At 45.3% G+C, this 57,671-nt stretch carries 52 protein-coding genes (1 of these 52 only partly in view); 48 read left to right on the plus strand and 4 right to left on the minus strand.

Features of this window, described 5'->3' with window-relative positions; all coding sequences use genetic code 11:
• Positions 1-20 precede the first annotated feature (20 nt).
• The 9 genes from FHS45_RS04585 to FHS45_RS04625 all read left to right on the plus strand — a co-directional run bounded on the left by FHS45_RS04585 (position 21) and on the right by FHS45_RS04625 (position 10,419).
• Positions 21-899 (plus strand): aspartate carbamoyltransferase catalytic subunit, encoded by an 879-nt coding sequence (locus tag FHS45_RS04585; protein WP_062445765.1) that lies wholly within the window; start codon positions 21-23, stop codon positions 897-899.
• Positions 899-2,170, plus strand: coding sequence for a dihydroorotase (locus tag FHS45_RS04590; RefSeq protein WP_062445766.1), 1,272 nt, complete (start codon positions 899-901; stop codon positions 2,168-2,170). The genes FHS45_RS04585 and FHS45_RS04590 overlap by 1 nt, the downstream gene beginning before the upstream one ends.
• A 3-nt stretch (positions 2,171-2,173) precedes the next feature.
• Positions 2,174-3,289, plus strand: coding sequence for a carbamoyl phosphate synthase small subunit (locus tag FHS45_RS04595; RefSeq protein WP_062445767.1), 1,116 nt, complete (start codon positions 2,174-2,176; stop codon positions 3,287-3,289).
• Positions 3,268-6,468, plus strand: coding sequence for a carbamoyl-phosphate synthase large subunit (gene carB / locus FHS45_RS04600; protein ID WP_062445768.1), 3,201 nt, complete (start codon positions 3,268-3,270; stop codon positions 6,466-6,468). The genes FHS45_RS04595 and carB overlap by 22 nt, the downstream gene beginning before the upstream one ends.
• On the plus strand, positions 6,465-7,232 hold the full coding sequence (locus FHS45_RS04605; protein WP_062445769.1) for a dihydroorotate dehydrogenase electron transfer subunit: 768 nt from the start codon (positions 6,465-6,467) through the stop codon (positions 7,230-7,232). Before carB ends, FHS45_RS04605 begins: the two co-directional genes overlap by 4 nt.
• Positions 7,229-8,140 (plus strand): dihydroorotate dehydrogenase, encoded by a 912-nt coding sequence (locus tag FHS45_RS04610; RefSeq protein ID WP_062445770.1) that lies wholly within the window; start codon positions 7,229-7,231, stop codon positions 8,138-8,140. The genes FHS45_RS04605 and FHS45_RS04610 overlap by 4 nt, the downstream gene beginning before the upstream one ends.
• Positions 8,137-8,850 (plus strand): orotidine-5'-phosphate decarboxylase, encoded by a 714-nt coding sequence (pyrF, locus tag FHS45_RS04615; RefSeq protein ID WP_082412047.1) that lies wholly within the window; start codon positions 8,137-8,139, stop codon positions 8,848-8,850. Before FHS45_RS04610 ends, pyrF begins: the two co-directional genes overlap by 4 nt.
• A complete protein-coding gene (gene pyrE, locus FHS45_RS04620; protein ID WP_062445771.1) occupies positions 8,843-9,466 on the plus strand; it encodes an orotate phosphoribosyltransferase in 624 nt (207 codons plus the stop codon). Before pyrF ends, pyrE begins: the two co-directional genes overlap by 8 nt.
• Positions 9,467-10,149: 683 nt before the next feature.
• Positions 10,150-10,419, plus strand: coding sequence for a hypothetical protein (locus FHS45_RS04625; protein ID WP_062445772.1), 270 nt, complete (start codon positions 10,150-10,152; stop codon positions 10,417-10,419).
• Positions 10,420-10,461: 42 nt separating this feature from the next.
• Here FHS45_RS04625 and FHS45_RS04630 read toward each other — a convergent pair whose 3' ends face one another.
• Positions 10,462-12,183: an Rqc2 family fibronectin-binding protein gene (locus tag FHS45_RS04630; protein WP_062445773.1), complete on the minus strand. Its 1,722-nt coding sequence runs from the start codon at positions 12,181-12,183 to the stop codon at positions 10,462-10,464.
• Positions 12,184-12,330: 147 nt separating this feature from the next.
• On the opposite strand from FHS45_RS04630, the gene FHS45_RS04635 reads away from it, so the two are divergent.
• The 14 genes from FHS45_RS04635 (at position 12,331) to spoVM (ending at position 25,827) form a co-directional block, all read left to right on the plus strand.
• Complete coding sequence (locus FHS45_RS04635; protein ID WP_062445774.1) at positions 12,331-13,212, plus strand: YicC/YloC family endoribonuclease; 882 nt, start codon at positions 12,331-12,333, stop codon at positions 13,210-13,212.
• 175 nt (positions 13,213-13,387) lie between these two features.
• Positions 13,388-13,651 carry an extracellular matrix/biofilm regulator RemA gene (gene remA, locus FHS45_RS04640; RefSeq protein WP_028782721.1) on the plus strand — a complete coding sequence of 88 codons (264 nt, stop codon included), beginning with the start codon at positions 13,388-13,390 and terminating at the stop codon, positions 13,649-13,651.
• Between the two features lie 11 nt (positions 13,652-13,662).
• A complete protein-coding gene (gmk, locus tag FHS45_RS04645) occupies positions 13,663-14,283 on the plus strand; it encodes a guanylate kinase (RefSeq protein ID WP_062445775.1) in 621 nt (206 codons plus the stop codon).
• Complete coding sequence (gene rpoZ / locus FHS45_RS04650) at positions 14,280-14,501, plus strand: DNA-directed RNA polymerase subunit omega (RefSeq protein ID WP_082412048.1); 222 nt, start codon at positions 14,280-14,282, stop codon at positions 14,499-14,501. Before gmk ends, rpoZ begins: the two co-directional genes overlap by 4 nt.
• 147 nt (positions 14,502-14,648) lie before the next feature.
• On the plus strand, positions 14,649-15,845 hold the full coding sequence (gene coaBC / locus FHS45_RS04655; RefSeq protein WP_062445776.1) for a bifunctional phosphopantothenoylcysteine decarboxylase/phosphopantothenate--cysteine ligase CoaBC: 1,197 nt from the start codon (positions 14,649-14,651) through the stop codon (positions 15,843-15,845).
• A complete protein-coding gene (priA, locus tag FHS45_RS04660; RefSeq protein WP_062445777.1) occupies positions 15,838-18,255 on the plus strand; it encodes a primosomal protein N' in 2,418 nt (805 codons plus the stop codon). The genes coaBC and priA overlap by 8 nt, the downstream gene beginning before the upstream one ends.
• 18 nt (positions 18,256-18,273) lie before the next feature.
• On the plus strand, positions 18,274-19,221 hold the full coding sequence (gene fmt, locus FHS45_RS04665; protein WP_062445778.1) for a methionyl-tRNA formyltransferase: 948 nt from the start codon (positions 18,274-18,276) through the stop codon (positions 19,219-19,221).
• Positions 19,214-20,563 (plus strand): 16S rRNA (cytosine(967)-C(5))-methyltransferase RsmB, encoded by a 1,350-nt coding sequence (gene rsmB, locus FHS45_RS04670; protein WP_062445779.1) that lies wholly within the window; start codon positions 19,214-19,216, stop codon positions 20,561-20,563. Before fmt ends, rsmB begins: the two co-directional genes overlap by 8 nt.
• Positions 20,564-20,607: 44 nt before the next feature.
• Complete coding sequence (locus tag FHS45_RS04675) at positions 20,608-21,366, plus strand: Stp1/IreP family PP2C-type Ser/Thr phosphatase (protein WP_062445780.1); 759 nt, start codon at positions 20,608-20,610, stop codon at positions 21,364-21,366.
• Positions 21,366-23,447, plus strand: coding sequence for a Stk1 family PASTA domain-containing Ser/Thr kinase (gene pknB, locus FHS45_RS04680; RefSeq protein ID WP_062445781.1), 2,082 nt, complete (start codon positions 21,366-21,368; stop codon positions 23,445-23,447). Before FHS45_RS04675 ends, pknB begins: the two co-directional genes overlap by 1 nt.
• A 12-nt stretch (positions 23,448-23,459) precedes the next feature.
• The gene (gene rsgA, locus FHS45_RS04685) at positions 23,460-24,335 is read left to right on the plus strand and encodes a ribosome small subunit-dependent GTPase A (protein ID WP_062445782.1); all 876 of its coding nucleotides are present in this window, start codon (positions 23,460-23,462) and stop codon (positions 24,333-24,335) included.
• Between the two features lie 2 nt (positions 24,336-24,337).
• Positions 24,338-24,988, plus strand: coding sequence for a ribulose-phosphate 3-epimerase (rpe, locus tag FHS45_RS04690; RefSeq protein WP_062445783.1), 651 nt, complete (start codon positions 24,338-24,340; stop codon positions 24,986-24,988).
• Positions 24,989-25,042: 54 nt separating this feature from the next.
• The gene (locus FHS45_RS04695; RefSeq protein ID WP_062445784.1) at positions 25,043-25,690 is read left to right on the plus strand and encodes a thiamine diphosphokinase; all 648 of its coding nucleotides are present in this window, start codon (positions 25,043-25,045) and stop codon (positions 25,688-25,690) included.
• A 56-nt stretch (positions 25,691-25,746) separates the two neighbouring features.
• Positions 25,747-25,827 carry a stage V sporulation protein SpoVM gene (spoVM, locus tag FHS45_RS04700; protein ID WP_037985670.1) on the plus strand — a complete coding sequence of 27 codons (81 nt, stop codon included), beginning with the start codon at positions 25,747-25,749 and terminating at the stop codon, positions 25,825-25,827.
• Positions 25,828-25,952: 125 nt separating this feature from the next.
• Here spoVM and rpmB read toward each other — a convergent pair whose 3' ends face one another.
• Entirely contained in the window at positions 25,953-26,141 is a 189-nt protein-coding gene (gene rpmB / locus FHS45_RS04705; protein WP_028782733.1) for a 50S ribosomal protein L28, read from the minus strand.
• A gap of 267 nt (positions 26,142-26,408) precedes the next feature.
• On the opposite strand from rpmB, the gene FHS45_RS04710 reads away from it, so the two are divergent.
• The 3 genes from FHS45_RS04710 to FHS45_RS04720 all read left to right on the plus strand — a co-directional run bounded on the left by FHS45_RS04710 (position 26,409) and on the right by FHS45_RS04720 (position 30,069).
• Positions 26,409-26,771 (plus strand): Asp23/Gls24 family envelope stress response protein, encoded by a 363-nt coding sequence (locus FHS45_RS04710; RefSeq protein ID WP_062445785.1) that lies wholly within the window; start codon positions 26,409-26,411, stop codon positions 26,769-26,771.
• Positions 26,772-26,816: 45 nt separating this feature from the next.
• A complete protein-coding gene (locus tag FHS45_RS04715) occupies positions 26,817-28,478 on the plus strand; it encodes a DAK2 domain-containing protein (protein WP_062445786.1) in 1,662 nt (553 codons plus the stop codon).
• A gap of 124 nt (positions 28,479-28,602) precedes the next feature.
• On the plus strand, positions 28,603-30,069 hold the full coding sequence (locus FHS45_RS04720; protein ID WP_062445787.1) for a protein adenylyltransferase SelO: 1,467 nt from the start codon (positions 28,603-28,605) through the stop codon (positions 30,067-30,069).
• A 349-nt stretch (positions 30,070-30,418) separates the two neighbouring features.
• Here FHS45_RS04720 and FHS45_RS04725 read toward each other — a convergent pair whose 3' ends face one another.
• Positions 30,419-31,696, minus strand: coding sequence for an NCS2 family permease (locus FHS45_RS04725; protein ID WP_062445788.1), 1,278 nt, complete (start codon positions 31,694-31,696; stop codon positions 30,419-30,421).
• Positions 31,697-31,927: 231 nt separating this feature from the next.
• On the opposite strand from FHS45_RS04725, the gene sdaAB reads away from it, so the two are divergent.
• From sdaAB to rnc, 18 genes are all read left to right on the plus strand, one after another.
• Positions 31,928-32,590 carry an L-serine ammonia-lyase, iron-sulfur-dependent subunit beta gene (gene sdaAB, locus FHS45_RS04730; RefSeq protein WP_062445789.1) on the plus strand — a complete coding sequence of 221 codons (663 nt, stop codon included), beginning with the start codon at positions 31,928-31,930 and terminating at the stop codon, positions 32,588-32,590.
• Positions 32,591-32,608: 18 nt separating this feature from the next.
• Entirely contained in the window at positions 32,609-33,493 is an 885-nt protein-coding gene (gene sdaAA, locus FHS45_RS04735) for an L-serine ammonia-lyase, iron-sulfur-dependent, subunit alpha (RefSeq protein ID WP_062445790.1), read from the plus strand.
• A 4-nt stretch (positions 33,494-33,497) separates the two neighbouring features.
• On the plus strand, positions 33,498-35,534 hold the full coding sequence (gene recG / locus FHS45_RS04740; protein ID WP_062445791.1) for an ATP-dependent DNA helicase RecG: 2,037 nt from the start codon (positions 33,498-33,500) through the stop codon (positions 35,532-35,534).
• Between the two features lie 211 nt (positions 35,535-35,745).
• Positions 35,746-36,570: a M55 family metallopeptidase gene (locus FHS45_RS04745; protein ID WP_062445792.1), complete on the plus strand. Its 825-nt coding sequence runs from the start codon at positions 35,746-35,748 to the stop codon at positions 36,568-36,570.
• A gap of 13 nt (positions 36,571-36,583) precedes the next feature.
• Entirely contained in the window at positions 36,584-37,516 is a 933-nt protein-coding gene (locus FHS45_RS04750; protein ID WP_062445793.1) for an ABC transporter permease, read from the plus strand.
• A 2-nt stretch (positions 37,517-37,518) separates the two neighbouring features.
• Entirely contained in the window at positions 37,519-38,481 is a 963-nt protein-coding gene (locus FHS45_RS04755; protein WP_082412139.1) for an ABC transporter permease, read from the plus strand.
• Between the two features lie 5 nt (positions 38,482-38,486).
• On the plus strand, positions 38,487-39,482 hold the full coding sequence (locus FHS45_RS04760; RefSeq protein WP_062445795.1) for an ABC transporter ATP-binding protein: 996 nt from the start codon (positions 38,487-38,489) through the stop codon (positions 39,480-39,482).
• Positions 39,483-39,522: 40 nt separating this feature from the next.
• On the plus strand, positions 39,523-41,151 hold the full coding sequence (locus FHS45_RS04765; protein WP_062445796.1) for a peptide ABC transporter substrate-binding protein: 1,629 nt from the start codon (positions 39,523-39,525) through the stop codon (positions 41,149-41,151).
• 704 nt (positions 41,152-41,855) lie between these two features.
• The gene (locus FHS45_RS04770) at positions 41,856-42,773 is read left to right on the plus strand and encodes a S66 peptidase family protein (RefSeq protein WP_148350228.1); all 918 of its coding nucleotides are present in this window, start codon (positions 41,856-41,858) and stop codon (positions 42,771-42,773) included.
• Positions 42,774-42,793: 20 nt separating this feature from the next.
• Positions 42,794-43,912, plus strand: a complete 1,119-nt coding sequence (locus FHS45_RS04775) for a mandelate racemase/muconate lactonizing enzyme family protein (RefSeq protein ID WP_062445799.1) — start codon at positions 42,794-42,796, stop codon at positions 43,910-43,912.
• Positions 43,905-44,846, plus strand: coding sequence for a C40 family peptidase (locus tag FHS45_RS04780; protein ID WP_062445800.1), 942 nt, complete (start codon positions 43,905-43,907; stop codon positions 44,844-44,846). The genes FHS45_RS04775 and FHS45_RS04780 overlap by 8 nt, the downstream gene beginning before the upstream one ends.
• Complete coding sequence (locus tag FHS45_RS04785; protein WP_062445801.1) at positions 44,843-45,856, plus strand: ABC transporter ATP-binding protein; 1,014 nt, start codon at positions 44,843-44,845, stop codon at positions 45,854-45,856. Before FHS45_RS04780 ends, FHS45_RS04785 begins: the two co-directional genes overlap by 4 nt.
• 254 nt (positions 45,857-46,110) lie before the next feature.
• On the plus strand, positions 46,111-46,686 hold the full coding sequence (gene fapR, locus FHS45_RS04790; protein ID WP_062445802.1) for a transcription factor FapR: 576 nt from the start codon (positions 46,111-46,113) through the stop codon (positions 46,684-46,686).
• Complete coding sequence (gene plsX, locus FHS45_RS04795; RefSeq protein ID WP_062445803.1) at positions 46,686-47,693, plus strand: phosphate acyltransferase PlsX; 1,008 nt, start codon at positions 46,686-46,688, stop codon at positions 47,691-47,693. Before fapR ends, plsX begins: the two co-directional genes overlap by 1 nt.
• On the plus strand, positions 47,690-48,631 hold the full coding sequence (fabD, locus tag FHS45_RS04800; RefSeq protein ID WP_062445804.1) for an ACP S-malonyltransferase: 942 nt from the start codon (positions 47,690-47,692) through the stop codon (positions 48,629-48,631). The genes plsX and fabD overlap by 4 nt, the downstream gene beginning before the upstream one ends.
• Positions 48,631-49,371 (plus strand): 3-oxoacyl-[acyl-carrier-protein] reductase, encoded by a 741-nt coding sequence (gene fabG, locus FHS45_RS04805; RefSeq protein ID WP_062445805.1) that lies wholly within the window; start codon positions 48,631-48,633, stop codon positions 49,369-49,371. The genes fabD and fabG overlap by 1 nt, the downstream gene beginning before the upstream one ends.
• Positions 49,372-49,473: 102 nt before the next feature.
• Positions 49,474-49,707 carry an acyl carrier protein gene (gene acpP / locus FHS45_RS04810; protein ID WP_062445806.1) on the plus strand — a complete coding sequence of 78 codons (234 nt, stop codon included), beginning with the start codon at positions 49,474-49,476 and terminating at the stop codon, positions 49,705-49,707.
• A gap of 81 nt (positions 49,708-49,788) precedes the next feature.
• Positions 49,789-50,481: a ribonuclease III gene (rnc, locus tag FHS45_RS04815; protein ID WP_062445807.1), complete on the plus strand. Its 693-nt coding sequence runs from the start codon at positions 49,789-49,791 to the stop codon at positions 50,479-50,481.
• A gap of 536 nt (positions 50,482-51,017) precedes the next feature.
• On the opposite strand, the gene FHS45_RS04820 is transcribed toward rnc, so the two are convergent.
• Positions 51,018-51,239, minus strand: a complete 222-nt coding sequence (locus tag FHS45_RS04820) for a DUF1128 domain-containing protein (protein ID WP_062445808.1) — start codon at positions 51,237-51,239, stop codon at positions 51,018-51,020.
• A gap of 123 nt (positions 51,240-51,362) precedes the next feature.
• Here FHS45_RS04820 and smc point away from each other — a divergent pair, with 123 nt between their 5' ends.
• From smc to ffh, 4 genes are all read left to right on the plus strand, one after another.
• Complete coding sequence (gene smc, locus FHS45_RS04825; protein ID WP_062445809.1) at positions 51,363-54,929, plus strand: chromosome segregation protein SMC; 3,567 nt, start codon at positions 51,363-51,365, stop codon at positions 54,927-54,929.
• Positions 54,930-55,308: 379 nt separating this feature from the next.
• The gene (ftsY, locus tag FHS45_RS04830) at positions 55,309-56,265 is read left to right on the plus strand and encodes a signal recognition particle-docking protein FtsY (RefSeq protein WP_371872039.1); all 957 of its coding nucleotides are present in this window, start codon (positions 55,309-55,311) and stop codon (positions 56,263-56,265) included.
• 75 nt (positions 56,266-56,340) lie between these two features.
• Positions 56,341-56,661 (plus strand): putative DNA-binding protein, encoded by a 321-nt coding sequence (locus FHS45_RS04835; protein WP_062445810.1) that lies wholly within the window; start codon positions 56,341-56,343, stop codon positions 56,659-56,661.
• Positions 56,662-56,674: 13 nt separating this feature from the next.
• Positions 56,675-57,671, plus strand: the 5' portion of a protein-coding gene (ffh, locus tag FHS45_RS04840; protein ID WP_062445811.1) for a signal recognition particle protein. Its footprint extends 347 nt past the window's final position; the window shows 997 of its 1,344 coding nt (coding positions 1-997); it begins with the start codon at positions 56,675-56,677; its stop codon lies off the right edge, out of view.

Here is a 57,671-nt window from a genome sequence, read left to right on the forward strand (position 1 = left end):
GGCAGAGGAGGTCGACCGAAGTGAAACATTTATTATCTATCGAAGACTTATCATCTGAAGACATCCACCACTTAATCTGGAAGGCGGAAGCTATCGAGCGGGGGGATGCTCCGGAATTTACGAAAAAAATATTTGCTGCAAATATTTTTTTAGAACCCAGTACAAGAACGAAAAACAGCTTTGTAGTCGCGGAACGGCGGCTTGGGCTGGATGTGCTGGATATATCTTCAGAAGATTCCAGTTTGACAAAAGGGGAGTCTTTATATGATACTGTTAAAACATTATACACTATTTCTGCAAGTTTATGCATTGTCCGCCACTCTCAAAATGGTATATTAAGAGAGATAGCAAATAAGGTAGAGGTACCGATTATCAATGCGGGTGACGGAACGGGCCAGCACCCGACGCAATGTCTGCTTGATTTATATACGATTCATCAGGAGTTCGGAACTTTCGAAGGGTTGAAAGTAGCGATAATCGGGGACATTAAGCACAGCCGTGTCGCCCGATCAAACAGCGAAGCCCTAAGAAAGTTAGGAGCGGAAGTTTACTTCGTTTCTAAACCGGAATGGCAGGATGAAGGAATAGCTGAAAACTATGTATCTATCGATGAAGCGGTTGAACTTGCAGATGTCGTCATGCTGCTCAGGATTCAGCATGAAAGGCATGACCACTCCTCGGAGGACCAGAACTACCTGCAAAGCTATGGACTTACTAAAGAGCGAGAGAGTAGAATGAATAAAAATTCAATCATTATGCATCCTGGGCCGTTTAACCGCGGTGTGGAAATAGACAGTGATGTCGTAGATTCCCCCAAATCACGGATCTTCAAACAGGTGGCTAACGGGGTAACCATGCGAATGGCGATTATATCAGAACTACTGAAGGAGGAACTGTAATGAATCTATCAATCAAAAATGTAAAAGTAAGAAGAGATGGGGCATGGGTAACAGAAGATATTTTTGTTGAAGGAAATATCGTTAAGAAAATCGGTGCTCATCCAGATGTAGAAGCTGATCGTACGATTGATGGACAGGGAAAAATTGCAGTTCCAGGTCTTGTTGATGTACATATACATCTCCGGGAGCCAGGAGGAGAAGCGAAAGAAACGATTGCAACAGGAACAAAGGCAGCAGCCAGAGGAGGGTACACTACCGTCTGTGCTATGCCGAATACAAGGCCGGTCCCGGACTCACTGGATACGATGGAAGCATTGAGGCATAGGATTGAGCAGGACGCCCTGGTACGTGTGCTTCCTTATGCGGCGATCACTACCAGACAGCTGGGAAAAGAAATTGTTGATATGGCTGCACTAAGAGATGCCGGCGCTTTTGCGTTCACCGATGATGGCGTCGGTGTTCAGGAAGCAGGCAAAATGCTGGAAGCGATGAAATCAGCCGCTGACAATGATGTAAGTATTGTCGCCCACTGTGAAGACAACAGTTTATTAGAAGGGGGAGTCATTCACAAAGGGAAAACAAGTAAGAAGCTTGATGTGCCGGGCATAGCGTCTGTATCTGAATCGGTCCATATAGCAAGGGACGTTCTTTTGGCAGAAGCTGCCGGGTGTCATTACCATGTCTGCCATGTCAGTACAAAGGAGTCCGTTCGGGTTATTCGTGACGCCAAGCGCGCCGGCATCCATGTAACCGCGGAAGTCACTCCGCATCATCTGCTGCTGAACGAAGAGGACATTACCCAGGATGATGCCATGTTCAAAATGAATCCACCATTACGCAGTAAAGAAGATCAGGAAGCTTTGTTGGAAGGACTGCTGGATGGAACCATTGACTGCATAGCGACCGATCATGCACCTCATACGGAGGAAGAAAAGGGAGAGGGGCTTATTCAGGCGCCGTTCGGTATTGTCGGGCTGGAAACTGCTTTTCCATTGCTGTACACCAACCTGGTGCAGACGGGAAAAATCAGCCTTGAAGCTTTACTTGACAGGATGACAGAAATTCCAGCTGATATTTTTGGACTTCCCTATGGGAAGCTGGAAGAGGGAAGTATCGCAGATATAACATTGATAGATTTGGAGAAGCGAAAAACAATTGACCGGCACAGCTTCTTCTCAAAAGGTAAGAACACACCGTTCCATAATTGGGAAGCAAAAGGCTGGCCGGCAGTTACCATATCACAAGGTGAAATCGTTTGGGAGGATGAGTGACCTATGACAATCAAACAATTGGTATTGGAAGATGGCAGTTATTTTGTTGGAGAAGGGTTTGGAAGTGAAGAGGATTCTATCGGAGAGATAGTGTTTAATACAGGGATGACCGGTTATCAGGAAATCATTTCTGACCCCTCTTACTGCGGACAAATCGTCACCTTCACCTACCCGTTGATCGGCAATTATGGGATCAACAGGGATGATTTTGAATCAGTCGACCCGGCCGTTTTAGGAGTAGTAGTCAAGGAGCATTGCGACACACCATCCAATTTCAGAAGTGAAGAGACACTGGATGAATTTTTAAAAGCAAAGCAAATTCCGGGGATTTCGGGCATTGATACCCGCAAGCTTACGAAAATCATTCGTAAGCATGGAACCATGAAAGCGATGATCACCTCCATGGATCGGTCAGTTTCGGAGGTATTGGAATTGCTTGATCATACATCCTTGCCAACAGACCAGGTAAGCCAGGTGTCAACGATCAAACCATACGTCGTCCCAGGAAGGGGATGCCGGATCGTGCTGATGGATTTCGGAATGAAACACGGGATATTGAGGGAGTTGACGAAACGTGAGTGCCACGTAACCGTTGTTCCTTATGATACGACTGCCGAGGAAATCAACCGCTTAAAACCTGATGGTATCATGTTGACCAATGGCCCGGGAGATCCGAAAAATGTGCCGGAAGCAATTGAAACCATCAAACAGCTCATCGGTCACGTGCCGATATTCGGGATTTGCCTCGGGCATCAGTTGATCGCTTTAGCAAGCGGGGCGGACACGTCGAAGATGAAGTTTGGTCACCGTGGCTCGAATCAGCCTGTCAAAGATTTGAGAAACGGTAAAACGTACATCACTTCACAGAACCATGGCTATGCAGTAAACCAGACTTCTTTAGAAGCTACTGAATTGGAACTGACACAACTATCCTTGAATGACGACTCGGTGGAAGGACTGGCCCACCGCGTTCATCCGGTATTTTCCGTTCAATACCATCCGGAAAGTTCTCCAGGCCCGGAAGACACCGCGAGCCTTTTCGATGAATTTCTAACAAATATCCGCACCAGTAAGAAGCAGCAGAAGGAGGAAGCCGTATGCCTAAACGTACAGATTTGAAAAAAATTCTAGTTATTGGTTCAGGACCGATTATCATTGGCCAGGCAGCCGAATTCGACTACTCAGGAACCCAGGCCTGCCAGGCGCTGAAAGAAGAAGGCTACGAAGTCATTCTTGCTAACTCGAATCCAGCAACGATCATGACCGACTATACGTTCGCGGATGAAGTCTATATGGAGCCGCTAACCGTGGAATTCATGACCAAAATCATCCGGAAAGAGCAGCCGGACGCCATTCTTCCTACCCTGGGCGGACAAACCGGGCTGAATCTGGCAATGGAACTGAGCAAGACGACGATTCTGAAAGATTATGGTGTCGAGCTGCTCGGTACGAAAATGGAGGCCATTGAACAGGCAGAGGACCGTGAGCTGTTCCGTAATCTAATGCATGAACTGAACGAGCCAGTGCCGGATAGTACGATTGTCAGCAGTGTCGAGACTGCAACAGACTTTGCTGCAGAAATCGGTTACCCTGTTATCGTTCGTCCTGCTTATACGATGGGCGGAACCGGAGGCGGCATGTGCGACAATGAAAAAGAGCTGCGGGAAATTACCCGCAATGGTCTGTCTCTTTCCCCGGTGAATCAATGCCTGATTGAAAAGAATATCGCCGGTTTCAAAGAAGTGGAGTACGAAGTCATGCGTGATAAAAGCGACCATGCCATCGTAGTTTGTAACATGGAGAACTTCGATCCTGTAGGTATTCATACAGGGGATTCCATTGTTGTGGCGCCATCTCAGACGTTAAGTGACCGGGAATACCAGCTCTTAAGGAACGCTTCCTTGAAAATCATTCGTGCGCTTGGGATAGAGGGAGGATGTAACGTTCAGTTAGCTCTCGATCCGGATAGCTTCCAATATTATGTGATTGAAGTGAATCCGCGTGTCAGCCGTTCATCGGCACTAGCTTCCAAGGCGACTGGTTACCCGATCGCGAAACTGGCTGCTAAAATTGCTGTCGGACTTACCCTTGATGAAATCAAGAACCCGGTTACCGGTACCACATATGCTTGTTTCGAGCCGGCACTAGACTACGTCGTGACCAAAATTCCACGCTGGCCTTTCGATAAATTTGCAAAAGGTAACCGGATACTTGGTACGCAGATGAAAGCAACTGGTGAAATCATGTCCATCGGCCGGAATTTTGAAGAATCACTGATGAAGGGTGTCCGCTCGCTGGAAGGGAAAACCGAAGAGCTGTATCTCGGTTACCTGACTGGTCTGCCTGATGAAGTACTAAATCAACGGCTCATCAAAGCGGATGATGAACGGATATTCGTACTGGCGGAAGCATTGCGCCGCAATCAGACCCTGCAAGAACTGCATGACCTGACCGGCATTGATTTCTTTTTCCTTCATAAGCTGAAAAAACTGATTGATTTGGAAAAGGTAATCGCGACAGAAAAGCTTTCCTACGAACCGCTCAGGAAAGCAAAGCAGTTAGGGTTTTCTGATCAGCAAATAGCCCGGCTGACAGGGAATGATGTTGATGACGTCTATCATTACCGACTTACAAATCAGATTACTCCTGTCTATAAAATGGTTGATACGTGCGCTGGAGAGTTTGCTTCCGAGACACCATATTATTACAGCAGCTATGAAGAAGAAAACGAGTCTGTTGTTACCAGCCGCAAGAAAGTGCTTGTCATCGGTTCCGGACCGATCCGAATTGGCCAGGGTGTGGAGTTTGACTATGCAACCGTACACTCGGTACTCGCCTTGAAGGAAATGGGCTTTGAAGCCATCATTATGAATAATAACCCGGAAACGGTGTCAACGGATTTCAGTGTTTCCGATAAATTGTACTTTGAGCCTTTATCATTAGAAGATGTGATGCATGTCATCGAACTGGAAAAACCGGAAGGGGTCATTGTACAGTTCGGTGGACAGACAGCAATCAACCTGGTCGACGGGCTCAGCCGGAGAGGAGTTAAAATCCTCGGTACTACCATGGAAGCCATCAATGAAACAGAAGACAGGGATCTTTTCGAACAGCTGCTCAATCGACTCGAAATAGCAAAGCCTGGCGGAGAAAGTGTCACCAGTGTCGATGAAGCGATCGTTACAGCGCGTCAAATCGGTTATCCTGTTGTGGTCCGTCCTTCTTATGTGCTCGGAGGGCGTGCGATGGAAATTGTCTATGGAGAAACAGAACTGCTTTCCTATATGGAGGAAACCGTAAGAGATTACAGTGATCACCCAATATTGATCGATAAATATTTAACCGGAATGGAGATCGAAGTGGACGCGATCAGCGATGGAGATACAGTCGTCATTCCTGGCATCATGGAACACATCGAGCGTGCGGGCGTCCATTCTGGGGATTCGATGGCAGTTTATCCATCCCAGCGACTCAGCGAGGAATTAAAGCAGCAATGTGTCGATGCTACGATCAAAATTGCCAGGGAGTTGAATATGCAAGGGTTGATTAATATTCAATTCGTCGTCCATGGCGGTACCGCTTATGTACTCGAAGTGAATCCAAGGGCGAGCAGGACTGTTCCATTTTTAAGTAAGATTACCGGTATTACTATGGCCAATCTGGCAACAAAAGCTATCCTTGGACAAAACTTGACAGACCTGGGGTATAAAACCGGAGTAGCAGGCTGCCCGGATGGTGTCTACGTGAAAGTTCCTGTCTTCTCATTCGAAAAGCTCCGCAGTGTCGATACAACCCTCGGGCCGGAGATGAAATCGACTGGGGAAGTCATCGGATATGACAGCACGCTTGAAAAAGCTTTATACAAAGGAATGACAGCGGCCGGCCTTAAAATTCCTATCGAAGGTTCTGTTCTGCTGACCGTTGCTGATAAGGATAAAAAAGAAGCACTTGAGATCGCCCGTACTTTCCATGAACTCGGCTTCAGACTTTATGCAACCATCGGTACAGCTGATGCTATTCAATCTGCTGGTATACCGGTACAGACAGTCAGTAAGGTAGGGGCGACGGATATGAATATCATCGATATCATCCAGTCCGGTAAAGTGCAGTTTGTCGTCAATACGTTCACTAAAGGGCAGCAATCACGGAGCGATGGATTCCGTATCAGGCGCACAGCAGTAGAACATGGAATTGCCTGCCTGACCAGCCTGGACACTGCAAAAGCAATTGTCGCTGTCATCGATTCCATGTCCTTTACAGCAAGATCGATAGGTAATCGTGAGGTGACGTTATCATGATGATCCGGGAAGAGATGGAAATTATCTTCCATGAACGAATTGCAGAAGATACCTATCGAATGACATTACAAGGGGACCTGCCAGCTGAAATTAGGCAGCCCGGGCAGTTTGTCCACATACTGATCGATCAAAGCGACTCACTAAGACGTCCGATATCAATTGCTGATGCCGATACAGCAAAGCAAACGTTGACGATTCTTTATAAGATTCTTGGAAGGGGGACCGCTGCTCTGTCGAAAAAGCAGAGCGGCGATCACCTCGATGTGCTTGGCCCTGGTGGTAATGGTTTTCCAATTGACAGTATCACTGCGGAACGGGCTCTGCTTGTCGGTGGAGGAATTGGGGTTCCTCCCTTGTACTATCTGGCGAAACAGTTAAAAGAAAAAGGGATCGAGGTTACGACCGTGCTAGGTTTTCAGCACGAAGCCTCGGTCTTTTTTGAGGAAGAATTCCGTGAATTGGGAGAAGTTTTCGTGACCACTAATGACGGTTCCTACGGAAATAAAGGCTTTGTAACAGAGATACTGCCTGCCTTGGAAGGACGCTTCGATACTTATTTTTCTTGCGGACCGGCAGTTATGTTAAAGGCTGTATCTGAAAAACTGGACGGCTATGAAGGTTATCTTTCGATTGAAGAACGATTGGGCTGCGGTGTAGGAGCATGCTTTGCCTGCGTCGTGCAAGCCCCGGAAGGTGATTCCAAAGGTTACCGGAAAATCTGTCATGATGGCCCTGTCTTCCGTACTGGTGAGGTGATTCTATGACGAGGCTAAGATTATCAATGCCAGGACTAGATTTGAAAAATCCAATCATGCCGGCCTCCGGATGCTTTGGTTTCGGAAAGGAGTTCAGTGAGTTTTATGACTTATCTGAGCTTGGGGCTGTCATCATTAAAGCGGCAACCGGCGAGACACGATACGGTAATCCTACTCCTCGGGTGGCGGAGACATCTGCCGGTATGCTGAACGCCATCGGCCTCCAGAATCCAGGCGTCGACCGTATCATTTCGGAGGAACTACCGTATTTAAGTGAATATAATGCCCCTGTGATTGCAAACGTAGCTGGCAGTACGGTGGAAGAGTATGTTGAAGTAGCAGAAAAAATATCTCGTGACCATACCATCAACGCGCTTGAACTGAACATTTCCTGTCCCAATGTCAAAGAAGGCGGGGTGCAGTTCGGTACCGATGCAGCGCTTGCTGCTGAAGTTACAAGACAGGTGAAACAAGCAAGCGAAGTGCCTGTGTATGTCAAGCTGTCACCGAATGTCACAGACATCGTAGGGATGGCAAAAGCAGTGGAAAAGGCTGGGGCAGACGGATTATCCATGATCAATACGCTTGCGGGTATGCGATTGGACCTGCATCGCAGGAAGCCGATTATTGCCAATCAGACAGGCGGGTTATCCGGCCCAGCCATCAAGCCGATAGCCATCCGGATGATTTATCAGGTATACCAGGAGGTTGATATCCCCATTATTGGCATGGGTGGAATTGAGACCGTGGAGGATATCATCGAATTTCTCTTAGCTGGCGCAAGTGCGGTCGCTGTTGGCAGCGCCAATTTCAAAAATCCATTCATCTGTAAAGAACTGATTGACCAGCTCCCAGAAGCGATGGAACGTTATGGCTTTGATCAGGTGGAAGAAATGATAGGAGGAGCTCACCGTTGAAAACCGTTGACCCATTATATATAGCACTGGACATGGAAACAGACAGAGAGGCCATTGATTTCCTTGATTACCACCACCTGGCTTCGCTTCCTGTCAAAGTAGGAATGGAACTTTTTTATCAATCTGGACCGGCTATTATATCCAGCTTGAAAGAACGCCAGCATCCTATTTTTCTGGATTTGAAACTGCATGATATTCCTACCACCGTAAAAAAGGCGATGCGCAACCTTGCCCGTCTCGACGTGGAAGTCGTCAATGTCCATGCCCAGGGAGGAATAGAAATGATCGCCGCTGCAAGAGAAGGGCTGGAAGCAGGGTGCCAGGGCAAGGAGCGACCGGTATTATTGGCGGTGACACAGCTTACTTCTACCGACCAAACGATGTTTACAGAAGAACTGCGACAGCAGGGCACCGTTAAAGAATCCGTCATTCACCTTGCACAGCTGGCAAAAGAAGGAGGAGCAGATGGTGTTGTGTGTTCTGTCCATGAAGTAAAAGCAATAAAAGAAGCCTGTGGTGACAACTTTTTAACGGTAACGCCAGGCATCCGGCCCGAGGGAAGTGATCGCAACGATCAGAAACGGGCTGCCACGCCAAAAGAAGCAAAGCAGGAAGGTACAGACTCTATCGTTGTCGGAAGGGCGATCACAGCCGCTGAACACCCCGGAAAAAACTATCAACAAATAGTCGAGGAGTGGAACCATGACTGATAACCAAAGTATTAGTAAAAGTCTCTTGGAAATAGGAGCGGTTCAGATTCGTCCAGATCAGCCATTTACGTGGACCTCCGGATTGAAGTCGCCAATCTATTGTGATAACCGCCTGACGATGTCCTACCCTGAAATCAGGCGTGAAATCAGGGATAAGTTTGTCGCTCGCATTAAAGAATTGGACTCTACGGTAGATGTCATTGCCGGCTGTGCGACAGCTGGCATCCCACATGCAGCTTTTATCTCAGAAGCGATGAATTTGCCTATGGTATATGTCCGATCATCTGCAAAAAAGCATGGAAAAGGAAATCAGATAGAAGGTAAGATTAAACCGGGAGATCGGATTGTGGTCATTGAAGATTTGATTTCCACGGGAAAGTCATCCATTGAGGCTGCTAAAGCATTGCAGGAAGCGGGAGCAGAAGTTGTTACAGTGCTGGCGATTTTCAGCTACGGCCTTCCGGAAGCAGCTGAGGCTTTTGAACAAGCGGGTTTTGCTTACCAGACCCTCACTGATTTTCAGGAACTGATTGCATATATGAGGGAAGACGGTCAGCTGGATGAAGAAGCCGAAGCAAAATTAGAACAATGGCAGCGCGAACCATCCGCCTTTTAATATCAAGCCCTGTTACAGTAAAGCTCCCTTTACTTGAAGACTCAGTTTCGAGATAAGTTGTTTCCGTTACGTTAGTAACGGTGTGGAGGTCCGGGAAATCACTCGCTTTCCATGGGCGTACGGTGAGACATATTCTTAATGGAAAAGGAGGGAATGATTAAATCATCATCAAAAATGTAAGCACCAGGACCTTCTCTCATCGCGAGGGGAGGGTCTTTCAGTCGATAAAGACTGTTAGAAGAGTGGAAATGTATCGGAGCGGTCTTTAGAACATGAATAGAGACCACTAAACAGTATGGAGAAGTGGCTAACGGTCATTAGAAAGGGTATAAAGACCGCTGCGCAGTGGATGTGCAGCCGGGACGGTCTTTATCAGGCAGCTTAAGACCATGGGACAACGAATGAACTAAGCGGACGGTCTTAATAAAGCGGAGTTGAAAGTCCTCAACGAACTCCCGTGGAAAGCTACTCGTTCCCCCACGCCCCGTTATTCCAACTAATATCTCGAAACTGAGTCTTCCACAATTCGGCCCTTTAATTGAATAATTTCTCTTAAGGAGAACCATTAACATTTAACAGAAACCAAAAGTTTTTCAGGAATAGGAATCGTTGAGTTGTGCTGAGGGCTTGAGTTATGTACCATATAATGTATATAGACATCAGAGCGACAATGGTGGTGCATAATGAAATCACGTAAACATTCCATGTTCATACTTACGAATGCCATCCTTGGATTGATTACATGTTTTGGCTATCTTTATGTATGGTTTACTTATTCTTTTATGGAAAGCATGTTGTCCTGGCCGCCGGTTTTGATGCTGGTGGCAGGGATAGGAGCATTTTTTCTCTGGAACAAATGGCTGCTTCGCAAAGAAAAAAAACGATACTGGCTCCAGGCAATCTTTTCCTACGGAGCAACCATCATCGTATTCATCTATTTTTTAACAAAATAATGACTATCGCTTTTTTATGCAAAATTAAAAGGATGGATCTCCCTATTGGGAGGAGCCATCCTTTTTTAGTTTCTTGATATAAGCTGGATCTGGAGTGACAAACAGTGTTTGCTGGTTATCGTATATGACATAACCCGGTTTAGCGCCTGAAGGTTTTTTGACATGCTTGATAAGCGTATAGTCCACCGGTACGGAAGATGATTGGGAAGACTTACTGAAATTAGCGGCAAGCTGTGCTGCCTCTAACAATGTATCTTCCGATGGATCATTCGACCGTATGACAACATGTGAGCCCGGGATGTCTTTCGTATGAAGCCAGACATCATTTTTGTTCGCCAGCCGGTTGGTCAAATATTCATTTTGCTTATTGTTACGTCCCACGTAAATCGTGGTTCCGTCACTGGAGTAGAATGTTTCCGGTTCCGGTGTCTTAGGCTTATTTTTACGCTTTTGAGTCTGAGGTTTCTTTTTCAGATAACCTTCCTCGCGCAGTTCTTCTCTGATTTCATCGATATCCTGTTCCCTGGCTTTCTCTATCTGTTCAATCAACTGATCCAAATAACTGATTTCTTTTTCCGCTTTTTTAAGCTCTTCCTGGACCACCTGTTTTGATTTTTTCATCTTTTGGTAGGTTTGGAATAAGCTTTGGGCATTTTCACTCGGTGTTTTATTCGGGTTCAGCTTTATTTCGAGCGTGGGTTGTTCAGGGTCATAGTAGTCGACGACGTCTACTTTTTTATCACCCTGTTTTACAAGGTGTAAGTGGGCTGTCAACAGTTCCCCTTCTTTCTGATAATCATCCGCTTTCTCTGCTTTTTTCAATGTCTGCTCGTGCTTTTTGATTTTGCGGATATTTTTATCCCGTTCATTTTTCAGGAATCGGTACAAGTCTCCAGCCTGCTGTTTGACACGGTCCCGTTCCGCTTTACCTGAATAGAAGGTATCCAGCATATCACTTACCCGGTCGAAAGTTTCGCGTTCTCCTTCCAGCGTTGAGAGAGGGAGCACATAGAATTGCTCCTTATTTCCATAGAAAATGCTTGGTGTATAATCATGGTTTTCCAATTGCTGTTGAAAGGAAAGGAAAGCTTCCTTGTAGGTATTCACTGCTCCCAGTCTTGCCTGGTGGGCGAGTTCCCTGGTAATCAATGGGGAGCAGCCCATCAATATATTCAATATCTGCCGGTCCATTTTTCCGGCATTGAAATCAAGTTTCCGCACAAATGAATCACCGTCAATTTCCAGCGGGTTGATTTTCCCTTGTTCTGGCGGGAATTTATAGGGCTGGCCGGGCATTACTGTCCGGTGGCGGTTCTGGGATGGCGGAAGATGTTTGATACTGTCCAGAATATGACCTTTTTCTTCATCAACGACGATGATGTTGCTGTGTTTTCCCATAACTTCGATGATCAGGACTTTGGTCGTTTCATCGCCCAGCTCGTTCCGACTTCTGATACGGAAACGGACGATACGTTCCATCTCGACTTGTTCGATTGCTTCAATAAAACCACCGACCAGATGCTTGCGTAACAACATGCAGAACATCGGTGGCTCTTTCGGGTTGTAATAATTATCATCGGTCAGATGAAACCTGGCATAGCTTGGATGGACAGATAATAGTAACGAATGGTTTTTTCGGTGGGATCTCACCGTAAATACCAACTCTGTTTCTGTTGGTTGATAGATTTTCATGATTCTTCCTGTTGCTAAAGTTTCATTCAATTCATTGGTTGCGGCTCGAGTTACAACTCCATCAAATGACATGTACGTTCACCTCTCAATGTTGCAAGTATAGCATGTTTAAGTGAGTTTTCTCTATTATCCTACGTGTTTTTCGTAGCCATGGAGGAAGTCTTTTTGATAAAATGAAGAACAGCATGGAAAGATAATGAGTTGACGGGTGTGATGGTAATGGTAACAAGTATGACAGGATATGGCAGAGAAACGGTCGATCTGGAAGAAACCCGGATCAGTCTGGAAGTCCGGGCAGTGAACCACCGATTTCTGGACATATCGACGAAAATGCCGCGTTCATTTTTATTTTTGGAAGATAAAATGAAAAAAGTGATACAACAGTCGATCCGACGTGGGAAAATAGATATTTTTGTTACAGTTGACGGTGAAGGACTGGTCAGCCAAAAACTGAAAGTGGATTGGAACCTGGTGGATCAATATATGGAACGTCTGGAGGAAATGCAGGCGCGGTACGGGTTGTCTGGCGAATTAACAGTCGATCTTGTAACAAAGCTGGAAGAAGTCTTTACGGTGCAGGAAGAAGAGCAGGATGAAAGCCGGCTGGAAAGTACCCTGTTGACTACACTCGGGGCTGCAGTCGAAAAAGTAGTGCAAATGAGGGCACAGGAAGGCGCTGCTTTAAAACAGGATATGCTTGATCGTTTATCCCGGATTCACCAGGTCATTGACAAATTGTCAGGTAGACGTGAAATAGTCATCGAATCCTACCGGGAAAGGATTAAGGCACGGATTGAACAATATGTCGAGGAAGAACTGAAGGCAGAGGAATCCCGTATTTTGCAGGATGTCGCTCTGCTCGCTGAAAAAGGAGATATTACAGAAGAAATAACCCGGCTGCGTTCCCATATCGAACAATTTAACGATACAATGGAAAATAAGGATGCCATTGGCCGTCGTCTGGACTTCATCGTGCAGGAAATGCATCGGGAAGTAAATACCATCGGTTCTAAATCAAATGATGCCAAAATCAGTGAATGGGTGGTATTATTAAAGAGTGAAATTGAAAAAATCAAAGAACAAGTCCAAAATGTAGAATAAGGATGTAGTATTTTCCCCTCTACTGGCAAAGCGGTTTTTTCACAAGCGGAAAGGGAGCCACCTCCTTCACCAGCTTGAAAAACAGCCACAGGAATCATACAATTTACACTGCTTGCATTTTTTCATTATAATATAAGTAATGCAAAGAGAACGTGTCATGAAGGAGGAACTTGTTTTGAGTCTGAAATTGATCAACATAGGATTCGGTAATGTCGTCTCTGCAAATCGGGTGATTTCAATTGTATCACCGGAGTCTGCTCCGATTAAACGTATTATAACCGTTGCAAGAGACAATAATAAATTAGTAGATGCTACATATGGCCGCCGTACACGAGCGGTCATCATTACGGATAGTGATCACGTCGTCCTCTCCGCTGTTCAACCAGAAACAGTAGGGCAACGGGTGATCAGCCATGACGACATATCTGATGAAAACTAGGAGGACACAAAGTGATTGAAGAGAAAGGCATTTTATTCATACTCTCAGGTCCATCCGGTGTTGGAAAGGGAACCGTCAGGAAATCTCTTTTCGAACATTCGACAGATTTGAGGTATTCGATTTCTATGACCACTCGGGGTGCCCGGGAAGGGGAAACCGACGGTGTCGATTATTTTTTCAAAAGCCGTGAAGAATTTGAAAGATTGATAGCAGAGGGTAAGTTGCTTGAGCACGCCGAATATGTCGGGAATTATTATGGGACACCAAGGGATTATGTGGAAGAGACACTGGAGCAAGGGAAAGACGTATTTCTGGAAATTGAAGTCCAGGGAGCTTTGCAGGTGAAAGAGAACTTTCCGCAAGGCGTATTCATTTTCCTGATTCCTCCGAGCCTGGAAGATTTAAAAGACAGAATTGTAAGCCGTGGTACGGAAACGGAAGAGAAGGTCAAAAACCGTCTGCATCAGGCGAGAACAGAAATTGAAATGATGGATGCATATGATTATGTCGTCGTTAACGATGAGGTTGATCATGCGGTCAAAAAAGTACAATCCATCGTCATGAGTGAACATTGCAAACGGGAACGTGTGGCCAAACAATACAAAAAAGCACTGGAGGCTGGTAAATCATGATGCTCGAACCATCTATTGATTCATTGCAAAAGCAAATCAAGTCCAAGTATACGTTAGTGACATTATCCGCTCGCAGAGCACGTGAACTTCAACAGGAGGGCGAACCGATGATTCAAAAACCTCAGTCTGATAAGTTCGTTGGAGTGGCCCTGGAAGAAATCCGTGAAGGGAAACTTACCTATTCATTTGCCGATGAAATCCAGGAACGTCTATTCTAATCTCAAAAACTGAAACGTTCATGAAAAAATTCAGTGGGAAGCTGAAAACTTTTAGTATGAAAGAAAGCCGCGCTCAATGCTGTACTTAGCGCGGCTTTCCCTATAGATAAGGACTAATCGATAATGAGCTAAAGGGAGAAGATGGTTATGCTGAAGGGAAAGCGGATTGTGCTCGGTGTTTCCGGGGGTATTGCCGTTTATAAAGCAAGTGCATTGACAAGTAAACTCGTACAGGCGGGGGCCGAAGTAAAAGTAATCATGACGGAGAGCGCGATGGAATTTGTTACCCCCCTAACCTTCCAGGCGTTATCACGAAATCCGGTCTATACCGATACGTTTGATGAAAAAGATCCTCGGTATATTGCACACATTGATTTAGCGGACTGGGCGGATTTGTTTTTAATTGCACCTGCGACCGCTAATATCATTGGGAAGCTGGCCAATGGTATTGCTGATGATATGCTCTCCACAACCCTGCTGGCTACAGAAGCTCCGGTTTATGTAGCTCCGGCAATGAATGTACATATGTATGCACATCCCGCTGTCATCAAAAACATGACGACATTGGAACAGTGGGGTTATAAATTCATTGAGCCAGGTGAAGGCTATCTTGCCTGTGGCTATGTTGGCAAGGGGCGGCTGGAAGAGCCGGAAACGATTGTATCTGTGTTGAAAAATATCGATCGTCCAGGCTGGCTGGAAGGGAAGCGTGTGCTGGTAACAGCTGGGCCAACACAAGAAAAGATCGACCCCGTACGGTATTTCACCAACCCATCCACCGGAAAAATGGGCTTTGCCCTGGCAGGGGAAGCTGCGAGGCTGGGAGCTGCTGTCACCCTGGTTACAGGCCCTGTCCAGCTAGATACACCACCAGGGGTTGATCGCGTAGATGTCACTACTGCCGAAGAGATGTATCAGGCTGTCCACGATCGTTTTGGTACACAGGATATTGTCATCAAATCGGCCGCAGTGGCAGATTACCGGCCGGCAATCACTTATGATCATAAGATGAAAAAGCAGCCTGGCGATTATGTCGTGGAAATGGAACGTACAAAAGATATTCTAAAAACCCTTGGGAAGGAAAAAAAGCATCAATTCCTGTTAGGGTTTGCCGCTGAAACAACCAATCCTTTAGGCTACGGCAAAGAGAAGCTCGAAAAGAAAAATCTGGATGCCATCGTCGTGAACAATGTCGCAGTTGAAGGGGCGGGGTTTGGACATGAGACCAATGCAGCGATATATATAAACCGTAATTTTGAGGAAACGGAGCTTCCGATGATGAGTAAGCAACAATTGGCTCAACATATTTTCAATCAGATAAAGTTGGATATCACTCATGAGTAGCCAGAACATTGCCCGGGTCGTTGTCGATGTACCTTCATCCCAAACGAATCGTCCCTTCGATTATCGTATTCCGGACAAGTATCAGGGGATCGTCCAGCCGGGAGTGCGAGTCATCATTCCGTTCGGTCCCCGCAAAGTGATGGGGTATGTCGTTGCGTTGACGGATGAAAGTGAATTTGACACATTAAAGCCAGTCACGGACGTGCTTGATTTGACCCCGATTCTTACCAGCGAATTGCTTAATCTTGGTAAGTGGCTGACCGATAAGACGCTGAGCTTTTATATTTCATCATTTCAAGTAATGCTGCCCCAGGTGCTGAAAGCAAAATACAAAAAAGAACTATGGCGCCTTGAGGAAGAGGAACTGCCTCATACGTTAGAGCAGCTGTTCGCCGGCCGTGATGTCATCGATTTTGAAGAGTTTGAACAGGCTGGCATCAGCTACCATCAATTGCAGAAGGTAGTTCATGATGGATTGATCGATGTGCATTATGAAGTGAAAAGCAAGGAAACTAAAAAGACGACTCGAATGATACAGCCGGGAAAAGATGCATTGGAACTGGAGGAAGCTGGCGTTGACCTCCCGAAACAGGCAGTGAAACAAAAAGAAGTGATCCACTACTTCATCGAAAATCCTGAACCGGTTTCCCAGAAACATTTGTTGGCGGAGCTGAAGACGACCAGGGCTTCCTTGAAACCATTGTTAGAAAAAGGGTTACTTAAGGAATTCAAACAGGAAGTCTACCGGGACCCCTTTAAAAACAGAGAATTTGAACGAACAGAACCCTTTCCTCTGACAGAGGAGCAACAAGCTGCAATAACGCCTGTGCTTAAGGATATCGAGACTAATAGCCATGAAGTCATGCTGCTTCATGGGGTGACAGGCAGCGGAAAAACCGAGATTTATCTCCAGTCGATTCAGGAAGTTATCGATAAGGGAGAAGAAGCGATCATGCTTGTTCCGGAAATCGCTTTGACTCCGCAAATGGTCGAGCGCTTCAAGGGGCGGTTCGGTTCCCGTGTAGCGGTCATGCATAGTGCGTTGTCTGCGGGAGAGAAATATGATGAGTGGCGAAAGATACAGCGGAAAGAAGTGCAAGTGGTCGTTGGTGCCCGTTCGGCTATATTCGCCCCGTTTACGAATTTGGGCATTATTATTATCGACGAAGAACACGAGACCAGTTACAAGCAGGAGGACCACCCGCGTTACCATGCCCGGGATGTAGCTATCTATCGTGGGGAGCGGCATAACTGCCCGGTTGTCCTGGGAAGTGCCACACCGACACTCGAAACCTTCGCACGCGCAAAGAAAGGGAATTATCGTCTGTTGACGCTTTCCAAACGAATGAATGATGCTTCCATGCCGGAAGTGGAACTGGTCGATATGAGAGAAGAGCTGCACGCTGGAAATCGCTCGATGTTTTCCCGGGCGTTGATGGAAAAAATCCAGGAACGGCTGCATCGTAAGGAACAGGTTGTCCTGTTTTTAAACCGGCGCGGCTACTCGACCTTCGTCATGTGCCGTGATTGCGGTTATGTCAGTGAATGCCCTCATTGCGACATTGCTCTTACCTACCATCGGAAGCAGGAGCGTTTAAAATGTCATTATTGTGCCTTTGAAGAACCTTTGCCAAGCCGGTGTCCAGAGTGTGAAAGTGAATCGATCCGCTATTTTGGCACAGGGACACAAAAGGTAGAAGAAAATCTCCAGCAACTGCTTCCAGAGGCGAAAGTCGTTCGGATGGATGTCGATACCACCAGAAGAAAAGGCGCCCACGAAAAACTGCTCTCCCAGTTTGGGCGTGGAGAAGCGGATATCCTGCTAGGAACTCAAATGATTGCGAAAGGCCTTGATTTTCAAAATGTGACACTGGTCGGCGTGTTGACTGCGGATTCTCTGCTGAACCTTCCTGATTTTCGTTCAGCCGAAAAAACATTTCAACTGTTGACCCAGGTCAGCGGCCGTGCAGGACGTCACTTAAAACCAGGGGAGGTAGTGGTACAGACCTACACCCCAGAACACTATAGTATTGAACTGGCAAGCCAGTATGACTATAATCAATTCTTTAGTCATGAAATGAAGTTGCGTAAAGCATTCCAATATCCGCCTTTTTATTATTTAACCCTGATTACCGTTTCCCACCCTAATCAATTGAAGGCACAGGAGGTCACTCAGAAAATATGTAAGTTCCTAAAAGGGAAATTATCGGACAGTTCCACCATCCTTGGTCCGACCCCTTCTGCGCTCGCCCGTATCAAAGATAGATATCGTTACCAATGCATGATAAAATACAAGCAAGAACCAGAGCAGCGGAAATTATTGAAAAAAGTACTACATTATTACGATGAAGATATCAGAAAGAATGAGCTGCAAATTTCCATTGACTTTCAACCATATCAGCTCATGTAAAGAAGGGAGCCGCCAATCATGACAAAAATAGCATTCATGGGAACACCGGATTTTGCTGTTCCCGTTTTAGAACAATTAATCACAGACGGTTATGAGGTTGTACTGGCAGTTACACAGCCAGATCGGCCAAAAGGGAGAAAGCGGGTAATGACACCCCCTCCAGTAAAAACAGCAGCCGGGAAGCACGGCATCCCTGTATTTCAGCCGGAAAAAATTAAAAATGAGTACGAAAAGGTGCTGGCGTATGAGCCAGATATCATCGTAACCGCAGCTTTCGGTCAAATATTGCCGAAAGAATTGCTGGAAGCACCGAAGCATGGATGTATCAATGTGCATGCCTCTTTACTACCCGAACTGCGTGGCGGTGCCCCTATCCACTATGCGATTTTACAAGGGAAAAAAGAGACGGGGATTACCATCATGTACATGGCAGAGAAGCTTGATGCCGGGGATATCCTGACGCAGGTTAAGGTAGCGATCGAAGAAGATGACCACGTCGGTTCTCTCCATGAAAAACTATCTCTTGCCGGCGCAGAACTTCTCCATGAGACCCTGCCAAAGCTTTTGAACGGGGAGCTGGAGCCGAAGCAGCAGGACGAAACGTTCGTGACCTTCGCCTCCAATATCAAACGGGACCAGGAAGAAATCAACTGGACAAATGACTATAAGACCGTTTATAACCAGATTCGCGGCCTGCATCCATGGCCTGTCGCCTACACATATTGGAAGGGTAAGCCAATGAAAGTATGGTGGGGAGAAAAAGTGGCCGCACCAGAAAAAGGTGAACCTGGAGAAATAACAGATGTACAGGAAGACGGCTTTGTCGTCATGACTGGCGATGAAAATGGAATTAAAATAACAGAACTACAGCCAACGGGAAAAAAGCGCATGTCTGCTGTTGATTTCCTGAATGGCGCAGGAAGTAAATTACAGCGTGGAGATAAGTTAGGAGAAGGCAATGAGTAAATTTGTATTACGGGAAACCGCCCTGGATTTATTGACAAGGATCGGTGAGCAAGGCGGTTTCAGTCACGTATTGATCGACCGGGCAATGAAACAGGAAGAGCTCACGGAGCGGGACGGGGCACTTTTGACAGAAATTGTTTATGGGACCTTGCAGCACCGCAATCTTTTAGCCTATTATGTCGATGACCGTATCAAAGGAAAGAAGAAGATGCGGCCTTGGGTGAAGTGGCTGCTTTATATGTCGGTGTATCAGATGCAGTTTTTAAATAAGGTACCGGACCATGCCATTATTCATGAAGCTGTCGAAATAGCCAAAAAAAGAGGACACAAAGGAATCGCTTCTCTCATCAATGGTGTGCTTCGGAACATACAGCGCGAAGGGGTCCCGGACACAAAAAAAATCGATGACCCTATCCGTCGGCTTGCCATTGAAACCAGTCACCCGGAATGGCTGGTGGTCAGGTGGGTGGATATGTATGGGTTAGAAACGACGAGCAACATGTGTCGTACAAATCTTACTCACAAAACCCTCAGTGTCCGTGTCCAGCCGTTGAAAGCTGACAGGCGGAAGGTCATGGAACAATTGACGAACGAGGGCTTTGAGGTATCCCCTTCCAGGATCTCCGAGCAAGGTATTTTAATCCATAAAGGCAACATACTAAAGCATGATTTATTTCATAATGGGACACTTACTATTCAGGATCAAAGCTCGATGCTTGTGGGAGAAATGATGGACGTTAACCCGGGTATGACCGTGCTTGATGCCTGCAGCGCTCCTGGGGGAAAGACCACGCATATAGCTGAAAAGATGCAAAATGAAGGGAACGTCATCGCTTATGACCTACATGCCAAAAAAGCGAAATTGGTGACAGAAAAGGCGAAACAGCTTGATTTGTCTATTATAACCGCCGGAGCGGCCGACAGCAGAGAGCTCGGAGACAAACATAAGCCAGAGAGCTTTGACAGGATTCTCCTGGATGCCCCTTGTTCCGGGCTAGGAGTTCTTCGCAGCAAGCCGGACATCAAATACCATAAACAAGAAAAAGATATCCTGGTGCTCTCCTCGATACAGGATGAATTGCTGGAGAGTATGGCACCGTTATTGAAGAAGGACGGCAAACTCGTTTATAGTACATGTACGGTCGATGAACGTGAAAATGAGCAAGTCATTGAGCGATTTTTGACTAACCACCCGGAATATACCTTAGACCCTGCATTCAGAGATGATCTCCCCGATGAACTGAAGGAGGCTCCGGGGCTGAGTGAATATGGCTTGCAGCTTTTCCCTCAGCATTATGATACAGATGGTTTTTTCCTGACGAGATTGCTTAAACAAAGCTAGAGTAACTTATCAAAAATTTTTGTATTAGAAGACGAGGTGAAATGATGAACGGGTACTTTTTGACAGATAGAGGCCAGGTGAGAAACCATAATGAAGACGCGGGTGGTCTCTTTGTTAACGGCCGTCACCAGACTCTCGCAGTAGTAGCGGACGGGATGGGCGGTCACCGCGCGGGAGATGTGGCAAGTGAAATGGCCACTTCTTATTTACATAACCATTGGCAGAGTGCCGAAACAATAACGTCACCGGAGCAGGCCGAAGAATGGCTGCAACAGGCAATCCATTCCATCAATCAGACGATATTAGACCATTCCGCTACAAATGAAGAATGTAAAGGGATGGGTACGACGATCGTAGCTGCCATATGTACCAATGAATTTGTAACCATTGCCCATATTGGTGACAGCAGGTGTTATTTAGCAAATCAATATGGATTCAAGCAGGTGACGGAGGATCATTCTTTAGTGAACGAACTGGTCCGGTCCGGCCAAATTACAAAAGAGGATGCGGAACAGCATCCACGAAAGAACGTATTGCTGAAGGCCCTTGGAACGGAACCGGAACTGTCTATTGATGTCCAGTCGATAGGCTGGGAAAAAGAAAATGTCTTACTATTATGCAGTGATGGACTGACGAACAAATTAACGGATGAAGAATTATATGATCTTGTCAAACACCCGCTTGAACTGGAAGAAGCTGCAAACAGGCTGGTTACTATCGCAAATGAAAGAGGCGGCGAAGATAACATTACCCTGGCACTCGTGCATTATGATCATCCGAATGAGAAAGAGGGTGGCATGTAATGTTGAACAACCGCCTGTTGAACGAGCGGTATCTGGTCAAAGAAATGATCGGCGGCGGTGGGATGGCTAACGTTTATTTAGCTGAAGATACCATTCTTGAGCGGGATGTTGCCATCAAGGTACTTCGTTTGGAATATGGAAACGATGAAGAATTCATTGCAAGGTTCCACCGGGAGGCACAATCAGCAACAAGTCTTTCTCATCCCAATATTGTGAACATCTACGATGTAGGCGAAGAAGATGACATATATTATATGGTCATGGAACATATCGATGGGATGACATTGAAGAAATACATACAGCTGCACAGCCCTGTAGATGTATCCGATGCCATTGCTATCATGCAGCAAGTGACGTCAGCAATCGCTCATGCCCATGATAACGGAATTGTCCACCGGGACATCAAGCCAGAAAATATTTTGATCGATCATTTTGGACAAGTAAAAGTAACCGATTTTGGTATAGCGATGGCACTTAGTGCTACAGCGCTCACCCAAACGAATTCGATCCTTGGCTCGGTTCACTACCTTTCTCCGGAACAGGCCAGAGGAGGCGTTGCCACCAAAAAATCGGATATCTATTCAATGGGCATCGTTTTATTTGAATTATTGACTGGCAGACTTCCGTTTTCTGGTGAATCGGCGGTTTCGGTGGCATTGAAACATCTTCAAAATGATACACCATCCATGAAGCGCTGGTATCCTGACCTGCCGCAGAGCGTTGAAAACGTCGTCTTGAAGGCGACTGCCAAAGATCCGCTGCAACGGTATGGAAATGCCCACGAGCTGGAAATGGATTTAGAAACGTCTCTGGACCCTGCAAGAAAAAATGAAGCTCCTTTCACTATTGATGAGGATGATATAGACGAAAAAACGAAAGCGATTCCCGTCATTACAAAAGAAGCATTTGAAAACCATGAGAGCGAAGAAACAATCGTTCACACCAATGGGAACAGTCATGGTACCAAGCCAGTACCGACCATGAATGAACAACCGCGGGAAAATGGAGAAGAAAAGAAAGCGAAGAAGAAAAAGAAAAAAAGGGTTTGGCCTTGGCTGCTGACAATATTTTTAGTGTTGCTGGCTGGTGGCATTGCTGCGTTATTGCTAATACCAGGATTGTTAGAACCGAAAGATGTTGAAATGATCGATGTGACTGGAATGGAATATGAAGAAGCGTTTAGTGAACTTAGAAACTTGAATCTGCAAGTCGAAAGAGAAACGGAGTACTCCGATACAGTAGAAGAGGGATATGTCGTTAGAACGAACCCTGAGGCCGGGAGGACGATCAAAGAGGGCTCTACAGTGACCGTTTATTCCAGCGATGGAAAAGAGACCGCGACTTTTGGCGACTATGTCGGTGAGGACTTTGAAAAAGTTAAGACCGAGTTGGAAGCCAATGGCTATGCTAGTGTAAGAAGCATCCAGGAGCGTTCCACGGATTATCCTGCCGGTACCATTATAGAACAAATCCAGCCACAGCCAGATGAAGACGTTGTGCCTGAAGATACACGGGTCATTTTTGAAGTTAGTGCAGGCCCTCCAACCGTCATGTTACAGGATTTAAGGGGGCGTACACAGGCAGAAGCTGAAAGCTTTTTAGAAGATAACAACCTGGAAGTCAAAGTAGAAGAATCTTTTTCCGATGATACCGGAGAAGGGCTGGTCATGTCCCAGAAGCCAGACCCATATCAGGAAGTGAATGAAGGATCTGTCGTTACAATAGTCATTTCCAAAGGGCCAGAAGCGAAGCCGCATACCAAAACGGTGACGGTCGAGGTTCCTTACGAGCCGGCACAGGAGGAAACAGACGAAGAAGAAAACGCGGACGACCAAGGACAAGATAATGAAGGACAGAACGGTGAAGGACAGGATGAGAATAACGAAGAAGAGCCACAGGAACAGGAAGTAATCATCTATGTGGATGATATGGAAAATGATATCTCCGAAGTTTATGAAAAAACGATGATAACGGAAGATACAGAATTTGATATTGAGTTGATTATTGCACCTGGCTCAGAAGCAAGTTACCGAGTTGTACGAGATGGAGAAACAGTTGCCGAAGAAACGGTTGCATATTAGGATGGTGAAAAAATGCCAGTAGGAAAAATAATAAAAGCGTTGAGCGGCTTCTATTATGTCTATTCAGAGGGAGAAGTTTATCAGTGTAGAGGAAGAGGCGTATTCCGGAAGCAAAAAATCACTCCTTTGGTCGGTGATGAGGTCACATTTGAAGCGGAAAACCAACAGGAGGGCTATGTACTTTCTATTGAAGACCGGAGAAACGAACTGGTTCGCCCGCCAATCGCCAACGTTGATCAAGCCTTAATCATGACTTCTGCCAAGAATCCGGATTTCAATCCTTTACTGCTGGACCGTTTTTTAGTCCTGGTCGAAGCGAACCGTATCGAACCTCTGATTGTCATCTCGAAAGTCGATGGACCAAAAGAGAAAGAGAAGATTAGCTCTTTTCAAGCCATCTACGAGAAAATCGGCTATCCAGTCATCCTTACTTCCAAAGAAACGGATATGGCACTCGATCAAATTGAGAAACATTTGGCTGACAAGATTACCGTAGTCGCTGGTCAATCAGGTGTAGGAAAATCAACTTTGTTGAATCACCTGGATTCAGCCTTATCAATTGAAACCAATGAGATTTCCGAAAGTCTCGGCCGTGGAAAACATACAACCCGCCATGTGGAACTATTTGAAATAGCAGGTGGGTTGGTAGCTGATACGCCAGGGTTCAGCTCATTGGAATTTCAGGATCTGGAAGAAGATCAGCTGCCGGAATGTTTCCCGGAATTCCGGGAAATCCAGCATTTATGTAAATTCAGGGGCTGTCTCCATAAAAAAGAGCCCAAATGCGCCGTAAAGGCTGCAGTAGATGATGGAGAGATATCAGGTCTACGTTACGATCATTATCTACAGTTTTTAGAAGAAATCCAAACCAGAAAGCCGAGGTATTGACTATGACAAAGATAGCACCTTCTATATTGTCTGCAGATTTTGCAAAGCTGGGACAAGAGATTAAAGAAGTAGTGGATGGAGGAGCGGACTACATCCATATTGATGTAATGGATGGACACTTCGTTCCCAATATCACCATTGGACCATTAATTGTCGATGCTGTGCGTCCAGTAACGGATCTTCCATTAGATGTTCACTTAATGATTGAAAATGCCGAACAATACGTGGAAGCATTCGCAAAAGCAGGCGCTGACATTATTACCGTACATCAGGAAGCGAATGTACACTTGCATCGCACCATTCAATTGATCAAAAGTCATGGCGTGAAAGCGGGAGTTGTCATTAATCCTGCGACCCCGTCAGAAACGATCAAACCAATTCTTCAGGATGTTGATCTCGTATTGTTAATGACAGTCAACCCTGGATTCGGCGGGCAATCTTTCATCGAATCCGTTGTCCCTAAGATACAGCAGATATCCCAATGGAGAAAAGAATTGGGGTTATCCTTTGAAATAGAAATTGACGGAGGGGTCAACAAAGATACAGCCCGAACATGTGTGGAAGCTGGTGCTGATGTGCTAGTTGCCGGGAGTGCCGTCTTTAATAAAGAAGATAGAAAAGCAGCCATTGACGCGATCAAGAACGCCTATTAATCATACAGCCGCACCTGGTGCGGCTGTTTCCATTCAGTGAGGAGGTGTGGCAGGATGAAACACGTAGCCATAGTCGGAGGAGGACCGAAACGGTATATCCCTGATCTAACGGAATACGATAAAGACAAAATGATATGGATTGGTGCTGATCAAGGAGCGGAAGTATTGCTCGAACAAGGCATTCCCATCAGCCTGGCTGTCGGTGATTTTGATTCGGTGACCGAAAATCGTTTGGAAGAAATCAGGAACTTTGCCAAACATACGGACGTTCACCCCGAAGAAAAAGACGACACCGATCTCGAGCTGGCAGTCAAAGCAGCTCTGAAAGAAAAGCCTGAGAAGATTTACCTGTTTGGGGTGACCGGGGGCCGGATCGATCATACGCTTGCCAATATTCATTTGCTGCATCAGACAGAACGTGCGAATGTACCGGCTGTAATTATTGATCAACAGAACCAGATTGAGCTTACTACACCAGGGAAACATCGAGTCAAAAAGGTCGATGGTTACCCTTATCTATCCTTTATTCCGATTTCAATGACGGTAAAGAAGCTCTCACTCGAAGGTTTTTATTACCCATTGAACGACATGGACCTGCCCCTTGGCTCCACTCTTTGTATGTCAAACAAGCTTGTAAAAGAATATGGTACTTTTTCATACGACCAAGGCATACTATTGTTAATAAGGAGTCGAGATAGTTGAGAATGCGCACCATACAGCTTGTCCGCAGTTGATTCAGGAAAGAGGAGGGGGACTCATTGAAATTTTATACCATTAAACTCCCAAAATTTATTGGTGGCTTTGTCAGAGCTGTCATAGGAACCTTTAAAAAAGGGTAACAAAAAAAGCACCCCAGCGCAGGGTGCTTTTTTTGTACTTTAAGAAAGTTAAATAGAAAAATGTAAAAGATTACTGTATTAAAGTAAACGAAATGCCTGTCACTGACAGGCATACTACTGCGTGATTATACGCGTGTTACTTTACCAGATTTAAGTGCACGGGCAGATACATAAACTTTTTTAGGCTTTCCATCCACTAGAATGCGTACTTTTTGTACATTAGCCTTGAAATTACGTTTATTAGCGTTCATAGCGTGCGAACGATTGTTACCTGAAGTTGTTTTGCGTCCAGTTACTACACATTTACGTCCCATGGTAATCCCTCCTAGTGCTTACAAGTATATCTTGAAATACTTATACAATGTATCATAATGCAATCAGGATTGCAATCATTGCTGTTAAATTATATCAAGAATTTTCACTTGACAGAATACGTGAATTCATCCAAAGTATTATAGGGGCAATCTTTGAATATGGCACGATATATGCCCAGAACGGATAAGTACCAATGATAATCCTGATAAGCTTGAGAATGTGTTATAATATAGGGAATAAACGAACAGGGACGAAGGAGGATCATCATGTCTGTTGATATGAATACTAAATATGGTCAAGTAACAATCAGTAATGAAGTAATATCTACCATCGCAGGCGGTGCCGCTGTTGAATGCTATGGAATCGTAGGGATGGCTTCAAAGAGCCAGCTGCGTGATGGTATCGCGGAAATCCTCAGAAAAGAGAACTTTTCCAAAGGTGTCGTGGTCAGACAGGAAGATGATTCTTTGCATATTGATATGTATATCATCGTAAGCTACGGGACGAAAATTTCTGAAGTTGCTCACAACGTCCAATCTCAAGTCAAATATACATTGAATAAAACAGTAGGTTTATCCGTAAATTCAGTGAACATTTATATCCAGGGTGTTCGCGTTTCTACTAACTAAACAATAAGAACAGACAAACTAGCAGATATAGAGGAGGAAGCAGGTGTGACGGTTAAATTGTTGGACGGTAAAACGTTCGCTGAAATGGTGCTCGCAGGCGCGCAGCATCTGACCAATAACGCGGATATGATTGATGCGTTGAACGTCTTTCCCGTTCCTGATGGTGATACAGGTACGAATATGAATTTGTCGATGACTTCAGGTGCTAATGAAGTAAAGAATGTAAAGGAAAATCATACAGGGGATGTTGCCCAGGCACTGGCCAAGGGTTTATTAATGGGTGCGCGAGGCAATTCAGGGGTCATTCTCTCTCAATTGTTCCGTGGATTCGGAAAAGAACTCGCTCAGAAGCAATCCTGTGATACGAAAGAATTTGCCCAAGCATTGCAGGCTGGCGTCGAAACAGCTTATAAAGCCGTAATGAAACCGGTGGAAGGAACTATTCTGACAGTTGCCAGGGAATCGGCAGAAGCTGCTGTCAAAACTGCGAAAAAAGAAGAGGATATGATCGTTTTTCTTGAGGCGGTTGTTAAAGAAGCTCAGGCTTCTTTAAAACGCACTCCAGAACTGCTTCCGGTCCTGAAAGAAGTCGGAGTTGTAGACAGTGGCGGACAAGGTCTCTTGACTATCTATGAAGGATTTCTGGCAAACCTGAAAGGGGAGACCCTGCCGGAACCTGATACAACTGGTTCCATGGATGAAATGGTGAATGCCGAGCATCATAAGCTCGCTCAGGATTTTATGGACACAGCAGATATCGAGTTTGGCTACTGTACCGAATTCATGGTCAAGTTCGAAGAGGACAAGCTTAAGGAAAACCCTTATGATGAAGACCAATTCCGCAATGAATTGAGTGAAATGGGAGACTCTTTGCTTGTCGTTTCCGATGACGAATTGATTAAAGTACACATCCACGTCGAATACCCTGGCGAAGCGATGACACTCGGTCAGCGCTACGGCAGTCTTGTGAATATGAAAATTGAAAACATGCGCGAACAGCATACATCTATCGTAGGTGACAAAAAAGAGAAGCAGGCAAAAGCAAAAGCTGAATATGGAATTGTCACTGTTTCCATGGGGGACGGCCTGAAAAAGATGTTCGAAAGCCTTGGCGCTACGGTTGTCATCCAGGGAGGCCAGACAATGAACCCAAGTACACAGGACATCTCGGAAGCTGTGTCAAAGGCTCATGCTAAAAATGTATTGATCCTGCCTAATAACAAAAATATCGTCATGGCTGCCGAACAGGCGGCTGAACTTGCGGAAGACAATGTTGCGGTCATTCCTAGTAAGTCGATTCCTCAGGGTATGAGTGCTTTATTGGCATTCAATCCGGAAGCTGATCTGACAACAAATCAACAGGAAATGTCCGGCATGATGGAACAGGTGAAAACCGGCCAGATCACTTATGCGGTCCGGGATACGCAAATCGATGGCATGACCATTGAAAAAGATCATTTCATGGGAATTTTTGATGGCGATATCAAAGCGACCGATAAAGATAAAATAACGACTGTCGAGAATCTCCTGAAAGAAATGATTGATGAAGATGAAGATGAAATTCTTACCGTTTTAGCCGGTGAAGAAGCGACCCAGGAAGAAATCGAGAGACTCGAAGCTTTCATGGAAGAAGAATTTGAAGATATCGAAGTAGAAGTCCATCAGGGCGACCAGCCGATATACTCTTTCATATTCTCAGTTGAATAATAAAACAGAAAATAGAGGTCTAAATCTAACAAGGTTTAGACCTCTTTTGAGTATATTCTGGTTTTTGTTAGACACTAAACGTGAATAAATAAATATACAAATCTTAACTGGTAAAGGAGATAAAATGAAACATTTAAATGAGATAGGATGGAATTTTGATAATAGTTATGCACGACTGCCAGAGCCTTTTTTTGAACAGGTACAGCCAGAACCCGTTCATTCACCGAAGCCTGTTATCATTAATAAATCGTTGGCAGAAACTTTAGGATTGAACGGTGATAACCTCGAAACGGAAGAAGCAGTAAATGTGCTGGCAGGGAACCAGGTACCAGATCAGGCAGTGCCGATTGCACAGGCGTACGCAGGTCACCAGTTTGGGCATTTTACTATGTTAGGCGACGGCCGTGCCGTTTTGCTAGGTGAACAAATCACACCATCAGAAAAACGTTTAGATATTCAGCTCAAGGGCTCAGGACGTACCCCATTCTCGCGCAGAGGCGATGGCCGGGCAACCCTTGGCCCAATGCTGCGGGAATATATCATCAGTGAGGCGATGCACGCGCTTGGTGTGCCGACGAATAGAAGCCTTGCTGTGGTGACAACCGGTGAATCTGTCATTCGGGAAACAAAATTGCCAGGTGCCATATTAACCCGTGTTGCTGCTAGTCACCTTCGAGTCGGCACCTTTGAATATACTAGAAGACTGAATGATATAGAAAAACTCCAGGAACTTGCTGACTATGCTATTGAGCGGCATTTTCCGGAAATTATACCAAATGAAGACCGATATCTTGCTTTTTATGAAGAAGTGGTCAGACGCCAGGCCAAATTGATAGCGAATTGGCAGTTGATTGGGTTTATTCATGGGGTGATGAATACGGATAATATGACCATCAGTGGTGAAACGATTGACTATGGACCTTGCGCCTTTATGGATGAATATGACCCGGAGACGGTATTCAGCTCGATTGATGTGCAAGGGCGATATGCCTATCAAAACCAGCCGGCAATTGGTCAGTGGAACCTGGCGCGCTTAGCTGAAGCCCTTTTACCATTGATTCACGAAGACCAGGACCATGCTGTGGAACTGGCACAAGAGATCCTTGGAAAGTACCAGGAATGGTACCATAGCTATTGGCTGACTGGGATGAGGAAGAAACTGGGTATTCAAAATGAAGAAGAGAAGGATGAGAGATTGATTGATGACCTTCTTGATATCATGAAGAAGCACCGTGCTGATTTTACCAACACGTTCCGCCTGTTAACATTGGGTAAAACGGAGGATACTGCTATGAATGAGAGTCCGGAATTCAAGCAATGGTATGAGCGGTGGCAACAGCGGTTAGACAGACAGGAGTTATCCAAGCCCTCTGCCTATCAGGAGATGAAGAAAGTCAATCCAGCCATCATCCCTCGTAATCACCGGGTGGAAGAGGCGTTGGAAGCGGCTGTCCAAAATGGTGACTACAATGTGATGGAACGGCTTTTGGATGTTCTTTCAGATCCCTATGCCTATTCACCCGAACAAGAGGAATACACGACCCTGCCAGCACCATCCAGGCTCCCATACCGAACCTATTGCGGGACATAAGAGGGTGGAAAACCCACTGTCTTTTTTATCATCGTTTACGGGTCAGATGTTTCGGTAACATAGTGGTAAAGGAGGCAGGATAATAAAAGACAGAAAAAAAGGGGAGGTGGCCAATCTGGTTAGATTGTCTCTTATATAGCCTATAATTCTCTCTTCCCGTAAATTTGTCTCTTAAAAATCCAATATTGTCACTCAAATTTCGAAAATTGTCTCTCATCCGGGTGCAAGATTCTCTCATACTATGCCGGTTGTCTCTCTTACGCCTTAAAATATCAAACACTTTTAAGCACGAGCGTACGTCACTATAAAAAAGGCTCAGAGTTAGCCATTAACTCTGAACCCAAAAATATTAATGTCCGACTGATCGCATGACAAATTCGAATAAGAACATCATGGCTATGAATACGACTGGGAAAGATAATTCCCTTTGTTTTCCAATCGCCAGCTTTACCAGCGGATAGGCTATGAATCCAAAAGCCATCCCATCAGCAATCGAATACGTAAAAGGAATCATGACAATGATCAAGAAAGCAGGCATTGTCTCGGATAACTGATCGAATTCGATATGTTTGATGTTCTGCACCATCAAAGCTCCGACAATAATCAAAATCGGGCTGATAGCAGTAGGTGGAACCATCGATATCCATGGTATCAATAATAATGTGGCGAGGAACAGGATAGCCATTGTAAATGCTGCGCGGCCGGTTTTTCCTTTTGATGCAATGACGGCGGCACTTTCTGCGGATGATACCGTAGGAGAAGTGCCAAGAAAACCACTTGCAAGTGCAGAAAAAGCGGTGGCTTTATAAGCGCGTTTAAACTTACTTTCATCTTCCAGCATCGCCAGCTGTCCGTGTATCAAGCCCATATTCTCAAATATCAGCACGATACTTAACGGGAAGACAGCCATCCAAAAGGTCAATGTTCCGATTCCTTCAAATGAAGGCATCCAGATGAAAGAACCCATATCCATGGAAATGCCTGTTCCCGGTTCGCCAAGCAGTCCGAAAAAGGAGGCAATCACCGTTCCTATGATCATGGTGACCAGGAAGTTGCCGGGAACGTTTCTGGTGAACAGAAATATTCCGATGAATAAGGTCAACAGGCTGGTAATCACCATTTCGGAAGAAGGGTTTCCAAGTGCGATCAAGGAGTGTTCTCCTCTTACAACAAGTCCACCCTTTTCAAGGCCGATCAGGGTCAGGAATAGACCAAGACCTACCGTGATGGCGTGTTTCAAGGAATCTGGAATCGCTTCTTTCAGCCATTCCCCAAGTTTAGTGAATGCCGTCACAAGGAAAATCAACGAAGATACGATGACGACTGCCAGCCCTTCCTGGAAGCTCATGCCGGTGCCTTCGACAATCGTATAGGCAAACAGGGCGTTGACTCCCATCCCTGGTATCAGCACCATCGGGGCATTGGCGAGCCATCCCATCAGCAAGGTACCGACAAAGCTGGCAAGGATGGTAGCGACCATCGCGTTCTCGACGCCGATCCCTGCATCATGCAGGATCGAGCTATTAACCGCTACAATATAGACAGTCGTAAAATAGCCGATCAGACCAGCAAGGATGTCATTTTTCCACTGAGCAGCATCAATGGCATGTTTACGCTTGTTAAACATGGTGTACTCCTCTATATATTTGTAGCCCTCTCCCACCCGGTTGTTCATGCAACCCACAAAGTTTAATTATAATACCTGATCCGTATTCTGGCAATACCTTGAGCTTTATGGTAAAAATAGTAGGGAATACTCCTGTTCAAGTAAACGTTTTCCCGCTAAAATAGAATAGGGAATAAGCGTGTGTAGTTATCATACATAACGGCTTATCTTGTGGAAGGGAAAGGTGATTGGATGAAATATAAATCAGTTTTCGATATTATGGGTCCGGTTATGATCGGACCATCTAGTTCACATACAGCTGGAGCAGCTAGAATCGGACGGGCTGCCAGGAACCTGTTCGGACGGGAACCGAAGTGGGCAGAAATTCATTTGTATGGTTCTTTTGCCCGAACCTATAAGGGACACGGTACGGACGTTGCCATAGTCGGCGGGTTATTGGATTATGATACACACGATACCAGGATCAGGGATGCGTTAGAAACAGCAAAACAAAAAGGAATTAAAGTGAGGTTCCATGAAGAAGAATCTCATACCGACCATCCGAATACAGCGAGAATACGTATCGGTGACGATAAAGGAGACCTGGAGCTTGTCGGAATATCCATTGGCGGAGGTATGGCTGAAATAACGGAGCTGAACGGCTTTGAATTACGTTTGTCCGGAAGCCATCCGGCTGTCCTGTTGATCCATAATGACAGGTACGGAGCGATCGCCTCTGTTACCGGTATTTTAGCACGACATGAAATCAATATCGGTCATATGGAAGTGTCACGCAAGCAGGAAGGCCAGCAGGCATTGATGGTGATTGAAGTCGATCAAAATATAGACGAAAGCATTTTGAAAGAGCTGGAGAGAGCAGACCATATCTTACAGGTTGCCAAGATCGTCGACTAATAGAAAGGAGCATGAATTATGTTTCGTAATGTAGCTGAACTCGTAGAAATGGCGGAAAGCGAAGGCATTCAAATATCAGAAGTAATGATTCGTCAGGAAATGGAAGTTAAAGAGAGGACAAGGGAAGAGGTTGTCGGGCAGATGGAACGCAATCTCGATGTCATGGAAAAAGCGGTCGAGGATGGTTTGAAAGGGGTAAAATCACACAGTGGTTTAACTGGCGGGGATGCTGTACTGCTCCAGGAGTATATGAAAAACCACGAACCTTTGTCCGGTACGATTCTGCTTGATGCTGTCAGTAAAGCCGTAGCTACGAATGAAGTCAATGCAGCTATGGGAACCATCTGTGCCACACCTACAGCGGGAAGTGCCGGGTGTGTTCCGGGTACGCTTTTTGCGGTGAAAAATAAATTGAACCCAACGAGAGAACAAATGGTACGTTATCTTTTCACCTCCGGGGCATTCGGCTTTGTTGTTGCAAATAATGCATCTATTTCCGGGGCTGCCGGCGGTTGTCAGGCGGAAGTAGGTTCTGCTGCCGGAATGGCTGCTGCTGCTATCGTTGAGATGGCTGGGGGTTCACCATCGCAGTCAGCAGAGGCAATGGCCATTACATTAAAAAATATGCTCGGACTTGTTTGTGATCCGGTTGCCGGTCTCGTCGAAGTTCCATGCGTGAAACGAAATGCCATGGGCGCTTCTAACGCAATTACAGCAGCAGATATGGCACTGGCAGGTGTGACCAGCCGGATTCCATGTGACGAAGTGATCGATGCCATGTATAAAATCGGACAGACCATGCCTGTGGCTCTGAGAGAAACAGCCCAGGGGGGCCTTGCAGCGACACCTACAGGTCGGGAACTAGAAGCGAAAGTGTACGGAATTTCTTTGAAGAAAGAGTGATAGTGTGTTGACGCAACCAGTTTCTGAGGTGAACGGTGTCGGGGAAAAATTGACAGATACACTTAATGAACTAGGAATCTACACAGTAGAAGACCTTATGTTTTATTTTCCCTACCGCTATGACACCTACGAAGTTAAACCATTGACGGAACTTGTGCATAATGAAAATGCAACAATCGAAGGGGAGGTCATTGGCGAACCTTCCCTTACTTTTTATGGGCGAAAAAAATCCCGGCTGACCATGACTTTGCAAGTGGACCAATTCTCCGTAAAAGCTGTCATGTTCAACCGGGCTTTTGCTAAGAAGCAGATCAGTGCCGGCGACATTATTACGGTCACAGGGAAATGGGATCAGCACCGTCTGCAAATAACGGTCAGCCAATATAAAAAAGGGCGGGCCGAAGCACAGAACCCAATTCAGCCCGTCTATTCGCTGAAAGAAAGCATCACCATGAAAAAAATGCGGAAAGTTATCTTGACTGCCTTAGAAGCATATGGCGACGAAGTAACAGAGATTCTGCCAGAGCAGCTGATTGACAGCTATAAGCTGCCGGAACGAACGAAAGCGCTATGGCAAATGCATTATCCGGAAAGCCGCGAATTATTAAAACATGCGAGAAGAAGGTTTACGTATGAAGAATTCCTGATTTTCCAGTTGAAAATGCAGTTGTTGAGAAAAATGAAGCGGGAAGCGACAGAAGGGAACAGACAGGCATATGATAATGATAAACTGACAACCTTTGTAGATTCCTTCCCCTTTGAATTGACCAAAGCGCAAAAGAAATCACTGGCAGAAATTTTAACAGATATGAAATCTCCCCATCGTATGAACCGTCTCCTGCAAGGGGACGTTGGGTCAGGGAAGACAGCTGTTGCTGCTATCGCTCTATATGCTTCCATTACAGCCGGAAATCAGGGTGCCTTGATGGTACCGACGGAGATTCTGGCTGAACAGCATTATGAATCCTTACAGGAAATGTTCGGTGACAGGGTCAATATCGTCTTATTGACGGGGTCTGTTAAAGGGAAACAGCGAAAAGCCATTCTCGAAGAGACCCGTACCAAAGAGGCCGATATTATTGTTGGTACACATGCGCTGATTCAGGAGGAAGTTGTCTTTTCCAAACTCGGACTTGTAATTGTAGATGAGCAGCACCGCTTCGGTGTCAATCAGCGCAGGACACTAAGAGATAAAGGGCTTCATCCAGACGTATTATTCATGACGGCCACCCCGATACCAAGGACGCTTGCTATCACAGCTTTCGGGGATATGGATGTTTCCGTCATTGATGAAATGCCGGCTGGCCGTAAACCAGTAGAAACTTATTGGGTCAAAGGAGATATGATGGATCGCGTCCTTCAATTCATTCAAAAAGAAGTTGCCCAGGAACACCAGGCATATGTAATTTCACCTTTAATCGAGGAATCCGATAAACTCGACATCCAGAATGCTGTCGACTTGCATTACCAGCTACAGACATTCTTTGAACCAGACATTCAAGTGGGGTTAATGCATGGACGCCTGCATCAGGAAGAAAAAGAAGCAGTGATGCAGCAGTTTGTCGATAATGATATCCAGGTTCTCGTTTCCACTACGGTTGTGGAAGTAGGGGTGAATGTCCCTAATGCGACCGTAATGGTCATCTATGATGCGGAACGTTTCGGTCTGAGTCAGCTCCATCAGCTTAGAGGTCGTGTCGGCCGTGGAGATGCACAGAGCTACTGTATTTTGTTGGCAGAGCCAAAAGGCGAAATCGGCAAGGAACGGATGCGGATCATGACAGAGACGACGGATGGGTTTGAATTATCGGAACAGGATCTTAAGCTCCGTGGACCTGGTGATTTTTTTGGAAAGAAACAAAGTGGCGTCCCGGAATTTAAAGTGGGAGATATGGTACATGATTATCGTGCCTTGGAAACCGCCCGGAAAGACGCTGCTGATATCATCGCTTCCGGCAGGCTGGAGACGGAAAAAGAATGGGCAGCACTGAAAAACATGCTGTACAAGGACGAAGCCCTGCAAGGGGAAATACTGGATTGATAGAGATATAGGGTTGTTTCAGTAGCGAAAAGACTGATGCACCAATGAGTGTGTGATTGGCGGTATCCGTATAAGGCTGCAGAAACAGCCCTTTTTCAAATTTCTACATATTTTTGAACTACATTGCTAATTCAGGAAAAATTTGATAGAATTTTAAGAAAATTCCCCCAGGAAACTTTATCATTTAAACGAACAAAGGAGTGTTGCATCTATGAAACTATTTCTTTCCGTTGATATGGAAGGAATAACCGGTCTGCCCGATTATACATACGTAGATTCATCGGAACTTAATTACGACCGGGCCCGCCGCATCATGACAGAAGAGACGAATTACGTTATCGAAGCAGCCAGGAAATCAGGCTGTGAAGAGGTATTAGTGAATGATAGTCATTCAAAGATGAATAACCTGCTGATCGATCAGCTTCACCCAGAAGCTCAACTTATTACAGGTGATGTGAAACCGCTATCAATGGTCCAGAGCCTTGATGACAGTTACGCTGGAGCAATGTTTATCGGATATCACGCACGAGCCGGTCAACGGGGGGTAATGTCCCACTCGATGATTTTCGGAGTAAGGAACTTTTACATAAACGATGTCGAAGTAGGGGAATTAGGATTCAATGCTTATGTCGCCGGCTATTACGGCGTACCGGTATTATTAGTTGCTGGCGATAACTGTGCTGCCAAAGAGGCAGAGGGGCTGATACCAAACATAACGACAGCGGTCGTTAAAGAAACAATATCACGTTCGTCAGTGAAAAGCCTGACACCGGTAAAAGCGGGAGAGCTGATCCAGGAAAAAGTTACAGCAGCTTTGAAAAAACGTAACCTGGTCAAGCCGCTGACACCTCCTGATAACCCGGTACTTAGAATAGAATTTAATAATTACGGCCAGGCAGAATGGGCAAACCTGATGCCAAAAACAGAAATTGAACCAGGCACCACCATTGTCAAGTATAAAGCAAAAGATATCATAGAAGCCTATCAGGCGATGATCGTCATGACTGAACTGGCGATGCATACGTCTTTCAGTTAGGGAGGGTGCCTATATGACAAAGTACATAATCAAACGTTTTCTGATCATGATTGGGACCGTATTAATTATTGCGACATTGACTTTCTTTTTGATGCATGCCATCCCTGGTTCCCCATTCAACGAAGAAAGAAGCTCTAACGAAGTAGTCCAGGCTAACCTTGAAGCGCATTACCATTTAAATGAACCATTATTCATTCAATATCTCATCTACCTGAAATCGATTGCTACGTTGGACTTCGGACCATCGATCAAACACCCGACACAGACAGTCAATGATTTATTAGGGAGAGGCTTTCCGATTTCTTTCGAATTAGGGATTGTCACTATTCTAGTTGCTGTTTTTTCAGGGATCATCCTCGGTGTATTGGCAGCTTTAAAACATAACGGTATCATCGATTATTTGGCAATGACGATAGCTGTCCTGGGTATTTCTATTCCGAACTTCGTGTTAGCAACCTTGTTAATTCAAAAACTTGCAGTCGATTGGGACATCTTCCCCGCTGCCACCTGGTCGAGTCCCGTACATATGGTGCTGCCGACGCTGGCGCTCGCGACTGGACCGATGGCCATCATAGCAAGACTGACTCGCTCCAGCATGCTTGAGGTTCTGACACAGGATTATATTAAAACAGCAAGAGCCAAAGGCCTGATGCCCTATAAGATTATTATCAAACATGCTTTGAAAAATGCGCTAATGCCGGTAGTCACGATTTTAGGTACGTTGTTAGCAGGAATTCTAACCGGTACATTCGTCATTGAAAAGATTTTCGCAATTCCTGGCATGGGGCGGTATTTCATTGAAAGCATAAACCAGAGGGATTATCCGGTAATCATGGGGACTACTGTGTTCTACAGCTTTTTCCTGGTTTTCATGTTGTTTTTGGTCGATATCGCCTACGGCTTGCTGGATCCTAGAATAAAAATGCATAAGAAGGAAGGGGAATGAGCATGAACCACCTTGCTGAAAAACAAAAGAAACATTCTCCTGCTGGCAATGATATTCCAGATGAATGGTTCAAACCGAAAGAAAAAAATGAAAGCGACTCAGAAAAAGTTGTGCGTCCATCCCTATCTTACTGGCAGGATGCATGGCGCAGGCTGCTAAAGAACAAACTTGCCATTGGCGGCCTGGTTTTTCTGATTTTATTAACCTTTATGGCGATTTTCGGACCAATGTTTTCCCCTTATAGTGTGAGTGAAAGTGTCCGGGCGAATCAAAACCAGCCGCCTTCTCTCAGTCATTGGTTTGGGACGGATAACCTGGGGAGAGATGTATTTACCAGGACATGGTACGGAGCGAGAATTTCATTGTTTGTCGGATTAATGGCAGCTTTGATCGATTTTTTTATTGGTGTAATCTATGGAGGTATTGCCGGTTATAAAGGCGGACGTACAGATAATGTAATGATGCGCATAATTGAAATTTTATACGGGCTTCCTTATTTACTGGTTGTTATCCTCTTATTGGTAGTTATGGGACCTAGCCTTATGACGATCATTATCGCCCTGACAGTGACAGGGTGGGTTGGGATGGCCCGTATCGTGCGGGGACAAGTCATGCAAATAAAAAATTATGAGTTTGTATTGGCATCTAAATCATTCGGTACAAAAACCTCGCGTATTATCCGGAAGAACCTGCTTCCAAACACAATGGGTCCGATCATTGTACAAATGACCCTCACAGTCCCGACAGCGATCTTTGCGGAGGCATTTTTGAGCTTCTTAGGACTTGGCATTCAATCCCCTTATGCCAGCTGGGGTGTAATGGCCAATGACGCATTAGGTACAATACTGTCCGGACATTGGTGGAGACTGTTTTTCCCGGCATTTTTTATTTCTGCAACGATGTTTGCATTTAACGTACTTGGAGACGGGCTTCAGGATGCACTCGATCCTAAGCTCAGGAGGTGACAATATTGGAAAAATTACTGGAAGTAAGAGACCTTGAAGTTTCCTTTTTAACTTATGGTGGGGAAGTACAGGCGGTCAGGGGAGTCAGCTTTGACTTACATAGAGGCGAGACACTGGCGATTGTAGGTGAATCGGGCTGCGGCAAGAGTGTAACAGCAAACTCGATCATGCGCCTGATACCACAGCCACCTGGACGGATAACGAATGGAACTATTCAATTCAAACACAAAGAGTTAATCACTCTCCCTGAAAATCAAATGAGAAAAATTAGAGGCGTAGACATATCGATGATTTTTCAGGATCCGATGACCGCGCTGAATCCCACCTTGACGGTCGGTAACCAGCTTGCAGAAGGGTTGAAACAGCATACTTCTGTTTCTGCTAAAGAAGCAAAGCAAAAAGCTGTGGAACTTCTGGACTTAGTCGGAATCCCTAACCCTGAGGAGCGCCTCAGCCTGTATCCTCACCAGTTCAGTGGCGGTATGCGTCAGCGTATTGTAATTGCAATGGCACTCATTTGCGAACCTGAACTTTTGATTGCCGATGAACCGACCACTGCTCTCGATGTCACCATTCAGGCGCAAATACTTGAATTATTCGAAAGAATTCAGGAACAGACAGGAGTAGCGATTATATTGATCACCCATGATCTGGGTGTAGTAGCGAAAATTGCCGACCGAATCGCTGTGATGTATGCCGGAAAGATTATCGAGGTTGGAACGAAGAAAGAAATTTTTTATCATTCCCAGCATCCATATACAAAAGGATTGTTAAATTCCGTTCCGCGATTAGACAGGAGAGAAGGAAAACTGATACCGATTGACGGGACTCCTCCCGATCTCTTTTCGCCGCCGGCAGGGTGCCCTTTTACGGCTAGATGTCCAAAAGCGATGGAAGTGTGTGACCGGGTTTACCCCCTGGAGACAAACCTTTCATCCACTCATCAGGTTGAATGCTGGCTTCAGGATGAGCGTGCAACTAAATTGTTGGCTTCCAAGTGAGGCCTCAAGATAAATACATATTCAGAAGGGAGAAAAAGCAATGAGAAAATGGCTTATGTTGTTACTAGCCGTGATGGTGGCAATAGTTCTGGCCGCCTGCACAACGAGTGGAAGCTCTGATAGTGGGGAGCAGAATGATGGAGGAGAGGAAGCCTCTGGGGGAGAAAAAGTACTGAAACTGAACAATGGGTCTGAACCTACATCTTTGGATCCTCCAATCGGTTTCGATTCCTACTCCTGGAATGTACTGAATAATTTAATGGAAGGGATGACTCGTCTGGATGAGTCCCATGAACCGGCAGCAGCAACTGCAGAAAAATGGGATGTTTCAGAAGATGGGACGGTCTATACGTTCCATATTCGTGAAGATGCCAACTGGTCCAATGGTGACCCAGTAACAGCAGGAGATTTTGAATTCGCCTGGAAACGTCTGGTTGACCCGGAAGTCGCGTCCCCGGCAGCATTTCTTGGCTACTTCATCGAAGGGGCAGAAGCATTCAATAATGGGGAAGGTTCTGAAGATGATGTAATGGTTGAAGCCGTAGACGAAAAGACACTGGAGGTTACCTTGACAGCTCCAACCGGGTACTTTCTACATGTGACTTCTAATCCGGCGTTTTTCCCTATTAATGAAGAAGTCCAAAGTGAAAATGAAGAATGGTTCGCAGAAGCAGATTCATTCGTAGGAAATGGTCCATTCCAATTGGCGGAATGGACACATGACAGCGAACTTGTCATGGAAAAGAACGACGAGTATTGGGATGCAGACACCGTCAAATTGGATAAAGTTGAGTGGGCGATGGTAAACGATACCAACACAGAATACCAAATGTATGAAAGCGGAGACCTGGATACATCAGACATTCCGAGTGAAATGTCTGAAGAGTTGATTGATAGTGAAAATGTTGTAATTGAGGAGCAGGCAGGAACTCATTTCTATCGATTTAATGTAAACGAAGAACCGTTTACAAATGAAAAAATCCGTAAAGCATTTGCGATGGCTGTCAATCAAGAGGAAATCGTCGAGTATGTTACGAAGAATAAAGAAGAACCTGCCTATGGCTTTGTATCTTATGGGTTTGCTGACCCCTCCGGTGAAGATTTCCGTGATAAAAACGGAGATTTAGTGGAGTATGACCCTGAGCAAGCAAAGCAGCTGTTAGAAGAAGGCATGGAAGAAGAGGGGTATGAGGAGCTGCCAAAGGTCACACTAACTTATAATACCAGTGACGTAAATAAATCGATCGCTGAGACTGTTCAAAGCATGTACAAAGAAAACTTAGATGTAGATATTACTTTGGAAAATACCGAGTGGAATGTATTTTTACAGGATCAGAAGGACTTGAAACATCAATTGTCCCGAAGCTCTTTCCTTGCTGACTATGCAGATCCGATCAACTTCCTGGAAAGCTTCACAACTGATTCATCAATGAACCGTACAGGCTGGTCAAATGAAGAGTATGATAAATTAATTCAACAAGCCAAGTCTGAAGCGGATGAAGAACAGCGTTTCGAATACATGTATGAAGCAGAAAAAATTCTATTTGAAGAAATGCCGCTCTTCCCGATCCACTTCTACAACCAGGTAGTACTTCAGAAAGACGAAGTAGAAAACATCGTCCGTCACCCTGTCGGGTACCTGGAATTAAAGTGGGCAGATAAAAACTAATAATAGCAAAAATAAGAGTTTCATAACTTGTTAGAACGAAGAAAATGGCCGGGGCAGGTGTCGATGAAGCAGGATCTGGGTGCAGCCTGCTTTCGGCTTATTTTTTGGCTCTGTTAAAGCTCCGTGTTGATTTTACAAAAATAGCTCCCTTTAGTGGAAGACTCAGTTTCAAGATAAGTTGTTCCCGTTACGTTAGTAATGGTTTGGAGGCCCGGGAAATTACTCGCTTTCCATGGGCGTACGGTGAGCTTCCTCGGGCAGAAGCCCTGCGGGATCTCACCATGTACTATCCTCCCATTGGAGTCTCGCAATTTCCCGGACCTCCTTGCGTTTATGGGAGAAACGGAAACATCGTTATGAAGTCCTTCAATCAAAGGGATAGCTACTTGTAAAACGTGCTTGTAACTATTGATTGTAGAAGACAGTCTCACTTATAACAGGGGTTCTTTTCTCCCATCCTTCGGATGGGTTGATTGGGAAACTGCGAGACTCCCGCGGGAGAAGGAGCCAGGCGAGGCTCGCCGGTTCCCCGCAGGAAAGCGAGTAGTTTCCCAGCCAACCCTGACGCTATTATGGTAAATAACCCTCACTATCTTGAAACTGAGTCTTCCACAATTCAGCCCTATTGTGGAATAAGCCTATGATGAAAAATCAACAACAAAGTTTAACAGAGCCTATTTATTAAACAGGAAGAGGGAATGGAAATGGTATTACCGAACCGGTTGCATAAAGGTGATAAAGTAGGCGTAATCGCCCCGGCCAGCCCACCAAATATCGATCAACTGAACAAGGCGATTCCATTTTTGGAATCACTTGGGCTCGAAGTCGTTATAGCTGACCATGTGGAAGATGTTCATGGTTACCTTGCAGGAACAGATGAGGAGCGTTTAGCTGATGTGCATGATATGTTTGCCCGCCCTGATATAAAAGGAATCTTCTGTGCCGGCGGTGGTTATGGAACAGGAAGGATTGCTGATAAGATTGATTATGAGCTGATCCGGAAAAATCCGAAAATCTTCTGGGGCTACAGTGATATCACTTACTTACATACAGCAATCCGCCAAAAAACAGGACTTGTAACTTTCCATGGCCCGATGCTCAGTTCGGATATTGGAAAAGATGACTTTCATGATGAATCAAAAACAATGTTTCACCAATTATTTTTTTCGCAGCCTTTGACTTACAACGAATCCCTTGCTCCATTAACCGTCATTGCAGAAGGGGAGGGAAGGGGAGAATTGACAGGGGGCAATCTTTCATTGCTTGTCAGTACATTAGGAACTCCTTTTGAGGTTGACACAAAGGGGAAACTACTGTTAATCGAAGATATTGATGAAGAACCTTACCGGATTGACGGCATGTTGAATCAATTGAGGTTAAGTGGCAAGTTCCATGACGCTGCCGGTATTGTCGTTGGTGATTTCATGAACGCCGAACCCTCCAAACGAAAAGCATCTCTTAGTCTATCACAAGTATTGAAAGATTATTTGAGTGGGCTTGCAAAACCAGTTGTGGCAGGATTCAAAATCGGTCACTGCCAGCCGCATTTCGCCATACCTTTGGGAGTCGAAGCAGAACTCTCTTCCAACGGGACGTTGAAAATTTCGCCTGGTGTTAAGTAAATGAGTAGAGGAGTGCTCTAATGCATATTAAAAAAATAGAAACGATGCGTATTGCTGTCCCCTTACATACCCCTTTCAAAACTGCACTCCGGACAGTAACCGAAGCGGAAGCGATCGTAGTGAAAATGACCTGTAATGAAGGAATCACCGGATGGGGAGAAGCACCGCCAACGCATGTGATTACAGGAGAAAGTCTGGATAGTATCGAAACCGCTATTAAAAAAATTATTGCTCCAAATTTGATTGGACACTCTCTCTTGGGGAGGGAGAGGGTTTTTGAAATCCTCCACACAGTTTTGGTTGGAAATACGAGTGCAAAAGCAGCAGTAGATATGGCCTTATATGATTGTCTCAGTCAGTTTGCAGGTATGCCCCTATTCCAGTTTCTTGGTGGATATCGCAACCGTTTGGAAACCGACTATACCGTAAGTGTCAATGAAGTCGAAGAAATGGCAGACGACGCTGCACGCTACATACAAAATGGGTTTACTGCTTTAAAGGTGAAGGTGGGCAAAGATGATATCGAAACGGATATTCAAAGAATCAAGGCTGTCCGCCAGGCAGCAGGGGAAGCTGCAGTGATCCGCCTCGATGCCAATCAAGGCTGGAAACCGAAAGAAGCCATCTATGCCATCAGAAAAATGGAAGACCTTGATCTGAACATAGAATTAGTAGAACAGCCGGTTAAAGCTCATGATCTTCAAGGATTGAAACAAGTGAAAGACCATGTTGATACACCAATCATGGCTGATGAAAGTGTATTCTCCATGTATGATGCCAGAAAAGTGCTGGAATCAGAGAGTGCCGATTTCATTAACATCAAGCTGATGAAAAGTGGTGGCATCTATCACGCTATGAAAATATGCACCTTGGCAGAAAGCTTTGGAGTAGAATGCATGGTAGGGAGCATGATTGAGACGAAGCTTGGTATTACCGCTGCTAGCCACTTTGCTGCCAGTCAGAAAAATGTCACCCGTTACGATTTCGATGCACCGCTGATGCTGGCGGATGACATAGTGGAAGGCGGAATCCATTACCAGGGGAAACGGATTCACTTGCCGGAAGAAAGCAGCGGTCTTGGTATTTCGGAGATAAAAAAACAATACATCCAGAATAAAGGGAGTGTTTCCAATGCTTGAAGGAACACATGAAAACTATATCGTCAACGTTTCTGTCGCTACGGTATGGACATCACCGAATTCCCCGCGGAAACTTGATGAGCCCGGGTTGACCAATCCTGTAAAATTAAAGGAATGGCTGGCCCTATTAACAAAAGAAAAGCGGCTCGAGCTGTGCGATAAAAACCTGGTACAATCCCAACTATTATATGGAGAAGAAGTGCTGGTTACGGATAAAAGTGAAGATTGGGCGCATGTCATCATACCGTCACAACCATCCAAAAAAGATGAACGCGGCTACCCTGGCTGGGTTCCGATGACGCAACTGCAGCCGATTACGAGGGAGTTTTGGGAAAGAGAAAAATCAGCCGTTGTCGCTACAAAGATGAGTACCCTGCAAAAGGAAACGGGCAAACCCATCCTCGAATTAAGCTATATGACGACACTTCCTGTACAAGAGATTCTGGAAGATTCCGTCCGGGTCAGCTCTCCCCATGGCACAGCATATCTGGAGAAAAAGGACATTACCATCTATTCCGAATCCCTTGGGATGAAGAAAGAAAACGGCACGAATATTGTTCGTATGGGAGAGGCATTCACAGGACTTTCTTATTTTTGGGGCGGCATGAGTGCCTATGGTTATGACTGTTCCGGTTTTGCCTACAACATGCATAAAGCTGCAGGCTACCAAATACCGAGGGATGCCACTGACCAGGCTATGGCAGGGGTGGAAATATCTTTCGATCACCTGATGCCGGGCGACTTGTTGTTTTTTGCATATGAAGAAGGAAAAGGCAGGATTCATCACGTCGGCATCTACCATGAAGAAGGGAAGATGATCCATTCGCCAAGCACTGGCAAAGGAATCGAAATAACTTCATTAACAGGTACGATTTATGAGAAAGAACTTTGTGCAGCCAGACGGTACTGGCAGGAGACGGAGGGACCAGCATGAATAACAAAACGATTCTGCAAGTAAACGAATTGAAGAAGCACTTCAACCTGGGGAAAGGGCGTTTACTTAAAGCTGTCGATGGAGTGAGCTTTGACGTCTACCAGGGGGAAACGTTTGGGCTGGTAGGTGAATCCGGTTGTGGAAAGTCCACGATCGGAAGAACGATCATGGGACTATACAATCGTACAGACGGAAATGTGTTGTATGAAGGAAATGACGTTCACCAATTGGATGAAGAGGGAAAATTTCAGTTCTATCGGAACATGCAGATGATCTTTCAGGATCCTTATGCCTCACTGAATCCACGCTCAACAGTCGGTGAAATAATCTCTGAACCGATGATTGTGCATGATTTATATTCTAATAAAAAACAGCGGATGGAGCGGGTTTATGAACTGCTGGAAGAAGTAGGGCTGAACCGGAACCACGCAACACGGTATCCCCATGAATTCAGTGGCGGTCAAAGGCAGCGGATTGGGATTGCCCGGGCCTTGGCATTGAATCCCGATTTCATCATCGCAGACGAACCGATTTCCGCGCTTGATGTTTCTGTTCAGGCGCAAGTGGTAAATCTATTAGAGAGGCTGCAGGAAGAAAAAGGACTGACCTATCTTTTTATCGCTCACGATCTTTCGATGGTACGCCATATCTCGGACCGCATTGGTGTCATGTATTTAGGACATCTGGTAGAGTTGACGGACAGTGACAGCCTTTATGAAAACCCAAAACATCCCTATACACAAGCCTTGCTGTCAGCGATTCCAATACCAGATCCTGATGTAGAAGAGAAACGGGAGCGGATGATTCTCGAAGGGGAACTGCCAAGCCCAATCGATCCTCCAAGTGGCTGTGTTTTCCGAACACGCTGTCCCATGGCGATGGAGGCCTGTGCCACGACCAAACCTGTGTGGCAGGCCGTCGGTCACAACCATTTTGTAGCATGTCACCTTTATAATGATGGCATAGAAGACAAGACGCCATTAAAAGATAAACGTAAACTAATGAATTAAGCAACAAAGGCTCTCCGGCAAGTCTCTGATGACTAATCGGTGCAGCCTTTTTTTGTAAGGATTGCTAACGTATTGCAGCAAATAGATATCTTAAACAGGCAAGCTGAAATATTTTTAAAAAACATAAGTGGTTCCACCAAGACATGACGCTGAGCATATTGAGCCCTTTAATAATGCTTATCCTTGCATTCACCCATTTGGTATTATATATTACTATTAGTACCTAGTCACAATTCGGACGGTGGATTAAAGATATGAAAAAGGATAAACGCACAAGGCAAAAAGAATTAAAAGAAACCATCGAATCCACGCCATTCATTACCGATGAAGACCTGGCTAAGAAGTTCGGCGTCAGTATCCAGACGATACGACTGGATCGGATGGAGCTTTCCATTCCGGAACTTCGGGAAAGGATCAAATCTGTGGCAAGAAATGAATGGAATGAAACCGTAAAAGCATTACCCATTGAAGAAGTGATCGGTGAAATAATAGATTTAGAGTTGGATCAGCGAGCTATTTCCATTTTGGATATTGACCGTGAGCATGTATTTTCCCGAAATGATATCGCCCGGGGCCATCATTTGTTTGCCCAGGGGAATTCATTGGCGGTAGCGGTCATCAATGATGAATTGGCGCTTACGGCAAAAGCGGAAATACGGTTTACCCGACAGGTGACAAAAGGGGAAAGGGTCGTTGCTAAAGCTTCAGTTACCGGGGTAGACGAAAAAGGGCGGACGGTTGTAGAAGTAAACAGTTTTGTCGATAATGAAAAAGTGTTCTCCGGTATATTTGAAATGTTTCGTTCGAATCAACAGAGGGGGCAGGAATAATGAGAATCGCAATCGATGCGATGGGTGGCGACCATGCACCTGTAGAAATCGTCAAAGGTGCCATCCAGGCAGTTGAGGCAAATGAACAGCTTCAAATCACCCTGGTTGGGGATGAGGAACAAATCAAGCCATTAATAAAGGATACAAAAAATATAACGATTATACATACAAAAGAAAAAATTACAAGCGAGGATGAACCGGTCCGGGCCGTACGCCGTAAAAAACAAGCTTCGATGGTACTTATGGCACAGGAAGTGAAAGAAGGAAGAGCGGATGCTTGTATTTCTGCAGGTAATACTGGAGCATTGATGAGCGCTGGCCTGTTCATTGTCGGCAGAATCAAGGGAATCGAACGCCCGGCGTTGAGTCCGACACTCCCGACGGTAGATGGAAAAGGATTCCTTCTCCTTGATGTCGGCGCTAATGTTGATGCTAAAGCGCAGCACCTCGTACAATATGCGATCATGGGTTCCATCTACTCGGAGAAAGTCAGAGGAATCAAGCAGCCGAAAGTTGGCTTATTGAATGTTGGCACGGAAGATGGCAAAGGCAGTGACCTTGCTAAAAAAGCATTTGCCGGATTGAAAGAAGCACCGGTAGAGTTTGTCGGGAATGTCGAAGCCCGTGACCTCCTTGATGGAGTGGCGGATATTGTGGTAACCGACGGATTCAGTGGCAACATCGCCTTAAAAACAATTGAAGGTACAGCGATGACGATGTTTTCGATGATTAAAGAAACATTCATGTCCAATTTCAAAACGAAACTTGCTGCTGGTCTTGTCAAAAATGATTTGAAACAGTTGAAAGATAAACTTGACTATTCGGAATATGGAGGCGCTGGTCTATTCGGGCTTTCTGCCCCGGTCATCAAAGCACATGGCTCGTCCAATGCCCGGGCAGTTTTCAATGCAATCAGGCAAGCGACCCATATGGCCGAAGAGGATGTTACCACGAAAATAGCTGAAACAGTGAAAAGTATTCATGGAACAGAGGAGGAAGAAGCATGAAACGCGTAGCTTTTGTTTTCCCGGGCCAGGGTTCTCAGGAAGTCGGCATGGGGAAGGCTTTGTATGAAACTTATGATGAAGTGAAAGACTTATTTGAACAGGCAGATGAGGAGTTAAAAGTCCCTCTAACGAAACTTATGTTTGAGGGGCCCCAGGATGAGCTGACAAAAACGGAACATGCTCAGCCGGCACTGTTAATCAATAGTGCAGCGATTGTCAGCCTGCTTGAAAAAGAAGGAATTGAACCGGTAATGACTGCCGGCCACAGCCTTGGTGAGTATAGCGCACTGGTGGCCTCAAAGGCACTTAAGCCGCTTGCAGCGGCTGCACTGGTGCAGAAGCGCGGCCAGTTGATGGAACATGCCTACCCGACTGGTAAGGGAGCCATGGCAGCAGTGTTAGGGCTGGATCAAGATGCAATCCAGAACGTTTTGGATGGTATGAAGGACGATGAAGTCGTTGATTTAGCGAACATCAATTGCCCTGGCCAAATTGTTATCTCCGGCAGTAAAGAAGGGGTGGATCAAGCTTCTGAACAACTGAAGGAAGCAGGAGCAAAACGTGTCCTGCCGCTGAATGTCAGTGGTCCTTTCCATTCACGTCTAATGAAACCGGCGAGCGAAGACTTTTCTGAAGCTCTGAAGAACACGGAACTTTCTGATGCTTCTATTCCGGTATATGCCAACGTGACAGCTGAACCTGTAACTGATAAGCAAATGATCGAAGAATTGTTAATCGAGCAGCTGTATTCTCCTGTCCGCTTCCAGCAAATTTTAGAAAAGTTTGTCGAACAGGATATTGACGCTATTGTGGAAGTCGGACATGGTAAAGTATTGAGCGGATTGGTTCGAAAAGTTAAACGCAGAATGAAGACATTCCAAATTCAGGATCCAGAAACATTACAAGCATTCATCGATTGGTATAAGGAGGATTCATAATGCTGGAAAATCAAGTAGCACTTGTCACAGGCGCTTCCCGAGGAATTGGACGTGCCATTGCGCTGGAATTAGCTGATAAAGGGGCCGCGGTTGCGGTAAACTATGCGGGCAGTGAAGCGAAGGCGCAGGAAGTGGTAGATGAGATAGAGGCTAATGGCGGAAAAGCTGTGAAAATCCAGGCAAATGTATCGAAGGAAGCCGAAGTTAAAGATATGGTTAAAACAACGATTGAAGCATTCGGCCGTCTTGATATATTAGTTAATAACGCTGGCATCACGAAGGATAATTTACTGATGCGGATGAAAGAAGAGGAATTCGATCAAGTAATTGATACAAATCTGAAAGGCGTGTTTCTGACTACTAAAGCTGTAACCCGCCAGATGATGAAACAAAAAAGCGGACGTATCATCAACATCGCTTCTATCGTAGGTGTGTCCGGAAACCCGGGTCAGGCTAATTACGTAGCTGCTAAAGCTGGAGTAATCGGTATGACCAAATCCAATGCCAAGGAACTTGCTACAAGGAATATCCTTGTTAATGCTGTAGCTCCTGGTTTCATTACAACTGACATGACAGATGAGCTGACAGAAGAGCAGCGGGAGGAAATGCTTAAGATGATCCCGCTTAACCGTTTAGGAGAAGGAAAAGATATCGCCAATGTGGTTCGCTTCCTTGCTTCTGAGGACAGCAGCTATATGACTGGACAGACGCTTCATGTTGATGGCGGCATGGTTATGTAAGGATTTATCCGGTTAAATTTGCCGGTTGAAATCATAAATATTTGAATCATCTAGTTTTTCGAGGAAAACTCATTTATAATAACGGAAGGGAGGTGAAGTCTTATGGCAGATACATTTGATCGTGTCAAACAAATCATTGTCGATCGTCTTGATGTAGATGAATCTAAGGTCACAATGGAGGCTTCCTTCAAAGATGATCTTGAAGCGGATTCTTTGGATGTAGTTGAGCTTGTTATGGAGCTTGAAGATGAATTCGATACGGAGATCGCTGATGAAGAAGCAGAAAAAATTAATACTGTTGGTGACGCTGTGAATTACATAAACAGCATCCAATAACAGTTTGGCAAGGTGCTGTCCAATATCTGGACAGCCCTTCCTATATGTCGTCAATACTAACTGAAAGGGTTTAGGTGAGCGATGGAGGACTTTTCAACCTTTCAAAAGAAAATTGGTATCCACTTCGAAAATATCGAACTTTTAAAACAAGCATTTACCCATTCATCTTATGTGAATGAGCATCGTAAGACAGAGCGTAAGGATAATGAGCGTCTCGAATTTCTTGGTGACGCTGTGCTGGAACTTGGTGTCTCCCAGTATCTTTACCGTAAGTACCCGGACATGAGTGAAGGCGAGTTGACGAAGCTTCGCGCTTCAATCGTCTGTGAAATCTCTCTGGTACGGTTTGCTGATGAATTGAATTTCAGTGAGCTGATCCAATTAGGAAAAGGGGAAGAGATGACAGGCGGCAGAAATCGCCCAGCCTTGCTTGCGGATGTATTTGAAGCATTTATTGGTGCTCTTTATCTGGATCAGGGGTACGAGGCAGTCCTTGCCTTTTTGGAGAAATATGTATATCCAAAGGTGAAAAAAGGTGCTTTTTCGCATGCGATGGATTTCAAAAGCCAATTGCAGGAAGTAGTGCAGCGGGAAAAGAACAGGGTAATCGAATATGAGATTATGGAAGAGCTTGGCCCGGCCCATAATCGAGAATTCGTAGCCCATGTCCGTATTCAGGATGAGACCGCCGGCATAGGCATCGGCCGCACAAAAAAAGAAGCAGAACAAAAAGCAGCTGAAGAAGCACTCCGAAAAGCAGGAGCATGTAAGTAGTAACAAAAGCGCAAGCGCCTTGCTAGTAAGGACGTTCGACTAAAAAAACGGCACGTCCTGTGCCAACGTCGAACTGACCTGCATCCTGCAGGCCTCCGACAAGCTTAAGACAAGCCTCGCCGTGACGTTCTTTGTACTTTTAGACCAATTAAGTTTAAAAAGGTTTAAAGTATAAGTAAAACTAAGGCTTTCGCCATAAAGCATTGGCGATAAGCCAAGTTTTACTAATCACAGAGAGGATTGACTTAAGACCTCGAGGGGGTAGGCGCTGGCCGATGAAAACGCCACGTCCTGTGGCGTCATCGGCACTAGCACGTCCTGTGCGTCGGAGCTGGATGAGACTCACAATCTAACGTTGTCTACAAAAAGACAAGTTTATAATTTCCTAGTCTATAACAAAGCCGCGCAAATGCTGCGCGGCTTTCTGTTGCACTTTAAGAAAATTTAAATTTGTCAAAGGGTTAAAGTATAAGAAAATACTAAGGCTTTCGCCATAAGTTCTTGGCGATAAGCCTTGTTTTTCTAAGCTTTCCCTATTATTTCCGGTAGTTGCCTAACTCTTCGACAAATGCCTGTGTCTCTGAGACACTCAGCTGTCCCTTTGTAACAATCATGTCATGCAGGGATTTGATTTCATCATAATTGTCCAGGTCATAATCGGCAGGGTCCATAATCGAACGGTTGACTACCTGCAGACGGTCAGCCAGGTCATTGATGATCGTTTCTAAGTTTTCTTGCGTGGGTTCATTCAAGCTCACGACGATTCCTCCTCATTGCGGGGTTGATTGGCTTCTTCTATAGCCCTAATGTTTATGATAAAATAAATGAGTTGAAATGCAAGCTTAAAACTACATGAAAGTTAATTACATAGGAGGATGCAGATGTTCCTCAAACGTTTAGATACCATTGGATTCAAATCTTTTGCCGAAAGGGTCACCGTTGACTTCGTGCCAGGTGTCACTTCTGTTGTCGGACCGAACGGAAGCGGGAAAAGTAACATTACCGACGCTATCCGCTGGGTGCTCGGTGAGCAATCCGCCCGGTCCCTTCGTGGCAGTAAGATGGAAGACATCATATTTGCCGGCAGTGATACGAGAAATGCCTTGAATATGGCGGAAGTAACCCTGACATTGGATAATGAAGATCAGACACTGCCGCTTGATTACCAGGAGGTCAGTGTCACCCGGAGAGTCTATCGATCGGGTGAAAGTGCTTTTTATATTAATAAACAGCCTTGCCGCCTCAAGGATATCGTTGATCTGTTTATGGATTCTGGTTTAGGCCGGGAAGCCTTTTCTATTATCAGTCAGGGAAAAGTAGAGGAAATCTTAAGTTCGAAAGCCGAAGAACGGCGTAGTATCTTTGAAGAAGCTGCTGGTGTGCTGAAATACAAACAGCGTAAGAAAAAGGCAGAATACAAGCTGGCCGAAACACAGGAAAACCTCAACAGGGTCGAAGATATTATTCATGAGATAGAAGGCCAGCTCGAACCTTTGAAAGAACAGGCGGCCATCGCCAAAGACTACCTGGAGAAAAAAGAGGAATTAAAACACGTAGAGATATCATTATTGATCGCCCAAATAGAAACGCTGAACAACGAATGGCAGGACTTATTGGACAATCTGGAAGAAATGAAAGTTAAAGAAGCTGAAATCAAAGCGGCTATCGAAGAGAAAGAATCCGTAGTGGAAAAAGAGCGGGATCAAGTATTAATCTTGGATGAGTCGATAGAAAAACTTCAAGAGAAACTACTCACCCTGACTCAGGAGCTGGAGAATCTCGAAGGGAAAAAGCAGCTCGTCAAAGAACAATTCAAGCATTTTGAAGAGAATAAAGTAAAGCTGGAAGAAGAGTTTACTCAGCTATCGTCCCGTCTGGAGCAGACGAAAGCAGTGTGTGAAAAACACGAAGCAGAACTAAAAGAAAGAAAAAAACAGCAAGCAGAAACTAGAAAGGCTTATAAAGAAACAACCAGACAGCTGGAGCTGGAGAGTCAGGATATCGGAGAACAGATAGAAGAGTTGAAAGGTGACTATATTGAATTATTGAATGAACAGGCTGCCAAACGAAATGAAAAGCAGTCGGTTTCCCGTCAACTGGATCAAATCGGCTCAAAAAGTGAAGTGCAAAGAGATAAATTCAAAGATATGCGTGAAGAAAGGGAGCGGTTGATCGCCAGAAAAGAAGAGATTGAACAGGAAGTCAACCAAATCTCCGAACAGCGGGTAAAAAAAGAGAAGCAACTGGCTGCTCTGGAAGAAAAACTGAACACCAGCCAAACCAGATACCAGGAGTTGCAAAGCAAACTTTATCAAGGGTACCAATATGTCGAAAAGCTTAAATCAAAGAAAGAAATGCTGGAAGAAATGAAAGAGGATTTCTCCGGGTATTTCCAAGGCGTTAAAGAAGTATTGAAAGCGCGAGAACAGCAATACATTCAGGGAATTGAAGGTGCAGTCCTTGAATTAATCGATGTCCCTGGCAATTTAATTACATCCATCGAGACAGCGCTGGGTGCACAGGCGCAGCACGTCATCATGACCAATGAAGCTGCTGCCCGCCAGGCGATCCACTGGCTTCGTCAGCATAATAAAGGGAGAGCGACATTTTTGCCGCTGGAAACAATCCAGCCCCGATTTATTCCTGCAGATATGACAGCCCGAATTAACGGCCAGCCCGGGTTTGTAGGAGTAGCTGCTGATTTAGTTGATTTCGGCCAACAATACGACCGGGCCATTCGTCACCTCCTGGGCCACATTGTTATCGCGGAAGATTTAGAGACAGCAAACAAATTAGCACAAGCGATGCAGCGGCGCTTCCGTATTGTAACTTTAGAAGGAGACGTCATCAATCCAGGCGGAGCGATGACTGGAGGAGCAAAAAAGAAAACAAATCAGTCCTTGTTTACGAGAGAAAGAGAACTGCAGGAACTGCATGATAAACTATCCTCTTTTGAACAGAAAACAAGGGCTGCAGAACAAGAGATGCAGCAATTAAAGCAAATGAATGAAGATCAGAAGGAAACATTACAGGAACTCCGTGCTTCTAAAGACAATTTAAAAGAACAGGAGCAGGAAAAGCGGGCAGTCCTTCGTGAAGTCCAAGTGAAGCATGATAACGTAAATGATCAATTGGTTTTGTTTGATCAGGACCAGGAACAATACGAACAGGATCGTGATCAATTAAAAGCTCGTCTGGCTGATCTGGCTGTTGAACTGGAGGATCTGGAAGTACAGTTGACAAAGGCTCAACAGCAAATCGATACGTTAACAGAAACGGAAAAACGACAGTCCGAAAACAAAGAAAGTTTGAAAGCCAGGCAGCATGAGTTGCAGGTCAAACTCACAGAGCAAGATTCTGATGTGAAATATTATCAGGAGAAGTGGCAAGGACTGAGGGAACAAAAAGCCGAACTGGAGCAAAGCCTGGAAGAAAACCGTCAGCAGTACAGTCAGTTGATGGATATAGCCAACAATAAACAGACAGAAGCCGAATTAGAAGCCTCTATTCAGGATAAAAAGTCCGACAAAGAAGAGACAGCCGCACAAATCGCGAGCCAAAGACATAAAAGGAACGAACATGCTGAGCACATTAAGCAGAAAGATCAGGAACTGAAAGAGCAAAATCGTACCCATCATCACTATGTTCAGGACATCCAGGACAAAGAGGTCAAAGCGAACCGAATGGATGTTGAACTTGAAAACATGCTGGGCTATTTGCAAAAAGAATATTTCCTTACTTTTGAACGCGCACAGCAGGAATATGAACGTGCGACAGATATCAATACCAGCACGACGAAAGTGAAATTGATCAAGCGTGCGATTGAAGAGCTGGGGACTGTCAATCTAGGTGCCATTGATGAGTTTGATCGCATCCAGGAACGCTATCAGTTTTTGAAAGACCAACAGGCCGACCTGAACGAAGCGAAAGATACACTTTATTCTGTCATTTCTGAAATGGATGGGGAAATGCATCGCAGGTTCGAAGAAACATTCACCCAAATTAAACAGGAATTCTCCGTCGTTTTCACCGAATTATTCGGAGGTGGACGAGCCGACCTTCGTTTGACGGATCCTGACAATATGCTTGAAACTGGTGTGGATATTGTAGCGCAGCCACCGGGCAAGAAGCTTCAAAATCTCAGCCTATTGTCAGGGGGCGAGCGCGCGTTGACTGCCATCGCTCTACTATTCGCTATCCTAAGGGTACGCCCTGTACCGTTCTGTGTACTGGATGAAGTAGAAGCGGCCCTGGATGACGCCAATGTCGACCGGTTCGCTCGCTATTTGAAAGTATTCAGTGAAAAAACACAATTTATCGTCATTACCCACCGGAAAGGCACGATGGAAGAATCGGATGTGCTTTACGGTGTTACGATGCAGGAATCCGGCGTTTCAAAGCTGGTTTCTGTGAGATTAGAAGAATCGGCTGACTTATTAGGAGTATAGAAAGGAAGATTGGATGAGCTTTTTCAAAAAGTTAAAAGACAAATTCATTTTAGATCCTTTTGAGCAAGATTTGAAAGAACTGGAGAAAGAGCAGGCAGAGGATCTGGAAGAACAACATTCAGATATTGAAAAAACAGAAACGCCAGAAGAATCTAGGCCTGCAGAAACAGACTCTATACCAGATGATCAACCAGTTGTGGAGGAAGAGACAGGAATCGAGGAAGAGGACACCGAAGAAGAACCTGTAAAACAACTGGATACTACCCCAGAGACTAAAGAGCAGCTCGAAGAGCCAGAGGCTGCTCCGGCCCTTCCTGTCGAAGACGAGACGCCTCAGGTGGAAGAACCGGAAACAGACCATTCTGCACGAGAGAAATCAATTGCGGCTAAGTTCCGTATCGGTCTGACAAAAACGAGGGACTCCTTCTCTGGAAGGATTAATGATCTGGTTGCCCGTTACCGCACGGTCGATGAAGATTTTTTCGAGGATTTAGAGGAAATCCTTATTTCTGCTGATGTCGGCGTTACCACGGTAATGGAAATGATTGATGAGCTGGAAATGGAAGTAAAGAGACGGAATATCAAAGATACTAGACAAGTAAGGGAAGTTATTTCCGAGAAGCTTGTTGAAATCTATTATGGCGATGACGACAGCGAAGAAATGGAAGAATTGAATATTAATCATGATGGTTTGTCGATCGTCCTGTTTGTCGGAGTTAACGGCGTTGGAAAAACGACTACGATTGGTAAACTTGCCCACCAGTTAAAAAGCGAAGGAAAAAATGTCATGCTCGCGGCAGGGGATACGTTCCGTGCCGGGGCCATTGAACAGCTGGATGCCTGGGGCGAGCGAGTTGGCGTCAATGTCGTGAAGCATAGCGCCGGAAGTGACCCGGCTGCAGTCATATTTGATGCCATCCAGGCAGCCAAATCCCGAAACGCAGACGTCCTGCTATGCGATACTGCCGGACGACTTCAGAACAAAGTCAATCTAATGAATGAATTAGCTAAAGTGAAACGTGTCATCGAGCGGGAAGTGCCAACTGCTCCTCATGAAGTACTCCTTGTGCTGGATGCGACTACCGGACAGAATGCGATGAGTCAGGCGAAGACATTCTCGGAAGCTACTGCTGTATCGGGAATTGTGTTGACGAAACTGGATGGTACAGCTAAAGGGGGAATTGTGCTTGCAATTCGTAATGAGCTGGAGATTCCTGTTAAACTGGTAGGGCTTGGTGAGAAAGTCACCGATCTTCAACAGTTTGATGCCCATGCATTTGTCTATGGCCTGTTCGCTGATATGGTGGAAGCCCATGATGAAGAAAAAGAGCAGTGATGCTTGACAGCTATGCCTTTCATTCTGTAATATTCATATATGTAAAGGCATTTCACTTAACAAGGAGTGGTTGCCGTGCTGGAGAAGACGACCAGAATTAATTATCTTTTTGATTTTTATCAGACGTTGCTGACACCTAAACAACGGAACTATATGGAATTGTATTATTTAGAAGATTATTCTCTTGGTGAAATCTCTGAGACATTCCATGTCTCGCGGCAGGCTGTCTATGACAATATCCGCCGTACAGAAGCCATGCTGGAAGAATACGAGGAAAAATTGAACTTGTATGCGAAGTTCCAGGAAAGGCAGCAATTGATTGAAGAGCTGCAAGGTAAACTCACAGATCAGAAAGAAGTTCTGGATTCACTCGAACGATTAAAAGACTTAGATTAGGAGGGCTCCTTCTATGGCATTTGAAGGTTTAGCCGACCGTTTACAAAATACAATCCAACGGATCAAAGGTAAAGGGAAGGTAACCGAACAAGATGTAAAAGAAATGACCCGGGAAGTCCGTCTTGCCCTCCTTGAGGCAGACGTCAACTTCAAGGTCGTCAAAGACTTTGTCAAACGCGTGAAAGAGCGGGCCATCGGTCAGGAAGTAATGGAAAGCCTGACACCAGGTCAGCAGGTAATCAAAGTGGTTAAAGAAGAATTGACCGATTTGATGGGCGGTGACGAAAGTAAGATCGCAGTTGCCAAGCGCCCCCCGACCGTCATCATGATGGTCGGTCTTCAAGGTGCCGGTAAGACGACCACTACCGGGAAACTTGCCAACCACCTGCGTAAAAAACACAATCGTAAACCGTTACTTGTAGCGGCTGACGTTTATCGTCCTGCAGCCATCAATCAGCTTCAGACACTCGGCAAGCAATTGGATTTGCCTGTCTATGCAAAAGGTACGGATGCCGATCCGGTTGATATTGCCAATGAAGCGATCGCCGAAGCGAAAGAAAACCACAATGACTACGTCATCATCGATACGGCTGGCCGTCTTCATGTTGATAGCGATTTGATGGGAGAACTGCAGCAAATCAAAGAAAATGTCCAACCGGATGAAATCTTCCTTGTCGTCGATGCCATGACCGGTCAGGACGCTGTCAATGTTGCTGAAAGTTTTGATGAACAGCTGGAAGTCAGTGGTGTTGTATTGACGAAACTTGATGGGGACACCCGTGGTGGTGCCGCATTGTCCATTAAGGCTGTAACAGGCAAACCGATCAAATTCGCCGGTATGGGTGAAAAACTCGATCAGTTGGAAGCCTTCCATCCTGAGCGGATGGCATCCCGTATTCTTGGTATGGGAGATGTGCTGACCCTGATCGAAAAAGCTCAGGATAGTGTAGACGAAAACCGTGCGAAAGAATTAGAACAGAAAATGCGCTCGGCTTCTTTCACCTTTGATG

This window comes from Thalassobacillus devorans (assembly GCF_011761345.1).
In the GTDB taxonomy this organism is placed as follows: Bacteria; Bacillota; Bacilli; order Bacillales; family Halobacillaceae; genus Thalassobacillus; species Thalassobacillus devorans.

Excerpts from the sequence above, each read along its gene's own strand:
- FHS45_RS04590 (WP_062445766.1), top strand. The coding sequence starts at position 899 with ATGAATCTATCAATCAAAAATGTAAAAGTAAGAAGAGATGGGGCATGG.
- FHS45_RS04595 (WP_062445767.1), top strand. The coding sequence starts at position 2,174 with ATGACAATCAAACAATTGGTATTGGAAGATGGCAGTTATTTTGTTGGA.
- carB (WP_062445768.1), top strand. The coding sequence starts at position 3,268 with ATGCCTAAACGTACAGATTTGAAAAAAATTCTAGTTATTGGTTCAGGA.
- FHS45_RS04605 (WP_062445769.1), top strand. The coding sequence starts at position 6,465 with ATGATGATCCGGGAAGAGATGGAAATTATCTTCCATGAACGAATTGCA.
- FHS45_RS04610 (WP_062445770.1), top strand. The coding sequence starts at position 7,229 with ATGACGAGGCTAAGATTATCAATGCCAGGACTAGATTTGAAAAATCCA.
- pyrE (WP_062445771.1), top strand. The coding sequence starts at position 8,843 with ATGACTGATAACCAAAGTATTAGTAAAAGTCTCTTGGAAATAGGAGCG.
- FHS45_RS04625 (WP_062445772.1), top strand. The coding sequence starts at position 10,150 with ATGAAATCACGTAAACATTCCATGTTCATACTTACGAATGCCATCCTT.
- FHS45_RS04630 (WP_062445773.1), bottom strand. The coding sequence starts at position 12,183 with ATGTCATTTGATGGAGTTGTAACTCGAGCCGCAACCAATGAATTGAAT.
- FHS45_RS04635 (WP_062445774.1), top strand. The coding sequence starts at position 12,331 with ATGGTAACAAGTATGACAGGATATGGCAGAGAAACGGTCGATCTGGAA.
- rpoZ (WP_082412048.1), top strand. The coding sequence starts at position 14,280 with ATGATGCTCGAACCATCTATTGATTCATTGCAAAAGCAAATCAAGTCC.
- coaBC (WP_062445776.1), top strand. The coding sequence starts at position 14,649 with ATGCTGAAGGGAAAGCGGATTGTGCTCGGTGTTTCCGGGGGTATTGCC.
- priA (WP_062445777.1), top strand. The coding sequence starts at position 15,838 with ATGAGTAGCCAGAACATTGCCCGGGTCGTTGTCGATGTACCTTCATCC.
- fmt (WP_062445778.1), top strand. The coding sequence starts at position 18,274 with ATGACAAAAATAGCATTCATGGGAACACCGGATTTTGCTGTTCCCGTT.
- rsmB (WP_062445779.1), top strand. The coding sequence starts at position 19,214 with ATGAGTAAATTTGTATTACGGGAAACCGCCCTGGATTTATTGACAAGG.
- FHS45_RS04675 (WP_062445780.1), top strand. The coding sequence starts at position 20,608 with ATGAACGGGTACTTTTTGACAGATAGAGGCCAGGTGAGAAACCATAAT.
- pknB (WP_062445781.1), top strand. The coding sequence starts at position 21,366 with ATGTTGAACAACCGCCTGTTGAACGAGCGGTATCTGGTCAAAGAAATG.
- rsgA (WP_062445782.1), top strand. The coding sequence starts at position 23,460 with ATGCCAGTAGGAAAAATAATAAAAGCGTTGAGCGGCTTCTATTATGTC.
- rpe (WP_062445783.1), top strand. The coding sequence starts at position 24,338 with ATGACAAAGATAGCACCTTCTATATTGTCTGCAGATTTTGCAAAGCTG.
- FHS45_RS04695 (WP_062445784.1), top strand. The coding sequence starts at position 25,043 with ATGAAACACGTAGCCATAGTCGGAGGAGGACCGAAACGGTATATCCCT.
- rpmB (WP_028782733.1), bottom strand. The coding sequence starts at position 26,141 with ATGGGACGTAAATGTGTAGTAACTGGACGCAAAACAACTTCAGGTAAC.
- FHS45_RS04710 (WP_062445785.1), top strand. The coding sequence starts at position 26,409 with ATGTCTGTTGATATGAATACTAAATATGGTCAAGTAACAATCAGTAAT.
- FHS45_RS04720 (WP_062445787.1), top strand. The coding sequence starts at position 28,603 with ATGAAACATTTAAATGAGATAGGATGGAATTTTGATAATAGTTATGCA.
- FHS45_RS04725 (WP_062445788.1), bottom strand. The coding sequence starts at position 31,696 with ATGTTTAACAAGCGTAAACATGCCATTGATGCTGCTCAGTGGAAAAAT.
- sdaAB (WP_062445789.1), top strand. The coding sequence starts at position 31,928 with ATGAAATATAAATCAGTTTTCGATATTATGGGTCCGGTTATGATCGGA.
- sdaAA (WP_062445790.1), top strand. The coding sequence starts at position 32,609 with ATGTTTCGTAATGTAGCTGAACTCGTAGAAATGGCGGAAAGCGAAGGC.
- FHS45_RS04745 (WP_062445792.1), top strand. The coding sequence starts at position 35,746 with ATGAAACTATTTCTTTCCGTTGATATGGAAGGAATAACCGGTCTGCCC.
- FHS45_RS04750 (WP_062445793.1), top strand. The coding sequence starts at position 36,584 with ATGACAAAGTACATAATCAAACGTTTTCTGATCATGATTGGGACCGTA.
- FHS45_RS04755 (WP_082412139.1), top strand. The coding sequence starts at position 37,519 with ATGAACCACCTTGCTGAAAAACAAAAGAAACATTCTCCTGCTGGCAAT.
- FHS45_RS04765 (WP_062445796.1), top strand. The coding sequence starts at position 39,523 with ATGAGAAAATGGCTTATGTTGTTACTAGCCGTGATGGTGGCAATAGTT.
- FHS45_RS04770 (WP_148350228.1), top strand. The coding sequence starts at position 41,856 with ATGGTATTACCGAACCGGTTGCATAAAGGTGATAAAGTAGGCGTAATC.
- FHS45_RS04775 (WP_062445799.1), top strand. The coding sequence starts at position 42,794 with ATGCATATTAAAAAAATAGAAACGATGCGTATTGCTGTCCCCTTACAT.
- FHS45_RS04780 (WP_062445800.1), top strand. The coding sequence starts at position 43,905 with ATGCTTGAAGGAACACATGAAAACTATATCGTCAACGTTTCTGTCGCT.
- FHS45_RS04785 (WP_062445801.1), top strand. The coding sequence starts at position 44,843 with ATGAATAACAAAACGATTCTGCAAGTAAACGAATTGAAGAAGCACTTC.
- fapR (WP_062445802.1), top strand. The coding sequence starts at position 46,111 with ATGAAAAAGGATAAACGCACAAGGCAAAAAGAATTAAAAGAAACCATC.
- plsX (WP_062445803.1), top strand. The coding sequence starts at position 46,686 with ATGAGAATCGCAATCGATGCGATGGGTGGCGACCATGCACCTGTAGAA.
- fabD (WP_062445804.1), top strand. The coding sequence starts at position 47,690 with ATGAAACGCGTAGCTTTTGTTTTCCCGGGCCAGGGTTCTCAGGAAGTC.
- fabG (WP_062445805.1), top strand. The coding sequence starts at position 48,631 with ATGCTGGAAAATCAAGTAGCACTTGTCACAGGCGCTTCCCGAGGAATT.
- acpP (WP_062445806.1), top strand. The coding sequence starts at position 49,474 with ATGGCAGATACATTTGATCGTGTCAAACAAATCATTGTCGATCGTCTT.
- rnc (WP_062445807.1), top strand. The coding sequence starts at position 49,789 with ATGGAGGACTTTTCAACCTTTCAAAAGAAAATTGGTATCCACTTCGAA.
- smc (WP_062445809.1), top strand. The coding sequence starts at position 51,363 with ATGTTCCTCAAACGTTTAGATACCATTGGATTCAAATCTTTTGCCGAA.